This window comes from Pseudomonas sp. OG7 (assembly GCF_014192825.1).
Taxonomy (GTDB): Bacteria; Pseudomonadota; Gammaproteobacteria; order Pseudomonadales; family Pseudomonadaceae; genus Aquipseudomonas; species Aquipseudomonas monteilii.
This window is the reverse complement of the sequence record NZ_JACHYK010000004.1, coordinates 1-55,499: the sequence shown is the minus strand read 5'-3', so window position 1 is coordinate 55,499 and position 55,499 is coordinate 1. Positions and strand designations below refer to the sequence as shown.

Annotated in this window: 57 protein-coding genes (1 of these 57 running past the window's edge); 15 read left to right on the top strand and 42 right to left on the bottom strand. The window is 62.5% G+C overall.

The genetic code is table 11. From position 1 onward, the window contains the following. The 6 genes from mazG to FHW75_RS11010 all read right to left on the bottom strand — a co-directional run. Nucleotides 1–388 carry the beginning of a nucleoside triphosphate pyrophosphohydrolase gene (gene mazG, locus FHW75_RS11035; RefSeq protein WP_025754884.1) on the bottom strand. Its footprint begins 446 nt before the window's first position, so the window shows 388 of its 834 coding nt (coding positions 1–388); the start codon lies at nt 386–388; its stop codon lies off the left edge, out of view. Nucleotides 389–480: 92 nt separating this feature from the next. Continuing rightward, nucleotides 481–2,721, bottom strand: a complete 2,241-nt coding sequence (gene relA, locus FHW75_RS11030; protein ID WP_019099300.1) for a GTP diphosphokinase — start codon at nt 2,719–2,721, stop codon at nt 481–483. Nucleotides 2,722–2,817: 96 nt separating this feature from the next. Continuing rightward, nucleotides 2,818–4,176: a 23S rRNA (uracil(1939)-C(5))-methyltransferase RlmD gene (gene rlmD / locus FHW75_RS11025; protein ID WP_019099301.1), complete on the bottom strand. Its 1,359-nt coding sequence runs from the start codon at nt 4,174–4,176 to the stop codon at nt 2,818–2,820. Continuing rightward, on the bottom strand, nt 4,177–5,076 hold the full coding sequence (cysM, locus tag FHW75_RS11020; protein WP_025754883.1) for a cysteine synthase CysM: 900 nt from the start codon (nt 5,074–5,076) through the stop codon (nt 4,177–4,179). A 94-nt stretch (nt 5,077–5,170) separates the two neighbouring features. Next, nucleotides 5,171–6,544, bottom strand: coding sequence for a cell wall metabolism sensor histidine kinase WalK (locus tag FHW75_RS11015; RefSeq protein WP_025754882.1), 1,374 nt, complete (start codon nt 6,542–6,544; stop codon nt 5,171–5,173). A 3-nt stretch (nt 6,545–6,547) separates the two neighbouring features. Further along, entirely contained in the window at nt 6,548–7,267 is a 720-nt protein-coding gene (locus FHW75_RS11010) for a response regulator transcription factor (protein ID WP_183673646.1), read from the bottom strand. Nucleotides 7,268–7,460: 193 nt separating this feature from the next. Between FHW75_RS11010 and FHW75_RS11005 the strand changes: the two genes are divergently transcribed. From FHW75_RS11005 to FHW75_RS10990, 4 genes are read left to right on the top strand one after another with little or no spacing between them, the layout of a single operon-like run. Next, nucleotides 7,461–10,214, top strand: a complete 2,754-nt coding sequence (locus FHW75_RS11005; RefSeq protein WP_183673644.1) for a response regulator — start codon at nt 7,461–7,463, stop codon at nt 10,212–10,214. Nucleotides 10,215–10,249: 35 nt separating this feature from the next. After that, nucleotides 10,250–11,239, top strand: coding sequence for a 2-hydroxyacid dehydrogenase (locus tag FHW75_RS11000; RefSeq protein ID WP_019099306.1), 990 nt, complete (start codon nt 10,250–10,252; stop codon nt 11,237–11,239). Between the two features lie 31 nt (nt 11,240–11,270). After that, a complete protein-coding gene (locus FHW75_RS10995) occupies nt 11,271–11,708 on the top strand; it encodes a hypothetical protein (protein ID WP_019099307.1) in 438 nt (145 codons plus the stop codon). Beyond that, a complete protein-coding gene (locus FHW75_RS10990; protein WP_019099308.1) occupies nt 11,705–12,109 on the top strand; it encodes an META domain-containing protein in 405 nt (134 codons plus the stop codon). The genes FHW75_RS10995 and FHW75_RS10990 overlap by 4 nt, the downstream gene beginning before the upstream one ends. Before the next feature lie 34 nt (nt 12,110–12,143). Here FHW75_RS10990 and FHW75_RS10985 read toward each other — a convergent pair whose 3' ends face one another. Continuing rightward, on the bottom strand, nt 12,144–12,608 hold the full coding sequence (locus tag FHW75_RS10985) for a TlpA disulfide reductase family protein (RefSeq protein ID WP_019099309.1): 465 nt from the start codon (nt 12,606–12,608) through the stop codon (nt 12,144–12,146). An 85-nt stretch (nt 12,609–12,693) separates the two neighbouring features. On the opposite strand from FHW75_RS10985, the gene arsC reads away from it, so the two are divergent. The 3 genes from arsC to FHW75_RS10970 are packed head-to-tail and all read left to right on the top strand — an operon-like array spanning nt 12,694 to nt 14,055. Next, nucleotides 12,694–13,047, top strand: a complete 354-nt coding sequence (gene arsC, locus FHW75_RS10980) for an arsenate reductase (glutaredoxin) (protein ID WP_016715448.1) — start codon at nt 12,694–12,696, stop codon at nt 13,045–13,047. Next, nucleotides 13,044–13,649 carry an NAD(P)H:quinone oxidoreductase gene (wrbA, locus tag FHW75_RS10975; RefSeq protein WP_183673642.1) on the top strand — a complete coding sequence of 202 codons (606 nt, stop codon included), beginning with the start codon at nt 13,044–13,046 and terminating at the stop codon, nt 13,647–13,649. Before arsC ends, wrbA begins: the two co-directional genes overlap by 4 nt. After that, the gene (locus FHW75_RS10970; protein ID WP_016715447.1) at nt 13,642–14,055 is read left to right on the top strand and encodes a DUF2069 domain-containing protein; all 414 of its coding nucleotides are present in this window, start codon (nt 13,642–13,644) and stop codon (nt 14,053–14,055) included. The genes wrbA and FHW75_RS10970 overlap by 8 nt, the downstream gene beginning before the upstream one ends. A 30-nt stretch (nt 14,056–14,085) precedes the next feature. On the opposite strand, the gene FHW75_RS10965 is transcribed toward FHW75_RS10970, so the two are convergent. Together FHW75_RS10965 and ttcA are read right to left on the bottom strand one after the other, a co-directional pair. After that, nucleotides 14,086–14,757 (bottom strand): DNA-3-methyladenine glycosylase I, encoded by a 672-nt coding sequence (locus tag FHW75_RS10965; RefSeq protein WP_019099310.1) that lies wholly within the window; start codon nt 14,755–14,757, stop codon nt 14,086–14,088. Between the two features lie 4 nt (nt 14,758–14,761). Then, entirely contained in the window at nt 14,762–15,586 is an 825-nt protein-coding gene (gene ttcA / locus FHW75_RS10960; RefSeq protein WP_016715445.1) for a tRNA 2-thiocytidine(32) synthetase TtcA, read from the bottom strand. Nucleotides 15,587–15,847: 261 nt separating this feature from the next. Between ttcA and FHW75_RS10955 the strand changes: the two genes are divergently transcribed. Beyond that, nucleotides 15,848–16,447 (top strand): Yip1 family protein, encoded by a 600-nt coding sequence (locus FHW75_RS10955; RefSeq protein ID WP_003252385.1) that lies wholly within the window; start codon nt 15,848–15,850, stop codon nt 16,445–16,447. Between the two features lie 131 nt (nt 16,448–16,578). Further along, nucleotides 16,579–17,073: a SprT family zinc-dependent metalloprotease gene (locus tag FHW75_RS10950; protein WP_016715444.1), complete on the top strand. Its 495-nt coding sequence runs from the start codon at nt 16,579–16,581 to the stop codon at nt 17,071–17,073. Between the two features lie 59 nt (nt 17,074–17,132). On the opposite strand, the gene fpr is transcribed toward FHW75_RS10950, so the two are convergent. Then, the gene (gene fpr / locus FHW75_RS10945) at nt 17,133–17,912 is read right to left on the bottom strand and encodes a ferredoxin-NADP reductase (RefSeq protein WP_004375483.1); all 780 of its coding nucleotides are present in this window, start codon (nt 17,910–17,912) and stop codon (nt 17,133–17,135) included. Nucleotides 17,913–18,030: 118 nt separating this feature from the next. Here fpr and finR point away from each other — a divergent pair, with 118 nt between their 5' ends. Then, entirely contained in the window at nt 18,031–18,957 is a 927-nt protein-coding gene (finR, locus tag FHW75_RS10940; protein WP_016715443.1) for a LysR family transcriptional regulator FinR, read from the top strand. Here the strand turns inward: finR and FHW75_RS10935 are convergent. The 3 genes from FHW75_RS10935 to FHW75_RS10925 form a co-directional block, all read right to left on the bottom strand. Next, a complete protein-coding gene (locus FHW75_RS10935) occupies nt 18,954–19,319 on the bottom strand; it encodes a diacylglycerol kinase (RefSeq protein ID WP_010952700.1) in 366 nt (121 codons plus the stop codon). The genes finR and FHW75_RS10935 overlap by 4 nt on opposite strands. A gap of 73 nt (nt 19,320–19,392) precedes the next feature. Then, entirely contained in the window at nt 19,393–20,043 is a 651-nt protein-coding gene (gene erdR / locus FHW75_RS10930; RefSeq protein ID WP_016715442.1) for a response regulator transcription factor ErdR, read from the bottom strand. Nucleotides 20,044–20,222: 179 nt separating this feature from the next. Further along, nucleotides 20,223–20,933: a tRNA-uridine aminocarboxypropyltransferase gene (locus FHW75_RS10925; RefSeq protein WP_016715441.1), complete on the bottom strand. Its 711-nt coding sequence runs from the start codon at nt 20,931–20,933 to the stop codon at nt 20,223–20,225. Nucleotides 20,934–21,150: 217 nt separating this feature from the next. Here FHW75_RS10925 and FHW75_RS10920 point away from each other — a divergent pair, with 217 nt between their 5' ends. Continuing rightward, the gene (locus FHW75_RS10920; protein ID WP_019099311.1) at nt 21,151–21,570 is read left to right on the top strand and encodes a quorum-sensing-regulated virulence factor family protein; all 420 of its coding nucleotides are present in this window, start codon (nt 21,151–21,153) and stop codon (nt 21,568–21,570) included. A 15-nt stretch (nt 21,571–21,585) separates the two neighbouring features. Here FHW75_RS10920 and FHW75_RS10915 read toward each other — a convergent pair whose 3' ends face one another. Further along, the gene (locus FHW75_RS10915) at nt 21,586–21,795 is read right to left on the bottom strand and encodes a hypothetical protein (protein ID WP_183673640.1); all 210 of its coding nucleotides are present in this window, start codon (nt 21,793–21,795) and stop codon (nt 21,586–21,588) included. A 160-nt stretch (nt 21,796–21,955) separates the two neighbouring features. Between FHW75_RS10915 and FHW75_RS10910 the strand changes: the two genes are divergently transcribed. Further along, complete coding sequence (locus FHW75_RS10910) at nt 21,956–23,077, top strand: LOG family protein (RefSeq protein ID WP_019099313.1); 1,122 nt, start codon at nt 21,956–21,958, stop codon at nt 23,075–23,077. Between the two features lie 49 nt (nt 23,078–23,126). Here FHW75_RS10910 and recX read toward each other — a convergent pair whose 3' ends face one another. The 5 genes from recX to FHW75_RS10885 form a co-directional block, all read right to left on the bottom strand. Then, nucleotides 23,127–23,597 (bottom strand): recombination regulator RecX, encoded by a 471-nt coding sequence (recX, locus tag FHW75_RS10905; protein ID WP_016715436.1) that lies wholly within the window; start codon nt 23,595–23,597, stop codon nt 23,127–23,129. A 21-nt stretch (nt 23,598–23,618) separates the two neighbouring features. Further along, nucleotides 23,619–24,686, bottom strand: coding sequence for a recombinase RecA (gene recA, locus FHW75_RS10900; RefSeq protein ID WP_016715435.1), 1,068 nt, complete (start codon nt 24,684–24,686; stop codon nt 23,619–23,621). Nucleotides 24,687–24,789: 103 nt separating this feature from the next. Then, nucleotides 24,790–25,272 (bottom strand): CinA family protein, encoded by a 483-nt coding sequence (locus FHW75_RS10895; RefSeq protein ID WP_084296920.1) that lies wholly within the window; start codon nt 25,270–25,272, stop codon nt 24,790–24,792. Between the two features lie 46 nt (nt 25,273–25,318). Further along, complete coding sequence (locus FHW75_RS10890; protein WP_155951169.1) at nt 25,319–25,468, bottom strand: hypothetical protein; 150 nt, start codon at nt 25,466–25,468, stop codon at nt 25,319–25,321. Nucleotide 25,469: 1 nt separating this feature from the next. Continuing rightward, entirely contained in the window at nt 25,470–26,123 is a 654-nt protein-coding gene (locus tag FHW75_RS10885) for a hypothetical protein (protein ID WP_183673638.1), read from the bottom strand. A 250-nt stretch (nt 26,124–26,373) separates the two neighbouring features. On the opposite strand from FHW75_RS10885, the gene mutS reads away from it, so the two are divergent. After that, nucleotides 26,374–28,959 (top strand): DNA mismatch repair protein MutS, encoded by a 2,586-nt coding sequence (gene mutS, locus FHW75_RS10880; RefSeq protein WP_183673636.1) that lies wholly within the window; start codon nt 26,374–26,376, stop codon nt 28,957–28,959. A 140-nt stretch (nt 28,960–29,099) separates the two neighbouring features. After that, nucleotides 29,100–29,423 (top strand): ferredoxin FdxA, encoded by a 324-nt coding sequence (fdxA, locus tag FHW75_RS10875; protein WP_012270863.1) that lies wholly within the window; start codon nt 29,100–29,102, stop codon nt 29,421–29,423. A 514-nt stretch (nt 29,424–29,937) separates the two neighbouring features. On the opposite strand, the gene rpoS is transcribed toward fdxA, so the two are convergent. The 8 genes from rpoS to FHW75_RS10835 form a co-directional block, all read right to left on the bottom strand. Next, nucleotides 29,938–30,945 (bottom strand): RNA polymerase sigma factor RpoS, encoded by a 1,008-nt coding sequence (rpoS, locus tag FHW75_RS10870; protein WP_003252351.1) that lies wholly within the window; start codon nt 30,943–30,945, stop codon nt 29,938–29,940. A gap of 108 nt (nt 30,946–31,053) precedes the next feature. Further along, nucleotides 31,054–31,914, bottom strand: a complete 861-nt coding sequence (locus FHW75_RS10865; protein WP_019099318.1) for a peptidoglycan DD-metalloendopeptidase family protein — start codon at nt 31,912–31,914, stop codon at nt 31,054–31,056. A gap of 215 nt (nt 31,915–32,129) precedes the next feature. Beyond that, nucleotides 32,130–32,768, bottom strand: coding sequence for a protein-L-isoaspartate(D-aspartate) O-methyltransferase (locus tag FHW75_RS10860; protein WP_161751472.1), 639 nt, complete (start codon nt 32,766–32,768; stop codon nt 32,130–32,132). 35 nt (nt 32,769–32,803) lie between these two features. Then, nucleotides 32,804–33,553 (bottom strand): 5'/3'-nucleotidase SurE, encoded by a 750-nt coding sequence (gene surE, locus FHW75_RS10855; RefSeq protein ID WP_016712911.1) that lies wholly within the window; start codon nt 33,551–33,553, stop codon nt 32,804–32,806. Continuing rightward, nucleotides 33,541–34,599, bottom strand: a complete 1,059-nt coding sequence (gene truD, locus FHW75_RS10850; RefSeq protein ID WP_027609873.1) for a tRNA pseudouridine(13) synthase TruD — start codon at nt 34,597–34,599, stop codon at nt 33,541–33,543. Before truD ends, surE begins: the two co-directional genes overlap by 13 nt. Beyond that, on the bottom strand, nt 34,596–35,069 hold the full coding sequence (ispF, locus tag FHW75_RS10845; RefSeq protein WP_161751465.1) for a 2-C-methyl-D-erythritol 2,4-cyclodiphosphate synthase: 474 nt from the start codon (nt 35,067–35,069) through the stop codon (nt 34,596–34,598). The genes truD and ispF overlap by 4 nt, the downstream gene beginning before the upstream one ends. Before the next feature lie 76 nt (nt 35,070–35,145). After that, complete coding sequence (gene fghA / locus FHW75_RS10840) at nt 35,146–36,000, bottom strand: S-formylglutathione hydrolase (RefSeq protein ID WP_027615813.1); 855 nt, start codon at nt 35,998–36,000, stop codon at nt 35,146–35,148. 8 nt (nt 36,001–36,008) lie between these two features. Continuing rightward, nucleotides 36,009–37,121 carry an S-(hydroxymethyl)glutathione dehydrogenase/class III alcohol dehydrogenase gene (locus FHW75_RS10835; protein ID WP_016712915.1) on the bottom strand — a complete coding sequence of 371 codons (1,113 nt, stop codon included), beginning with the start codon at nt 37,119–37,121 and terminating at the stop codon, nt 36,009–36,011. A gap of 106 nt (nt 37,122–37,227) precedes the next feature. Here FHW75_RS10835 and FHW75_RS10830 point away from each other — a divergent pair, with 106 nt between their 5' ends. Then, nucleotides 37,228–38,124 (top strand): LysR substrate-binding domain-containing protein, encoded by an 897-nt coding sequence (locus tag FHW75_RS10830; protein WP_019097125.1) that lies wholly within the window; start codon nt 37,228–37,230, stop codon nt 38,122–38,124. Between the two features lie 43 nt (nt 38,125–38,167). Here the strand turns inward: FHW75_RS10830 and ispD are convergent, their stop codons facing one another. From ispD to bamA, 15 genes are all read right to left on the bottom strand, one after another. After that, nucleotides 38,168–38,875, bottom strand: a complete 708-nt coding sequence (ispD, locus tag FHW75_RS10825; RefSeq protein WP_084296977.1) for a 2-C-methyl-D-erythritol 4-phosphate cytidylyltransferase — start codon at nt 38,873–38,875, stop codon at nt 38,168–38,170. Then, nucleotides 38,872–39,153: a cell division protein FtsB gene (ftsB, locus tag FHW75_RS10820; RefSeq protein ID WP_016712918.1), complete on the bottom strand. Its 282-nt coding sequence runs from the start codon at nt 39,151–39,153 to the stop codon at nt 38,872–38,874. Before ftsB ends, ispD begins: the two co-directional genes overlap by 4 nt. A 168-nt stretch (nt 39,154–39,321) precedes the next feature. Continuing rightward, nucleotides 39,322–40,611, bottom strand: coding sequence for a phosphopyruvate hydratase (eno, locus tag FHW75_RS10815; protein ID WP_016712919.1), 1,290 nt, complete (start codon nt 40,609–40,611; stop codon nt 39,322–39,324). Nucleotides 40,612–40,764: 153 nt separating this feature from the next. Beyond that, the gene (gene kdsA / locus FHW75_RS10810; RefSeq protein ID WP_183673634.1) at nt 40,765–41,610 is read right to left on the bottom strand and encodes a 3-deoxy-8-phosphooctulonate synthase; all 846 of its coding nucleotides are present in this window, start codon (nt 41,608–41,610) and stop codon (nt 40,765–40,767) included. A 3-nt stretch (nt 41,611–41,613) separates the two neighbouring features. Beyond that, a complete protein-coding gene (locus FHW75_RS10805; RefSeq protein WP_019097122.1) occupies nt 41,614–43,242 on the bottom strand; it encodes a CTP synthase in 1,629 nt (542 codons plus the stop codon). A gap of 269 nt (nt 43,243–43,511) precedes the next feature. Then, nucleotides 43,512–44,795 (bottom strand): tRNA lysidine(34) synthetase TilS, encoded by a 1,284-nt coding sequence (gene tilS, locus FHW75_RS10800; RefSeq protein ID WP_183673632.1) that lies wholly within the window; start codon nt 44,793–44,795, stop codon nt 43,512–43,514. 147 nt (nt 44,796–44,942) lie between these two features. Beyond that, nucleotides 44,943–45,890, bottom strand: coding sequence for an acetyl-CoA carboxylase carboxyltransferase subunit alpha (locus tag FHW75_RS10795; protein WP_025755052.1), 948 nt, complete (start codon nt 45,888–45,890; stop codon nt 44,943–44,945). 106 nt (nt 45,891–45,996) lie between these two features. Next, the gene (dnaE, locus tag FHW75_RS10790) at nt 45,997–49,521 is read right to left on the bottom strand and encodes a DNA polymerase III subunit alpha (RefSeq protein WP_025755051.1); all 3,525 of its coding nucleotides are present in this window, start codon (nt 49,519–49,521) and stop codon (nt 45,997–45,999) included. 217 nt (nt 49,522–49,738) lie between these two features. Beyond that, on the bottom strand, nt 49,739–50,362 hold the full coding sequence (gene rnhB / locus FHW75_RS10785; RefSeq protein ID WP_019097118.1) for a ribonuclease HII: 624 nt from the start codon (nt 50,360–50,362) through the stop codon (nt 49,739–49,741). A gap of 1 nt (nt 50,363) precedes the next feature. Further along, nucleotides 50,364–51,491, bottom strand: coding sequence for a lipid-A-disaccharide synthase (lpxB, locus tag FHW75_RS10780; RefSeq protein WP_159265989.1), 1,128 nt, complete (start codon nt 51,489–51,491; stop codon nt 50,364–50,366). Nucleotide 51,492: 1 nt separating this feature from the next. Then, nucleotides 51,493–52,269, bottom strand: coding sequence for an acyl-ACP--UDP-N-acetylglucosamine O-acyltransferase (gene lpxA, locus FHW75_RS10775; RefSeq protein WP_016712927.1), 777 nt, complete (start codon nt 52,267–52,269; stop codon nt 51,493–51,495). Continuing rightward, nucleotides 52,266–52,706, bottom strand: a complete 441-nt coding sequence (gene fabZ, locus FHW75_RS10770; RefSeq protein ID WP_003252314.1) for a 3-hydroxyacyl-ACP dehydratase FabZ — start codon at nt 52,704–52,706, stop codon at nt 52,266–52,268. Before fabZ ends, lpxA begins: the two co-directional genes overlap by 4 nt. A gap of 114 nt (nt 52,707–52,820) precedes the next feature. Continuing rightward, on the bottom strand, nt 52,821–53,876 hold the full coding sequence (gene lpxD, locus FHW75_RS10765) for a UDP-3-O-(3-hydroxymyristoyl)glucosamine N-acyltransferase (RefSeq protein WP_025755050.1): 1,056 nt from the start codon (nt 53,874–53,876) through the stop codon (nt 52,821–52,823). Between the two features lies 1 nt (nt 53,877). Then, entirely contained in the window at nt 53,878–54,381 is a 504-nt protein-coding gene (locus tag FHW75_RS10760; protein WP_003252311.1) for an OmpH family outer membrane protein, read from the bottom strand. A 44-nt stretch (nt 54,382–54,425) separates the two neighbouring features. Next, nucleotides 54,426–55,499 (bottom strand): outer membrane protein assembly factor BamA (bamA, locus tag FHW75_RS10755; RefSeq protein ID WP_025755049.1); only part of this gene is annotated, 1,074 nt, incomplete at its 5' end.

Below are 55,499 nucleotides of genomic sequence, written 5' to 3'. Positions count from 1 at the left end.
CGGCCTTGATCTCCTCCCAACGGGACTTGACCTGGGCCTCGCTCAGGCTGGGGGTATCCAGCGGCGCATAAAGCTCGCCGGTAGGGAATACATGTGGATGGCGACGAATCAGCTTGCGGGTGATGCTGTCGACCACGCCATCGAACTCGAAACGCCCCTCCTCCCGGGCCAGCTGGCTGTAGTAGACCACCTGGAACAGCAAGTCGCCCAGCTCACCTTGCAGGTGCTCGAAATCACCGCGCTCGATGGTGTCGGCGACCTCGTAGGCTTCTTCAATCGTGTGCGGGACGATACTCGCGTAGTTCTGCTTGAGGTCCCATGGGCAACCGTACTGCGGGTCGCGCAGGCGGGCCATGAGGTGCAGCAGGTCTTCGAGGGTGTAGGTCATGTAGGCAGGTCCTTCGGTGGCGCCCTCTTCGCGGGCAAGCCCACTCCTACAGGGGTAGGAGCGGGTTTACCCTCGAAGCAGGCGCCGCAGTCTCAAGGGGTACGATTACGCCGCGTCTCGATGATGTTCGGCAACTGCGAGATCCGCCCCAGCAGGCGCCCCAGCGCGTCCAGGCCTGGAATCTCGATGGTCAGCGACATCAGCGCGGTGTTGTCTTCCTTGTTCGAGCGGGTGTTCACCGCCAGCACGTTGATTTTCTCGTTCAGCAGCACCTGCGAAACGTCGCGCAGCAGGCCCGGGCGGTCGTAGGCACGAATAACGATGTCAACCGGGTAGGTCTGCACCGGGATCGGCCCCCAGCTCACCTGGATCATGCGCTCCGGCTCCTTGCCCGCCAGCTGCAGCACCGAGGCGCAGTCCTGGCGGTGGATGCTCACGCCACGGCCCTGGGTGATGTAGCCGACAATGGCATCGCCCGGCAGCGGCTGGCAGCAGCCGGCCATCTGCGTCAGCAGGTTGCCGACCCCCTGGATCTGGATATCACCACGCTTGCCAGTACGCGGGCCGGTAGGCTTGCGCGGCACCAGCTCGATCTGCTCGACACGCTCGGGTTCCAGCAACTGCTGGGCAGCATTGACCAGATGGGCCAGGCGCAGGTCGCCCGCCCCCAGCGAGGCGAACATGTCCTCGGCGGTCTTGACGTTGGTTTTCTCGGCCAGGCGCTCGAAGTCGACCTGCGGCAGGCCCAGGCGGCTGAGTTCACGTTCGAGCAAGGTCTTGCCAGCGGCGACGTTCTGGTCGCGCGCCTGCAGCTTGAACCAGTGCACGATCTTGGCCCGCGCCCGCGAGGTGGTGACATAGCCCAGGTTGGAGTTCAACCAGTCGCGGCTGGGGTTACCGTGCTTGCTGGTGATGATCTCGACCTGCTCGCCGGTCTGCAGGCTGTAGTTCAGCGGTACGATACGGCCGTTGATCTTGGCGCCACGGCAGTTATGGCCAATCTCGGTGTGCACGCGGTAGGCGAAGTCCAGCGGCGTGGCACCCTTGGGCAGGTCGATGGCATGGCCGTCCGGTGTGAATACATAAACCCGGTCCGGCTCGATGTCGACGCGCAACTGCTCGGCCAGGCCACCGATGTCGCCCAGCTCTTCGTGCCACTCCAGCACCTGGCGCAGCCAGGAGATCTTCTCTTCGTAGTGGTTGGAGCTCGGCTTGACGTCGGTGCCCTTGTAGCGCCAGTGGGCGCATACGCCGAGCTCGGCTTCTTCGTGCATGCCGTGGGTACGGATCTGCACTTCCAGCACCTTGCCCTCCGGGCCGATCACCGCCGTGTGCAGCGAGCGATAGCCGTTCTCCTTGGGGTTGGCGATGTAGTCGTCGAACTCTTTGGGGATGTGCCGCCACAGCGTGTGCACAATGCCCAGCGCGGTGTAGCAGTCGCGGATTTCCGGCACCAGCACGCGCACCGCACGCACGTCGTAGATCTGGCTGAATTCCAGGCCTTTGCGCTGCATCTTGCGCCAGATCGAATAGATGTGTTTCGCCCGACCGCTGATATCGGCCTTCACGCCCGTGGCCAGCAACTCGTTCTGCAACTGGTTCATCACGTCGCTGATGAAGCGCTCGCGGTCCAGCCGGCGCTCGTGCAGCAGTTTGGCGATCTGCTTGTACTGGTCGGGTTCGAGGTAGCGGAAAGACAGGTCTTCCAGCTCCCACTTGATGTGGCCGATACCCAGGCGGTGCGCCAGCGGCGCATAGATGTCGAACACCTCGCGCGCGACACGCAGGCGTTTCTCGTCGTCAGCAGCCTTGACCGCACGGATCGCGCAGGTGCGCTCGGCCAGCTTGATCAGCGCCACACGCACGTCGTCGACCATGGCCACGAGCATCTTGCGCAGGTTCTCGACCTGCGCCTGCGAGCCCAGCACCAGCGACTGCCGCGGGCTGAGGCTGGCACTGATGGCGGCCATGCGCAGCACGCCGTCGATCAGCTTCGACACCACCGGGCCAAAACGTTGGCTGACTTCAGCCAGGGTGACCTTGCCTTCGCGCACCGAGCGGTAGATGACCGCTGCCACCAGGGAGTCCTGGTCGAGCTTGAGGTCGGCGAGGATTTCGGCGATCTCCAGCCCCGCCTGGAAGCTGGACGTACCGTCCGCCCAGGAATGCTTGGCCGGGTTGCCCTTTTTCTCGACCTCGTGGGCAAACTCGCAGGCCTCTTTCAGCGCTGCGCGATCCAGTGCCGAATCGACGCTTACCACATGGTCCAACCATGCTTCGAGATTGATACTGCCGTCGGTGTTGACCGGCTGGTGCACTCTCACCTGTACCATCTTTGTTTTACCTTTCCATACAGCGCACCACGCGGATGCGCTGGCGATCACCGTGCGGCTGCCATTCCATGGAAGCCGCACCAAGGGGCCAGTCTGCTAGCCCGCTTCGAATAACGCCATGGCCTCGACATGCGCCGTTTGAGGAAACATGTCGAGAATCCCGGCCCTTTTTAACCGGTACCCCTGGCCGACCAGCACCTGGGCGTCTCGCGCCAGCGTGGCCGGGTTGCACGATACGTAGACCAGCCGTTTGGCCTGGAGGCGTGCGATGCCTTGCACCACCTCGAAAGCACCGTCGCGCGGTGGATCCAAGAGTACCGCAGAAAAGCCCTCGGCGGCCCATCCGGTGCCTGCCAAAGGCTGCGATAAATCGGCCTGAAAAAACCGTGCGTTATGCACATTGTTGTTTCGGGCATTGGCCGCGGCCCGATCGACCATGGCCTGTACACCTTCCACAGCCACCACTTCGCGCGCCTGGCGGGCCAGCGGCAGGGCGAAGTTGCCCAAGCCGCAGAACAGGTCCAGCACACGTTCGTCGGCCTGCGGTGCGAGCCAGGCCAGGGCCTGCTCGATCATCGCCGTGTTGACCTGGGCATTCACCTGGACGAAGTCGCCCGGGCGCCAGGCCAGTTCCAGCTGCCACGGTGCCAAGGCAAAGCCCAGTTGTGCGGTAGCGTCCACCGGCGCAGGTTCACCTTCACCCTGCAACCACAGCTGGGCATCGGCCTGCTCGCAAAACGCCTGCAGTTTCGCCAGGTCTTCTGCCGGCAGCGGCGCAACATGACGCACCAGCACCGCCTCGGCGGTACCACTGAACAGCTCCACGTGGCCCAGCGCCTGGGGTTTGCTCAACGAACGCAGCACCGTCGGCAAGTGGCGCAGAATCGACTGCAAAGGCTGTACCAGTACCGCGCAATCGTCGATGGCGATGATGGCCTGGCTGGCTTCGGCACGGAAGCCGACCTCCAGCTGACGCGCCTTGACGTCCCAGCGAACGGCCACGCGGGCACGGCGTCGGTAGCCAAATTCCGGCCCGCTCAGCGGTGCGGCCCATTCCTCGGGCTGCACGCCAGCCACTCGCTGCAGCTGTTCGGCCAGCGTGCGCTGTTTGAGCGCCAGTTGCGCTTCGTGCGGCAGGTGCTGCAGGTTGCAGCCTCCGCAGCGGTCGTAATAACGGCACGGCGCCTCGCGGCGCTCGGGGCTGGCCTGTAGCAGGCGCTCCAGGCGGGCCTCGACCACTTTGCCACGGGCATTGAGCACGCGCGCCTCCACGGCCTCACCGGCCAGGGCGCCACTGACAAACCAGGTGCGCCCGTCAAGGAAGGCAATGCCACGGCCGTCACCGGCCAGGCGCTCGATATCCAGGCGCTGCTTCTTGCCCACGGGGACCTGGGGGCTACGGTTGCCGCCGGCCGGCTGAAAGCGCAGGCCGCTGTTGCTTTTTTTCTTGGACATTTAGCTCGGGTCGAACAGGCCGGTGGACAGGTAACGGTCGCCGCGGTCGCAAATGATCGCGACCATCACGGCATTTTCCACCTCACGGGACAGGCGCAGCATGGCTGCGACCGCACCACCGGAAGACACGCCGCAGAAAATGCCCTCTTCACGGGCAAGGCGGCGGGTGGTGTCTTCGGCTTCCTGCTGCGACATGTCGACCACGCGGTCTACGCGGGTGGCGTCGAAAATTTTCGGCAGGTATTCCTCGGGCCAGCGGCGAATGCCTGGAATGGCCGAGCCTTCCATGGGCTGCAGGCCGATGATCTGCACCGCCGGATTCTGCTCCTTGAGGTACTGCGAGCAGCCCATGATGGTGCCGGTGGTGCCCATGGAACTGACGAAATGGGTAATGGTGCCTTGGGTCTGCTGCCAGATTTCCGGGCCAGTGCTGTTGTAGTGGGCGATCGGGTTGTCGCCGTTGGCGAACTGGTCAAGCACCAGGCCGCGGCCTTCGGCCTGCAGCTTCTCGGCCAGGTCGCGGGCACCTTCCATGCCCTCTTCCTTGGTCACCAGAATCAGCTCGGCGCCGTAGGCGGTCATCGCGGCCTTACGCTCGGCGGTGGAATTGTCGGGCATGATCAGGATCATCTTGTAACCCTTGATTGCCGCCGCCATCGCCAGGGCGATGCCGGTGTTGCCGGAGGTGGCTTCGATCAAGGTGTCGCCGGGCTTGATCTGGCCACGCAGCTCGGCGCGGGTGATCATCGACAGCGCGGGGCGGTCTTTCACCGAGCCGGCAGGATTGTTACCTTCGAGCTTGAGCAGGAGGGTGTTGCTGGTTTCGCCAGCAATGCGCTGCAGGCGAACCAGTGGCGTATTGCCGACGCAATCGGCGATGGTTGGGTACTGCAAGGTCATGGCGTATTTCACAATCCGGACGGCAGGGGCGCCTATCATACCGGCAAACCCTTCGCGGCCATATCACGCAATCTGTAGAACATATAGCTACAAGCTATAAGGCGTCCTGCGCCCGCGCCGAGACCACCGCATGTGACGGCAAGCGCATCCACAGTTGCAGCCCACGCTTGCCATTCTGCGCCCACAAAGTGCCGCCCTGGCGCTGGATGGCACTGCGGGCGATGCTCAGCCCCAAGCCAAAACCACCATCCCCCGGCCGCGAACCGTCCAGCCGCGAGAACGGCGCGAAGATCCGTTCCAGGTCCTCTTCTGCCACACCCCCGCCTTCATCTTCCAGCCACAACCACCAGTAACTGCCTTCGCGCTGCCCACCCAGGCGCACCACACCCTCGGCAGGCGAGTGACGAATGGCATTGCGCAACATGTTTTCCAGTGCCTGGGCCAAGTGGTTGAGGTTGCCCTGCACCCAGCAGTCGGCCGGCACTTCACAGCGCAAGCGCTCAAGCGACCAACCGCTCTCGTAGCTGGCATTCTCGGCCAGCAGCTCCCACAACGCGTGGACTTCGATCGGCTCCAGGTTCATCGGCGCACGTTCGGCGTCCTGCCAGGCCAACTGCAGGGTGTCTTCTACCAGTTGCTGCATACCATCCACTTCACGGGTCAGGCGCTCGCGCAGGCGTTGCAAGTCGGTTTCACCGTCACAGGCCACCCGCAGCCGGCTCAACGGCGTGCGCATTTCATGCGACAAGTCGCGCAACAACTGCTGCTGCATGGCCACCGTGCCCTGCAGCCGCTCGGCCATCTGGTCGAAGGCGCGGGCCAGCTCGCCCAGCTCGTCATGCCGGGCGATGGTGCGCGAGTCCAGGCGTGCCGACAGCTGGTCGGCACGCCAGGCATTGGCCTGTTCGCGCAGCTGGTTCAAGGGCACGATCAACATGCGGTACAGCCCCACGCACAGCAGCAAGGTGAACAGGCCGGGGATGATGCCGTTGGTGACGATGCGCCACAGCAAGCGGTACTGGTCCGGATTGAACCGTTGCGGCAGTTCGATCACCAGCATGCCCTGCTCCGGCGCCGACGGGAACGGTACACGCACCCAAGGCTGGTCGACGCTGCGACGGCTCATAGGCCAATCGACCCCGCGCAGGCGCGTCAGGCGCTGCATGATCTGCGGGTTGAGGGTGGCACTGTCGAGGGGCCGCAGGTTGATATCCAGCACACCCACCCAGCCCCGTTCGCGCTGGTGCATCGCCGCCACCCACTGGTCCACCCCCGCTCGCCCACCGCTACGCCAGGCTTGCTCGGCCTCGGCGGCATAGCCACGCAGCGTTTGCCGCGCCGGCTCAGAGAGGAAAGCGTTCTGGATTTCCATGTGCCGGCCCCAGGTATAACTGAGGCCAATCATCAGCAGGCAGAAGCCCACCAGCAAGATGGCCAGCTTCCAGAACAACGAATGGCGGTCGAGCATGGCTTACTCCGCCTCGGTGGCGCTGAGCACGTAGCCCTTGCCCCACACGGTGCGGATCTGCCGCCCGTCATAGCCGATGCCCTTGAGCTTGCGGCGGATCTGGCTGACATGCATGTCCAGGCTGCGGTCATGCCGCGAATAGCCGCGTTGCAACACCTGCTGGTAAAGGAATGGCTTGCTCAGAACGTCATCGAGGTTGCGGTTGAGGATGTCGAGCAGGCGGAATTCACTGGGTGTAAGGCCTGCCAGGCGGCCATCCAGCCGCACATCGCACAGCCCCTCGTCGAACTGCAGCTCACCGCCGCCGGCCTGCTCCTGCGGCGCCTGATGACGCCGCTCAAGGGCCACCCGACGCAGGATGGCCTCGATGCGCACCTGCAGCTCGGCCATGCTGAACGGTTTGGGCAGGTAGTCATCGGCCCCACGCTGGAAACCACTGATACGGTCGGCCTCGGCACCCAGCGCCGACATCAGGATCACTGGCGTGGCGCTGCGCTGGCGTAACTGTGCCAACGCGTCAAGGCCATTGAGCCCGGGCAACAGGATGTCCATCAGCACCACATCGAACACCTGACGCCCGGCCGTCTCCAGGCCCTCCAGGCCATTGCGGCACCAGGTCACCTGAAAGCCGCCGCGTTGCAGTTCTTCGTGCAGGTAGGCACCGAGCACCGGATCATCCTCGATGGCGAGGATAGTGGAGTTGTGAATAGCTACAGGATTCATTGGCAACTGCCATGCATTCTCAATTGCGCGATTATTGAGCATCCACCGCCTGCCAGGCAACCGCCCTGCGACCAATGCACCGGCAATGGCGCAAAACACATACTAAAGAGGTGCAATGGTGCCGCAGGCGGAGTAACTTCGCGGCTTGGCCGTCACCACTTGACGGCATCCAGGCACATCACAGGAGGCGAGTGTGCTCGATCGCTTGGGAATCCGTAGCCGGGTCCTGCTGCTGGCACTGCTGCCGGCCGGCCTGATGGCCCTGGTGCTGGGCAGTTACTTCACCTGGCTGCAACAGAACGACCTGCGCACACAGCTGTTGCAGCGTGGCAAGATGATTGCCGAACAACTGGCGCCACTGGCCGCCCCCGCCATGGCCCGGCTCGCGCCAGCGCAACTGGAGCGTATCGCCGCGCAGACCCTGGAGCAGTCCGATGTACGGGCCGTTGCCTTCCTGGCCCCGGACCGCACACGCCTGGCCCACGCTGGCCCGAGCATGCTCAACCAGCCCCCCAGCGGTGGTACGGGCACCCAGCTGTTGCAACGCAGCGGCAACGACGCCACCCGCTACCTGATGCCTGTCTTCGGCCACCACCGTGATCTGGCCACCGATGCCGTACCGTCCGAGGCCGAGCGCCTGCTGGGATGGGTCGAGATCGAGCTGTCGCACGACGGCACACTGCTGCGCGGTTATCGCAACCTGTTCACCAGCCTGTTGCTGATCCTCGCTTGCCTGGCCCTCAGCGGCCTGCTGGCGCTGCGCATGAGCCGCACCATCAACGGCCCCATCGAGCGCATCAAGCACGCGGTCAACCAGCTCAAGGACGGCCACCTGGAAGAACGCCTGCCAACCATGGGCAGCCATGAGCTGGACGAGCTGGCACACGGTATCAACCGCATGGCCGAAACCCTGCAAAATGCCCATGAAGAACTGCAGCACAGCATCGACCAGGCCACCGAAGACGTGCGCCAGAACCTCGAAACCATCGAGATTCAGAACATCGAGCTGGACATGGCACGCAAGGAGGCGCTTGAGGCCAGCCGCATCAAGTCGGAGTTCCTGGCCAACATGAGCCACGAGATCCGCACCCCGCTCAATGGCATTCTGGGGTTTACCCACCTACTGCAAAAAAGCGAGATGACGCCGCGCCAGCTGGACTACCTGAGCACCATCGAGAAATCCGCCGACAATTTGCTCGGGATCATCAACGAGATCCTCGATTTCTCCAAGATCGAGGCCGGCAAACTGGTGCTCGACAGCATCCCGTTCAACCTGCGTGACCTGGTTCAGGATACGCTGACCATCCTGGCACCGGCCGCCCACGCCAAGCAGCTGGAATTGCTCAGCCTGATCTATCGCGACACGCCCGCTTCGTTGATCGGCGACCCGCTGCGGCTCAAGCAGATCCTGACCAACCTGGTCAGCAACGCCATCAAGTTCACCCGCGAAGGCACCATCGTCGTACGTGCCATGCTCGAAGACGAGCACGAAGACAGCGCACAGCTGCGCATCAGTGTGCAGGACACCGGTATCGGCCTGTCGCCGCAGGATGTACGTACACTGTTCCAGGCCTTCAGCCAGGCCGACAACTCGCTGGCCCGCCAGCCCGGCGGCACCGGCCTGGGGCTGGTGATTTCCAAACGCCTGATCGAGCAGATGGGCGGCGAAATCGGCGTCGACAGCACCCCGGGCGAAGGGTCGCAGTTCTGGATCAGCCTCAACCTGCCCAAAGCCCACGACGATGTCGAGGCGTTTGCGCTACAGCCGCTGCTGGGCCGCCGCGCCGCCATCGTCGACGGCCACGAGCTGGCCCGTCAGGCGCTGGAACACCAACTGGAAGACTGCGGCCTCAGTGTCAGCCTGTTCACCTCCTACGACCAGCTGCTGCAAGCGGTGCAAGCTGCCAGCCAGGCCGGCCAGCCGTTCGAGTTCGCCGTGCTCGGGGCCAACCTGGGCACCCTGTCGCCCGAGCAACTGGGCCACTACCACCAGCAGCTTGAGCGCCACCACTGCCAATGCGTGGTGCTGTGCCCGACCACCGAGCAAGCCCTTTACCACCCGTTCCTGCCCAATGGTCATGGCCAGTTGCTGTCCAAGCCGACCTGCACCCGCAAACTGCGCCGCCTGCTGCTGGAGCTGGTGCAACCACGCCGCCCGCTGGGCGAAGCGAACAGCATCAACGGCCAGCGGCAGCCGAAAATCCTGTGCGTCGACGACAATGCCGCCAACTTGCTGTTGGTCCAGACCCTGCTAGAGGATCTTGGCGCCGAGGTGCTGGCCGTAGACAACGGTTATGCCGCGGTAAAGGCCGTACAGGACGAGCCCTTCGACCTGATACTGATGGACGTGCAGATGCCCGGCATGGATGGCCGCGCCTGCACAGAGCAGATTCGGCTTTGGGAAAATACCCAAAGTGGCAACCCGCTGCCGATCGTTGCCCTTACCGCCCACGCCATGGCCAATGAAAAACGCGCATTGCTGCACGGCGGCATGGACGACTACCTGACCAAGCCAATCAGCGAACGGCAACTGGCCCAGGTGGTGATGAAATGGACGGGGCTGAGCCTGGGCACACCGCGGCAGGCGCAAACCGATCTGTTGGCCAACAGCGATGAGCTCAAGGTACTCGACCCCGAAGAAGGCTTGCGCCTGGCGGCAGGCAAGGCGGACCTGGCAGCCGACATGCTGAGCATGCTGCTGGCCTCGCTGGAGGCAGACCGCGAAGCCATTCGTGCGGCCCGCGATGCAGACGACCGCAATGGCCTGATCGAGCAGGTACACCGCCTGAACGGCGCCTCGCGCTATTGCGGTGTGCCGCAGTTGCGCGCGGCCTGCCAGCGCAGCGAGACCTTGCTCAAGCAGGAAAGTCCGCAGGCACAGCAGGCGCTGGATGAGCTGGACGGTGCGATCAGCCGGCTGGCGGCGCAGGCCAGATTGAGCGCTTGAACAGAGCGGTCGAGTTTTGAATGAGGAGCCCCACCATGCGAGCCCTGTTGTTCAGCAGTCAGCACTACGATCAGGAAAGCTTCACCCGGGCCGCCAGTGGCAGCACCCTGGAACTGCACTTCCAGCCTGCCCGCCTGACGCTCGACACCGCCGCCCTGGCCAGCGGCTACGAAGTCGTTTGTGCCTTCATCAATGACGAACTCGACGCCCCGGTGCTGCAGCGCCTGGCCGCCGGTGGCACACGCCTGATCGCGCTGCGTTCGGCCGGCTACAACCACGTCGACCTGGCCGAAGCCCAGCGTCTGGGCCTTGAGGTGGTTCGCGTGCCAGCCTACTCGCCACACGCCGTGGCCGAGCACGCCGTGGCGTTGATCCTGGCCCTCAACCGGCGCCTGCACCGGGCCTACAACCGCACCCGCGAAGGTGATTTCACCCTGCACGGGCTCACCGGCTTCGACCTGCACGGCAAAACCGTCGGTGTGGTCGGCACCGGCCAGATCGGCGCGGCCTTTGCCCGCATCATGGCCGGTTTCGGCTGCCAACTGCTGGCCTACGACCCCTACCCCAACCCGGAACTGCTGGCCCTCGGTGCGCGTTACCTGACCATGCCCGAGTTGCTACGCGAAGCCCGCATCATCAGCCTGCACTGCCCGCTGACCGAGCACACCCGCCACTTGATCAACGCACAGAGCCTGGCCCAGCTGCAACCCGGTGCCATGCTCATAAACACGGGCCGTGGCGCGCTGGTCGACACCCCGGCACTGATCGATGCGCTGAAAAGCGGCCAACTCGGCTACCTGGGCCTGGATGTCTACGAAGAAGAAGCCCAGCTGTTCTTCGAAGACCGCTCCGACCTGCCCCTGCAAGACGATGTGCTGGCGCGCCTGCTGACCTTCCCCAACGTGATCATCACGGCTCACCAGGCCTTCCTCACCCGCGAGGCGCTGGATGCCATCGCCGCGACCACGCTGGACAACATCAACCGCTGGGCGGCGGGCAATCCACAGAATCTGGTGATGGGTTAATGCTAGGATACGCGGCATTTCTGGAGGACCCATGGTCGAGCACGATTTCCGTTACACCCTTTTCAACCCGCAACACACCCTGATCGAGTGCCGCGCACTGGTGCCAGGCCGCTACCAGGTCACTGGCAACGGCGGCTCGATGCACAAAGGCGACACTCTGCTGGTCACCCTCAAAGGCAGCAAGGACCTGTCCATGCGCCTGACCGTGGAAAGCGTGCGCCACCTGATCAACCCGCGCGGCCAGTGGGTTGCCGTGGCCAGCGGTCCGGTGTTCAACGAGCTGGAAATCCTCACCTGGCAGGTCGAGTGCGACAGCTGCGATGCCGTGCTGGACTTCGAATTTGCCGTGGACGCCAAGCTGGGCAAACAAGCCCGCCAACCCGCTGCCAGCGCGCGCATTGCCGAACTGGGCTGGGCCAGCCGTGGCGACAAACACCTGTGCCCGCGTTGCCAGGAGAGCGTCGAGTGAAAAATCTGCTGACCGGCGTGCTGATTGCCACCGGCCTGCTCGGCTGCGCCGCAGAACCTTCGAAGCTGCAGCAGGAACGCAGCTATGTGCTGGAGTGGATTGGCGAACGCCCGCTGATCGACTACAGCCACCTGACCCTGACCCTGGCCAGCGACGGCCGCGCCTATGGCAATGGCGGTTGCAACCACTGGTTTGCGCCGTACACGCTGGACGGTGAGCACCTGAGCTTCGGCAAGGTCGGCAAGACCCGCAAGCTGTGCGCGCCAGCGTTGATGGAGCAGGAAAAGCGCTTCTTGCAGGCACTGGAAACGGTACAGCGCTGGGATGTGTCGCCGGTGGAGCAGATGCGCTTCTGGCCGGCCGAAGGCAAGCCGCTGCGATTCTGGCCTGAAGAAGGCTGATATCATGGGGGGCTGCCCTGCAGCCCCACCTGGATCAAGCGCCTTTCAGGGCCTTGATCTTGGCCTGCAACCCTTCCAGGGTCTGCTCGCCCAACAGCTGCTCACGCACCTTGCCCTTGTCATCGATGATGTAGGTCACCGGCAGCGCCTCGCTGCGTGGCAGGTCGTAGCGCTCGGCCGGGTCCTGGGCCAGCACGGTAAAACCGATGCCCAGGGTGTCAGCGGCCTGTTTCAGGTCCTGCCCCTGCAAGCCATCAAAATTCACCCCCACCACCTTGATGCCATCGGCCGCCCACTGCTTGGCCGCCGCGTTCAGTTCCGGGATTTCGGTACGGCACGGCCCGCACCATTCAGCCCAGTAGTTGAGCACCAGCCAGTGCCCGTCGATCTGTTCGGCCTTAACCGTATTACCGTGTTGGTCCACGCCATAATCGGCACCGCAACCACCGAGCAACAGGCTCGCGGTGATGGCCAGTACTGCTGCCAGACGCCTTGCCATGGGTCAATCCTTCTCGAGTTTTAAAGCAAATTGGTCAGTCGCTGCGGTTAGAATAGCCGCCACACCCTGCTGGATGCGACCCGACATGACCGACCTCACGCTCTATCATAACCCGCGCTGCTCGAAATCCCGCGGCGCGCTGGAACTGCTCGAAGCCCGCGGCCTGGCGCCAACCATCGTGCGCTACCTGGAAACCCCACCCGACGCCGCCACCCTCAAGGCCCTGCTCGCCAAGCTGGGCGTCACACCACGTCAACTGCTGCGCACAGGTGAAGACGCGTACAAGGACCTGAACCTGGCTGACCCGGCATTGACCGATGCACAACTGATCGACGCCATGACCCAGCACCCCAAGCTGATCGAACGCCCGATCCTGGTCGCCGGTGACAAGGCCGTGGTCGGTCGCCCGCCGGAAAAAGTGCTGGAGATCCTGCCGTGAGCGCCCCGTACATCCTGGTGCTGTATTACAGCCGCCATGGTTCGACCAGCGAAATGGCCCGGCATATCGCTCGCGGCATCGAACTCGCCGGCATGGAGGCGCGCCTGCGCACGGTGCCTGCGATCTCCACCGAGTGCGAAGCCGTCGCGCCGGATATTCCGGCCAGTGGCGCGCTGTACGCCACCCTGGACGACCTGCGCCACTGCGCCGGGCTGGTGCTGGGCAGCCCGACCCGTTTCGGCAACATGGCAGCGCCGCTGAAGTACTTCCTGGACGGCACCAGCAGCCTGTGGCTGGGTGGCGAACTGGTGGGCAAGCCGGCTGGCGTGTTCACCTCCACCGCCAGCCTGCACGGCGGCCAGGAAACCACCCTGCTGTCGATGCTGCTGCCGTTGATGCACCACGGCATGCTGGTGATGGGCCTGCCCTACAGCGAATCGGCCTTGCTGGAAACCCGCGGGGGCGGCACCCCTTATGGTGCCAGCCACCATGCCGGTGCCGATGGCAAGCGCGAGCTCGACCAACACGAGATCGCCCTGTGCCGCGCCCTTGGCCAACGCCTGGCGACCACCGCCAAGGCCCTGGAGGCCGCGCGTGGCTAAAAAGCCCAAGGTGTTGCCGCCACTGGAATGGTTGGCACCGCGCCTGCGCCTGACGCGAGCGTTGAGCCTGGCGTTTTTCTTCGGCCTGATCGCTTTGCTGGTGGTCAACAACCTGTGGTTTGCCAACCTGCACGGGGCACGGGTCGAGGTGATCCTGGCGATCGAACTGGTGCCGCTGCTGTTGCTGTTGCCGGGCATGCTGACAGGCAGCGCACGGGCACATGCCTGGACCTGCTTCGTGGTGAACATCTATTTCATCAAGGGCGTGCTGGCGGCGTTCGACCCGGCGCGGGCGGTGTTCGGCTGGGTTGAAGTGCTGGTGAGCCTGGGGTTGTTCATTGCAGGGCTGCTGTATGTGCGCTGGAAGTTCCAGCATGAGCGGCGCCTAGCGGGCGAAGGTAATTAACATCTGGGGCCGCTCTGCGGCCCCAAAATCTCAATGGTTGACGGTATGCGCCAGCATCACCGACAACTGGCACAGCGGCCGCCCGCTCTCTTCGTGCCACTGGTTGAACGCCTGCTGTACCAACGCCAGGTCGCGTTGACTGGTCGGTTGCTTGTCGATCACCTTCTGTGCAATCAGCGCCGCCGCCATGTCATCGGTGGGAATGAACGTATCCTTGCCGACCATGCGCAAAAAGCGTGGCGCCGACAACCCACCCAGCTGGTTGCCGTGCTTGGCCAGGTACTTCCACAAGCCCACGATGTCGGTCACCGGCCAGTCGGCGATGAAGGCGCCGAAACTGCCCTTTTCCTTCGCCACGTCGAGCACCATCTGCGCATTGCGCGGCACGCTCTTGAGCTTGCCCATGTGACGGATGATGCGCTCATCCTGCATCAGCCGCTCCAGGTGCTCGGCGCCCATCAGCACCACCTTCTCCGGGTCGAAACCGAAGAACACCTGCTCGAACGCCGGCCATTTGGCATCCACCAGGCTGTGCTTGAGCCCGGCGCGGAACACACGCAAGGCCAGGGTCGACAGGTAGCGGTCATCACTGATGCCCCTCAACTGCGCCGGCGTGCGCGGCTGCGGCAGGAATGCCTCCAGCGCCTGGGCCGAGCCAAAGCGGTTCAGGCAGTACTCATGCAGCCACTGGTAATCGCGCATAGGCTCAGATATTCACCACGTCGAGGAAGCGCGGGGTAGCGTTTTCGTCGATCTTCAGGCTGGTGAAGTCGAACAGGTTGCGGTCGGCCAGTTGCGACGGTGCCACGTTCTGCAGGGCTCGGAAAATGCTCTCGGTACGGCCCGGGTGCTTGCGCTCCCACTCCACCAGCATGTCCTTGACCACCTGGCGCTGCAGGTTTTCCTGCGAGCCGCACAGGTTGCACGGGATGATCGGGAATTCCTTCATGTCCGAGTAGGCCTGGATGTCCTTCTCGCTGCAGTAGGCCAGCGGGCGGATCACCACATTGCGGCCATCATCGGCGCGCAGCTTCGGCGGCATGCCCTTGAGCGCACCGTTGAAGAACATGTTGAGGAAGAAGGTTTCGACGATATCGTCGCGGTGGTGCCCCAGGGCCATCTTGGTCGCGCCGATTTCATCGGCGAAGGTGTACAAGGTGCCACGGCGCAGGCGCGAGCACAGCGAGCAGGTGGTCTTGCCCTCGGGTACCAGTTCCTTGACCACCGAGTAGGTGTCCTTCTCGACGATGTGGTACTCGACGCCCAGCTCCTTGAGGTAGGCCGGCAGCACGTGCTCGGGGAAGCCCGGCTGCTTCTGGTCCATGTTCACCGCAACGATCTCGAACTTGATCGGTGCCACCTTCTGCAGGTGCAACAGAACGTCGAGCATGGTGTAGCTGTCCTTGCCGCCAGACAGGCAGACCATGACCTTGTCGCCATCCTCGATCATGTTGTAGTCGGTGATGGCTTCGCCGGCGAGACGACGCAGGCGTTTTTGCAGTTTGTTCTGGTTGACCGAGAGGGTGCCCATAGCGCTTGAATCCGCGAGGTGTGACAAAAGGCGGCTATTTTACGCACAAACGCGGCGCCGCTGTAGGCATTCCGATAAAGACTTCGTTGTAATCAACAGTACGCCTGACAGCGCAATTTGCTCTAAAAAGCACGGTTTATGCCGGCAACAGCTTCCTATACTGCGACATAAGGCCACATTACCGCTTGCTTCGGTGTTCGGGCCTCGGGCCGCTTGCGCTCCATCTGGGGGGCGTTTGGCAACATTGAGAGGAGTGACGGCATGATTCATCACGTTGTGGGGCTGTTTACCCATCCCGACCAGGAATGGCGGGAAATCCGTGGCGAAGAAGAAACCATCAGCCACATGTACCTGACGCATACCCTTATCCTGGCGGCGATTCCCGCCGTTTCGGCGTTCATCGGCACCACCCAGGTCGGCTGGGTGATCGGCGACCGCCCAGCAGTGATGCTGACCATGGAAAGCGCCATCTGGATGAGCATCATGTCGTACCTGGCAATGCTCGCCGGGGTGGCGGTAATGGGCGCATTCATCCACTGGATGGCGCGCACCTACGATGCCAACCCGTCCATGGCGCAGTGCATCGCCTTTGCCACCTACACCGCCACCCCTTTGTTCATCGGCGGCCTGGCAGCGCTTTACCCGCACTTGTGGCTGGGCATGCTGATCGGCACGGCCGCCATCTGCTACACGGTGTACCTGCTGTATGTCGGCTTACCGACGTTCATGAACATACCGTCCGACGAAGGCTTCCTGTTCTCGAGCTCCGTGCTGGCGGTGGGCCTTGTGGTGCTGGTGGCGATCATGGCCGCCACGGTGATTATCTGGGGACTGGGCGTGGGGCCCGTCTACACCAACTAGAACAGATTCAACCAACACTGGGGCATCAATCAGGGGCCGCCGCAAGGCGGCCTCTGGCTGTGCGCTGACCGGTGGCTCGGCACCCCCGCTGCAGTTGCGGCATAATGCCCGGTCAGGAGAACCACCCCGCCATGCCCGAGCTGCTCAGACAACGCGTCGAAACCTGTTACCAGCAAGCCGAAACCTTCTTCAAACGCCCCTTCCCGCGCCCGGAAGTCAGCTTCAAGCTGCGCGGGCAAAAAGCCGGGGTTGCCCACCTGCACGAGAACCTGCTGCGTTTCAACCTGCAGCTCTACCGCGAAAACCAGGAAGACTTCCTGCGCCAGACCGTGGCCCATGAAGTGGCACACCTGGTGGCCCACCAGCTGTTCGGCGACCGCATCCAGGCCCATGGCGAGGAGTGGCAGCTGATCATGCGCGGGGTGTACGAGCTGCCGCCCAACCGGTGCCACAACTACGCAGTGCAACGGCGCGCGGTCACCCGCTACATTTACCGCTGCCCATGCCCGCAGGGTGACTTCCCGTTTACGGCGCAGCGGCACAAGTTGGTGCGCCAGGGGCGGCGGTACCTGTGCAAGCGATGCAGGGAGATTCTGGTGTACAGCGGCGAGACCCGCGTCGAATAGATTGTGTTCAAGCATAAGAAAGGCGACCCGAGGGTCGCCTTCTTGTACCAGCCTGCGCCTTACTTCTCGACGAAGGCACGCTCGATCAGGTAGTCACCCGGCTCACGCATGCGCGGGGAGATCTTCAGGCCGAAGCTGTCCAGCACTTCGCTGGTCTCGTCGAGCATGCTCGGGCTGCCGCAGATCATCGCACGGTCGTCCTGCGGGTTGATCGGTGGCAGGCCGATGTCGCTGAACAGCTTGCCGCTGCGCATCAGGTCGGTCAGGCGGCCCTGGTTCTCGAACGGCTCGCGGGTCACGGTCGGGTAGTAGATCAGCTTGTCGCGAACCGACTCACCGAAGAACTCGTTCTGCGGCAGGTGCTCGGTGATGAACTCGCGGTAGGCCACTTCGTTCACGTAACGCACGCCATGCACCAGGATCACTTTTTCGAAACGCTCGTAGGTTTCCGGGTCCTGGATGACGCTCATGAACGGCGCCAGGCCAGTGCCGGTGCTCAGCAGGTACAGGTGCTTGCCAGGGTTCAGGTCATCGAGTACCAGGGTGCCGGTAGGCTTCTTGCTGATGATGATCTCATCGCCTTCCTTCAGGTGCTGCAGCTGCGAGGTCAGCGGGCCGTCCGGCACCTTGATGCTGAAGAACTCCAGGTGCTCTTCCCAGTTCGGCGAAGCGATGGAATAGGCACGCATGAGCGGACGGCCGCTTTCCTGCTGCAGGCCGATCATCACGAACTGACCGTTCTCGAAGCGCAGGCCCGGGTCGCGGGTGCACTTGAAGCTGAACAGGGTGTCGTTCCAGTGGTGCACACTGAGGACACGTTCGTGGTTCATGTTGCTCATCGATGGGGCTCCTGAAGAAAAACGCGGCGCGCAAAACGCGCAGTTGCGCGATAGTTTAGGGGCAGCGACAATATCTGTTAACTGGATTATCAAGATATGTGTTATCGGTTATATCGATATGCGATTCACACTTCGTCAACTACAGGTCTTCGTCGCCGTCGCCCAGCATCAAAGCGTCTCTCGGGCCGCTAGCCTGCTGGCATTGTCGCAGTCGGCCGCCAGCACTTCAATTACCGAACTGGAGCGGCAATCGAGCTGCCAGTTGTTCGACCGTGCCGGCAAGCGACTGGCCCTCAACGCCTTGGGCCATCAGCTACTACCGCAGGCGGTTGCCCTGCTCGACCAGGCCAAGGAAATCGAAGACCTGCTCAATGGCAAGTCCGGTTTCGGTTCGCTGGCGGTTGGCGCCACACTGACTATCGGCAACTACCTGGCCACCCTGCTGATCGGCAGCTTCATGCAAACCCACCCGGAAAGCCAAGTGAAGCTGCATGTACAGAACACAGCGCATATCGTGCAGCAGGTAGCGCACTACGAAATTGATCTGGGTCTAATCGAAGGTGACTGCAACCACCCGGACCTGGAAGTGCAGCCCTGGGTAGAGGACGAACTGGTGGTGTTCTGCGCGCCGCAGCATCCGCTGGCCACGCTGGGCCGTGCCGATATCGAAAGCTTGTCGCAAGAAGCGTGGATACTGCGCGAGCAAGGCTCAGGCACGCGCCTGACCTTCGACCAGGCCATGCGCCATCACCGCGCCAACCTCAATATCCGCCTGGAGCTGGAACACACCGAAGCCATCAAGCGCGCCGTCGAGTCGGGCCTGGGCATTGGCTGCATTTCACGCCTGGCGCTGCGGGATGCCTTCCGCCGAGGCAGCCTGGTAGCGGTAGAAACCCCCGAGCTGGACCTGATGCGCCAGTTCTACTTCATCTGGCACAAACAGAAGTACCAGACCTCGGCCATGCGTGAGTTTCTGGAACTTTGCCGCAGCTTCACCGCGGGCTTTACCCGCAGTGATGAGATCGTGCTGCCGCCAATCGCTTAAAGCAGGATCACGCCCCACACCAGCGCGACCATGGTCAGCGCCACCAGCTGTGCGGCGCTGCCCATGTCCTTGGCGTTTTTCGACAGGGGGTGACGCTCAAGCGAGATGCGGTCGATGGCCGCTTCCACGGCCGAGTTGAACAGCTCGACGATCAAGCCCAACAAGCACACCGCGATCATGATCGCCCGTTCCGCACGGCTGACCGGCAACCAGAAGGCGATCGGGATCAGCAGCACGTTGAGCAGTACCAGTTGGCGGAACGCGGCCTCCCCCTTGAAGGCGGCGCGCAGGCCGTCCAGTGAGTAGCCGGCGGCGTTGAAGATGCGTTTGAGGCCGGTCTGGCCCTTGAATGGCGATGTCATGTGAGTCACTTCACAACGGAAAGGCCAGCAGACTAGACCGGCACGGGTCAAAAAAGCGTGAAGCCACGCGCAGTCAGTTGCTGGCAACCGATTCAAGTTGTTGCAGCAGCAGTGCAGCCTGGGTGCGGGTGCGCACGCCCAGCTTGCGGAAGATCGCGGTCACGTGGGCCTTGATGGTAGCTTCCGACACGTTCAGCTCATAGGCGATCTGCTTGTTCAACAAGCCTTCGCAGACCATGGTCAGTACGCGGAATTGCTGCGGCGTAAGGCTGGCCAGGCCTTCGCTGGCGGCTTTGGCCTCAGCCGACACATCCACCTTTTCGAACGCCTGCGGCGGCCACCAGACCTCGCCATCGAGCACCTTGCGCACGGCATCCTGGATGACTTCCAGGGTGCTGGACTTGGGAATGAAGCCACTGGCGCCAAACTCGCGGGACTTGACCACCACGGCAGCCTCTTCCTGCGCCGATACCATCACCACGGGAATCTGCGGGTATTGCCCGCGCAACAGCACCAGCCCGGAAAAACCGTAAGCACCCGGCATGTTCAAGTCCAGCAGCACCAGGTCCCAGTCGGCTTTTTCGCTCAGACGGGTTTCCAGTTCGGCAATGCTCGCGACTTCGACCAAGCGTACATCCGGGCCCAGGCCGAGGGTAACGGCCTGGCGCAGGGCGCCACGGAACAGTGGGTGGTCATCGGCAATCAGGATTTCGTAAGTGGCCATCGATCTAAGGATCCTGTTCTGTGCCAGGCGCTCGAGGGTAAGGGAAGCGTCCGGCGGGGAATCGGCGCCAAGGATGCCGAGCACGGTCAAGGGTGGTCAAGCCGATCGCCCTGCCGTCTCGCCCACCCTGGCTGCCAGCTCCGTCATTATGAACCAAAGCAGGGGTTGTGCCCCTTGGACTATAGGAAGGTATGCAAACGCTGGTGGGTGTCGTCCTGCTCGTCCAGCGGCAGGCGCCGCTTGCCGCTCAGGTAATGCAGGCTGAACACATCCAGGTAGGCATCCAATGCCTGCGAGGCCTGGCTGTCGCCGGCCAGGTCCAGGCACATGGCGGCCACTTCTGCCGTGCAGAAGTGATCATCACGCTTGGAACGCCGCAGGCGGTAACGCGACATCTGCTCGGCCTGCAGGCTCAACACCGGGAAGCGGTCCAGGTACGGGCTTTTGCGGAACATCTTGCGCGCCTCGGTCCAGGTGGCATCCAGCAGGATGAACAACGGGCGCTTGCCCGGCTCGCGCACCACCTCGCTGACCACCCGCTGTTCAGCCACGAACTCGCCCGGAAAGACGATATAGGGCTGCCAGCGCGGGTCGTCGAGCAAGGCCAGCAAGCGCTCGTCGACCGAGGTGCGCAGCCAGCCAAAAGCGGAAGTGTCTTCGATCAGGTCGGCAATCAGCCAGCCGGTGTTGGTAGGCTTCAACGGCTCGGTGTCGTGCATCAGCAGGCACACGCCGGAGTCAGCCTGTACACGGGGTTTCCAGGCACACAGGCAATGGGTGGCAATCACCCGGCAATCCGGGCAACGCTCTGCACGCGAACCACGGGCGATGAATGGCTTGTTGCTGCGGGCCAGGCGTTCGGCGCGCAGGCGCGCTACCGCATGGCTCATGCCGGCAGGCCTCTGGTCGATTTGGAGATGGGCACAAGGATGACTCGGAGAACACAAGGGCGCCAGTCTACCAGAACAGGGGGCAATTGCTGTGCAGGCTGCAAGGCGGTCTTTATAATCGGGCCTTTACCGTGCCCGGATCTTGCCTTGCGCGATTTCACGGAACACCGTCGACCCGCGCATGTCAAAGCGCCAGTCATCGAACCAGGAGAGATTCATGCTGCGCCTTATCGCCCCCGCCCTGAGCCTGTTGCTCGCCCTGCCTTTGGCAGCACAGGCGGCATCCAAGCAGGACTACGACCTTAACAAGATGCTGCAGAAGGTTGCCACAGAAAGCAGCGTCGGCACCCCGCGCGCCATCAACGAGGACATCCTCGACCAGGGTTACACCGTAGAGGGCAAGGCGCTGGTCAACCACCTGAGCGTACGCCAGAGCCACGCCGAGCGCATGCAGGCCAACCCCGAGCAGGTACGCAGCCAGCTGGGCGACAGCGTTTGCCGCAACAGCGGGTTCCGTAACCTGATGTCCAAGGGTGCGGTCATGGTCTACCGTTTCACTGTCTACAAGACCAACCAGCCAATCATGGATCAGGCCTTCGACAGTGCCAGCTGCATGGCCGGCAACCAGAAGAAGTAACAGCCGCGTATCACGCTACATCTGCTCCTTCTCGCGGGCGCACCAGCGCCCTTCGGCGGCATCGGCACGTATTTCGGCCAACAACGCCTGCAGGTAGCGTGACTGGCACTCCAGCCCCTCCAACCTGCGGCAGCACTCGGCCTCAAGGCTCAGGTGATGCACCTGGGCCGCGCTCTCCAGCAGCCGGTAGAGCTGCCCGTCCACTTCGATGATCAAGCGATGCATACCGCCACCTCCTGCATCGACACGTTTCGCTTTACCAGTTAACCAAACCCGTGCCGCCATTGGGTGCATGCCGACAGGCGGCGCTGCCAAACAACCCGGCACGATCGGGCGCGACGGTCTAGATTGAGGTCATAGGCATTGGTGCAGAAGGAGACGTTGCATGCCTTACCAATCGAATGAACTGCTGTTCAGCCACTTTCGCGACAACAACATCGACCTGAGCAACATCGACGCACAACTGCAACTGGTAGCACCCGACAGCCCCAACTTGCCGCTGTACCGCGACATGATGTTGACCATCCTGCGCATGGCCCATGACGACAGCGACCGCTGGAGCGCCAAGATCACCTTGCAAGCCCTGCGCGAACTGGACCAGTCGTTCCGCACCCTGCAGCGCTACAAAGGTCGGCGCAAGGTGACCGTGTTCGGTTCGGCACGTACCCCGCTGGAACACCCGATGTATGCCTTGGCCCGCGAGCTGGGCGCCACCCTGGCACGCTCCGATCTGATGGTCATTACCGGAGCGGGTGGCGGCATCATGGCGGCAGCCCACGAAGGCGCTGGCAGCGAGCACAGCCTGGGTTTCAACATCACCCTGCCCTTCGAACAACATGCCAACCCCACGGTAGGCGGTACCGACAAGCTGCTACCGTTCCACTTTTTCTTCATCCGCAAGCTGTTTTTTGTCAAAGAGGCTGATGCCCTGGTGCTGTGCCCTGGCGGTTTCGGCACCCTGGATGAAGCGCTGGAGGTTCTGACCCTGATCCAGACCGGCAAAAGCCCATTGGTACCGGTGGTGCTGCTTGACTCGCCTGGCGGTAGCTTCTGGCGAGACTGCCTGGACTTCATCAGCCGCCAGCTGGAAGAAAACCGCTACATCCTGCCCAGCGATCTGAAGCTGGTACGCCTGGTGCACAGTGCCGACGAGGCGGTGGAGGAAATCAACCAGTTCTACAGCAACTACCACTCCAGCCGCTGGCTGAAGAGCCAGTTCGTAATCCGCATGCACCACCCGCTCAGCGAAGCAGCGCTGTATGACATCCAGGAGGGTTTTGCCGACTTGCGCCTGAGTGGCAAGTATCACCAGCAGCCAGACAGTGGCGCCGAGCATGAGGTGGGTAATTTCAGCCACCTGACCCGCTTGTCGTTCGCCTTCAATGGCCGGGATCAGGGCCGGCTGCGCGAGCTGGTGGATTTCATCAACCTGCCGGAAAACTGGGCCAAGCCGCAGCCGATGCATACCACGCAACGGGCCAGGGAGGCGTTGAAGGTCAGTTCATAAGCGTCGTCTGCTTTGGGGCCGCAGAGCGGCCCCGGCATTTCAGCAATGATCAGTAATCATCCAGATCCCGCCCACTGAGCAGGCGACCGATCAAATCCATGGGGAAGCCCCGGTAAGCGAGAAATCGGGTCTGCTGGGCACGGCTGCGCGGGTCTTGCGGGCGCTGCCCGGCGAACTTGCGCTGCCACACATCACGCATGCGCTCTGCCCAGTCCACCTCGCTCTCGCGTAGCGCCTGCTCGATATCCGCACGCGCCAAACCACGCTGGCCAAGCTCTTCGCGAATACGCGCAGGGCCATAGCCAGAACCGGAACGGTAGCGGATAAAGCTTTCAAGGTAGCGGGCTTCACTCAGCAGCCCTTCTTCGGCGAGCCGATCGAGCTCAGGCTCGATCAGCTCATCCGAAGCGCCGCGCTGACGCAGCTTGCGCGTCAGCTCAACGCGACCGTGCTCACGTCGCGCGAGCAGGTCCATGGCTGTCCGCCGAATGGCGACGGGGGTGTCGAGTACGGCGGACATGTTCAGCTATCTACCGCGCAATCAATAACCGGCGTCAGCGTCGGCCATGTCATCGGCATCTGCTTCGACAGCCGCAGCTTTGCCAGCCGCAGCGACAGCGCCAGAAGTCAGCAACTTGTCGCGAATCTGCTTCTCGATCTCGGCACCAATCGCCGGGTTCTCAGCCAGGTACTTGGCGGCGTTGGCTTTACCTTGACCAATCTTGTTGCCTTGATAGGCATACCAGGCACCGGACTTCTCGACCAGACCTTGGGAAACACCCAGGTCGATGATTTCGCCATTGCGGTAGATACCCTTGCCGTAGAGGATCTGGAACTCGGCCTGACGGAACGGTGGCGAAACCTTGTTCTTGACGATCTTGACGCGGGTTTCGCTGCCGACCACCTCGTCGCCTTCCTTGACCGCACCCGTACGACGGATGTCCAGGCGCACCGAGGCGTAGAATTTCAGGGCGTTACCACCGGTGGTGGTTTCCGGGCTGCCGAACATTACGCCGATCTTCATACGGATCTGGTTGATGAAGATGACCAGGCAGTTGGCGTTCTTGATGTTACCGGTGATTTTGCGCAGCGCCTGGGACATCAGGCGAGCCTGCAGGCCCACGTGCATGTCACCCATTTCGCCTTCGATCTCGGCCTTCGGCACCAGGGCGGCCACGGAGTCGACGATGATCACGTCAACCGCGTTGGAACGCACCAGCATGTCGGTGATTTCCAGGGCCTGTTCGCCGGTGTCCGGCTGCGAAACCAGCAGGTCGTCTACGTTGACGCCCAGCTTGCCCGCGTATTCAGGGTCGAGGGCGTGCTCGGCGTCGACGAAGGCGCAGGTGGCGCCGTTTTTCTGGGCTTCGGCGATGACCGACAGGGTCAGCGTGGTTTTACCCGACGATTCCGGGCCGTAGATCTCGACGATACGGCCTTTTGGCAGGCCGCCAATGCCCAGTGCGATGTCCAGGCCCAGCGAACCGGTGGAGATGGCCGGGATCGCCTGGCGCTCGTGGTCGCCCATGCGCATGACTGCGCCTTTACCGAATTGGCGTTCGATCTGACCCAGGGCCGCAGCCAAGGCGCGCTTCTTGTTGTCGTCCATTGAAATCCTCACGTGTTCGACGTGGCCCTGACGGCCGGAATACCTGTATAAGTAGCCAGTATTATTCCACAGGCCGGCGCTCACGCAAACCCCTGTCGTCGATTTACTCGGTACCAAGCTGTAACAAGCCGTCTAACGCGGCGATCACCGTCTGTCGGCGCACCGCCTCGCGGTCACCGTCGAACTGCCGGCGCTCGCTGAAGACACGGCTGCCATCGCCCCAGGCCAGCCACACGGTACCCACCGGCTTGGCGGGCGAGCCACCGTCCGGCCCGGCCACTCCGCTTACCGCCACGGCAAAGCGCGCGCCACTGGCGGCCTGGGCACCTCTGACCATGGCTTCGACCACTTCCTGGCTAACCGCGCCCACCTGGCCGAACAGCACCTCTGGCACCCCCAGCTGGCGAGTTTTCTGGGCATTGGAATAAGTGACATAACCGGCCTCGAACCAGGCCGAGCTACCGGGTACACGGGTGATGGCTTCGGCGATGCCGCCGCCGGTGCAGGATTCGGCGGTGGTCACCTGTGCATTGAAGCGGCGCAGGTGTTCACCCAGGCGGGTGGCAAGCGTGGTGATCGGGTCCATACAGGGCTCCTTGAAGGCTGCCCTCTACCCTATCAGTTAGTGGCTTTCACTGATATTCGGCCAGGTCGCGAAGCGGGCAGCCACAACGGCGACAGACCTGCCGCGAAATGACGAACTCGCCAATGAACAGGCGTTCGACCTCGACCGGTTTGTGCCTGTACAGCCCGCAAATCATGCGCCTCAGCCAATGGGACATGTCAGAAGTTCAGCCGCAGTACGGTACGCCAGAAGTTCTTGATCGGTGAACGCCGGTGCTTGGCCCAGTTGCGCTCCCACCACTCATCCTCATTGCGCACTACCTGCTCCAGATCGCTACCTGCCACAGCTGCCGCATGTTGGCGATACAACATCGGGAACACGCAGTGCTGACGAATCTTGTGCTTGACCACCACATCCACGGGCGTGCCATCGTAGGGCGTCTCTGCCAGGATCCGGCTGCCTTCGCGCGACAGTACATAAGCGTGCAGTGCAACCACCCGCCCCCTGGCAATGAACGGGAACCACGTCAGCCAGGTTCGCCCCATGGAATAGCCCAGATGCAGTGCCTGGAAAGAGCGTGACTGCATGAAGCGGTTCACCCAGCGCACCCGCGAAGCCTTGAAATCATAAGCCTTGGCATCGTCTTCGAAGATCAGGATTCGATCCAGCCCGTTGTCCAGTGCGTGGCGTGCCAACTGCTGGTGCGATTCGTAGCAACCCCGCTTGGGGTCACTGTTTTTCGCCACGACATGAAAGACCACTTCATTGTCCAACTGCCGCCCGATGGTTTCACTGAACAGCTTGCGCCGGTCATCCCGCGTGTCGAGGGAAATACAAAAAACCGCATCGACATCAAAACGAATTCCACTCACTGCACTAACCAACCTGATTGCAATAACGGTTAACTTGGCACGGCCAAAAGGGCGCAATCTTCCATGGGAGCCCCATGATGTCAACAAGCCATACCCCACGCCTGCGCTGCCCGGCGTTGAAGGTTCTGCCTGTGCGGCAGCCGTGGTAACCTATGCGGCTTGAAAATTCAGGTGGGTCTCGGCGCCGCGCATGCAACACGGAACGCCTCAATTTGCCCCACAATGTTGAGACCTACACTCTAAGTCTTTGATGAATAAAGCACTCTCCGATCTTTCCGCACGCACCCCGATGATGCAGCAGTACTGGAAGCTGAAAAACCAGCACCCGGACCAGCTGATGTTCTACCGCATGGGCGACTTCTACGAGATCTTCTACGAAGATGCCAAGAAGGCCGCAAAACTGCTGGACATCACCCTGACCGCGCGCGGTCAGTCGGCTGGCCAGTCCATCCCCATGTGCGGGATTCCGTTCCATTCGCTGGAAGGCTACCTGGCCAAGCTGGTCAAGCTGGGCGAATCGGTGGTGATCTGCGAACAGATCGGCGACCCGGCCACCAGCAAGGGCCCGGTCGAACGCCAGGTGGTGCGCATCATCACTCCCGGCACGGTCAGCGACGAAGCCCTGCTCGACGAACGCCGCGACAACCTGATTGCCGCGCTGCTCGGTGACGAACGCCTGTTCGGCCTGGCCGTACTGGACATCACCAGCGGCAACTTCAGCGTGCAGGAGATCAAGGGCTGGGAAAACCTGCTGGCCGAACTCGAGCGCCTGAACCCGGTCGAGCTATTGATCCCCGACGACTGGCCACGCGACCTGCCTGCCGAGAAGCGTCCGGGCGCCCGCCGCCGCGCCCCGTGGGACTTCGACCGCGATTCGGCGCGCAAGGCGCTGTGCCAGCAGTTCGCAACCAAGGACCTCAAAGGCTTTGGCTGCGACAAGCTGACCCTGGCCATTGGCGCCGCCGGTTGCCTGCTAACCTACGCCAAGGAAACCCAGCGCACTGCCCTGCCGCACCTGCGCAGCTTGCGCCACGAGCGCCTGGACGACACGGTCATCCTCGATGGCGCCAGCCGGCGCAACCTGGAGCTGGACGTCAACCTGGCGGGTGGGCGTGACAACACCCTGCAATCGGTGGTCGATCGTTGCCAGACCGCCATGGCCAGCCGCCTGCTGAGCCGTTGGCTGAACCGCCCGTTGCGCGACCTCAAAGTACTGCAAGCACGTCAGGACTCGATCCGTTGCCTGCTCGACAACTACCGCTTCGAGAAGCTGCAGCCACAACTGAAGGAAATTGGCGATATCGAGCGCATCCTCGCCCGTATCGGCCTGCGCAATGCCCGCCCTCGTGACCTGGCGCGCCTGCGCGATGCCTTGGGCGCGTTGCCCGAGCTGCAAAACGCCATGACCGAGCTTGAGGCGCCGCACCTGGCGCGCCTGGCAGCCATTACCGGCACCTACCCGGAGCTGGCCAGCCTGCTGGAGCGTGCAATCATCGACAACCCGCCGGCGGTAATCCGCGACGGCGGCGTGCTCAAGGCCGGCTATGACAGCGAGCTGGACGAGCTGCTGGCCATCAGCGAAAACGCAGGCCAGTTCCTGATCGACCTGGAAGCCCGGGAAAAGGCCCGCACCGGGCTGGCCAACCTCAAGGTCGGCTACAACCGCGTGCATGGCTACTTCATCGAGCTGCCGACCAAGCAGGCCGAACAGGCACCGGGCGACTACATCCGCCGCCAGACGCTCAAGGGTGCCGAGCGTTTCATCACCCCTGAGCTGAAAGCGTTCGAGGACAAGGCACTGTCGGCCAAAAGCCGCGCCCTTGCCCGCGAGAAGATGCTCTACGACGCCCTGCTGGAAACCCTGATCAGCCACCTGGCGCCGCTGCAGGACAGCGCTGCCGCCCTGGCCGAACTGGATGTACTCAGCAACCTGGCCGAACGTGCGCTGAACCTCGACCTTAACTGCCCGCGCTTCGTCGACGAGCCGTGCCTTCGCATCGAGCAGGGCCGCCACCCGGTGGTGGAACAGGTGCTGACCACGCCATTCGTGGCCAACGACCTGGGCCTGGACAACAGCACGCGCATGCTGATCATCACCGGCCCGAACATGGGCGGTAAGTCCACCTACATGCGCCAGACGGCCCTGATCGTGCTGCTGGCGCACATCGGCAGCTTCGTACCCGCAGCCAGCTGCGAGCTGTCACTGGTCGACCGCATCTTCACCCGCATCGGCTCCAGTGACGACCTGGCTGGCGGGCGCTCGACCTTCATGGTCGAGATGAGCGAAACCGCCAACATTCTGCACAACGCCACCGACCGCAGCCTGGTGCTGATGGATGAAGTCGGCCGTGGCACCAGCACCTTCGACGGCCTGTCGCTGGCCTGGGCCGCCGCCGAGCGCCTGGCGCAATTGCGTGCCTACACCTTGTTCGCCACCCACTACTTCGAGCTCACCGTGCTGCCGGAGAGCGAGCCGCTGGTGGCCAACGTGCACCTCAATGCCACCGAGCACAACGAACGTATCGTGTTCCTGCACCACGTTCTGCCGGGCCCTGCCAGCCAAAGCTACGGCCTGGCCGTGGCGCAACTGGCCGGCGTGCCGACGGCGGTCATCCAGCGCGCCCGCGAACACCTGGGGCGCCTGGAAACCACCAGCCTGCCGCATGAGCCGGCCCCGGCCCAAAAAGCCAAGGACACGCCCCAAGTGCCGCACCAGAGCGACCTGTTCGCCAGCCTGCCACACCCGGCCATCGAGAAGCTGGGCAAGCTGCAGCTGGACGACATGACCCCGCGTCAAGCTATCGAAATGCTATATCAACTAAAGAACCTGTTATAACGGCAGCCACTACAAGCTGGTAGAATCCGCCGCGGTTTGCTGGTGCTGCAGGTTATTAGCCTGGCCTGCAGCCACATACCTGTAAACCGCGCGGCCCTGAGAGGAAGGGCCGCCGCCGTCGCCTGAGGAGAGAACTAGAAATGACCTTCGTCGTCACCGACAACTGCATCAAATGCAAATACACCGACTGCGTGGAAGTCTGTCCGGTGGACTGCTTCTACGAAGGCCCGAACTTCCTGGTCATCCACCCGGACGAGTGCATCGACTGCGCCTTGTGCGAACCGGAGTGCCCAGCACAAGCCATCTTCTCGGAAGACGAAATCCCTGCCGGGATGGAGAACTTCATCGAGCTGAACGCCGAACTGGCGGAAGTCTGGCCGAACATCACCGAGCGTAAGGACGCCCTGCCGGACGCTGAAGAGTGGGACGGCAAGACCGGCAAGATTGCAGACCTGGAGCGCTGATAGCGCCCAGACACGAAAAAGGCCCCTCGGGGCCTTTTTTGTTTTCCTGCAGGCAAAAAAAAGGGGCGGTTTGACCCGCCCACATTTTTTCCGTAGTCCCTGCTTGTCCCAAACATCATCCTGATGAAATCGCGTCTTGCGATGTCCTTGGCCTCCTCCCTGGAAGCCTGTGCATGTCCGTGTGCACAGTTCGAATACTAGCGGCTTCAGCTGAGCGGGCAAGCGCGAAACCTCACAAGGTATTACATGGGACACATTTCCACACAGCCAAATAACGCATGATTTTCAATGAGTTGGAAAAATACCGGGGCTGAAAACGACAATGATTTACTGAGACTTGCATAGATAGCTTACAAAACAAGTAAGAAAAGGCTTACATGCAATGTTACCGAGGTAGCGCCATACATCACGGGACTGCTTTGTAGCCTCCCCGACAGACGCAAACGAAAGACTGTTTTCATCACACACAAAAACGCCCCGAGGTCATCGGGGCGCTTTGTGAAGCAGGCTGTCGCTACTGGAACAACGACTCGCTGGACAGGCCGTTCTTCTCCAGGATCTCACGCAGGCGCTTGAGCCCTTCTACCTGGATCTGCCGCACCCGTTCCCGGGTCAGGCCGATCTCCAGCCCAACATCCTCCAGGGTGCTGCTTTCATGCCCGCGCAGACCAAAGCGGCGTACCACCACTTCCCGCTGCTTGTCGGTCAACTCCCCCAGCCACTGGTCGATGCTCTGCGACAGGTCGTCATCCTGTAGCAGCTCGCACGGGTCCGTCGGGCGGTCGTCGGTCAGGGTGTCGAGCAGGGTCTTGTCCGAATCCGGGCCAAGCGACACATCCACCGAAGACACCCGCTCGTTCAGGCCGAGCATGCGCTTGACCTCGGCGACGGGCTTCTCCAGCAACGTAGCGATTTCTTCCGGGGAGGGTTCGTGGTCCAGCTTTTGGGTCAGCTCACGGGCCGCGCGGAGGTAGACGTTCAGCTCTTTGACCACGTGGATCGGCAAGCGAATGGTGCGGGTCTGGTTCATGATCGCCCGCTCGATGGTCTGGCGAATCCACCAGGTCGCATAGGTCGAGAAACGGAAACCACGCTCCGGGTCGAACTTCTCGACCGCACGGATCAGCCCAAGGTTGCCCTCCTCGATCAGGTCGAGCAGCGACAGGCCACGGTTCACGTAACGACGGGCAATTTTGACAACCAGGCGCAGGTTGCTTTCGATCATGCGCTTGCGGCCAGCAGGGTCACCCTTTTGCGACAAACGCGCAAAATGCACTTCCTCTTCCGGCGAAAGCAGCGGCGAGAAGCCGATTTCGTTGAGATACAGCTGGGTGGCATCGAGCGCCCGGCTGTAATCGATGTACTTGTGTTGCTTGAGCGAAGAGCCCGACTTGGCCCTCGTCCGAACCGAAGATACAGCAGGTTCGTCTGACACCACATCCGTTTCCAAAACGATACCCGTCTCCATCAGGAGGACGTCATCGTCGATGTCAAACTCCGGCACTTCTTTACTGAGAGCCATTGTTATAGTCCTTTGCTGAGTTCGAACTCAGACTCGAGCGGCACCTTTATCCCTGGCAGCGCTTGAGCCTGTCCCCTCTACATCACAGGAACAGGCCGGGTACAACGATCAACGGCGTGGCAGGAACTGGAGTGGATCGACGGGTTTGCCCTGGCGGCGAATCTCGAAATGCAGCTTCACCCGATCTGTGCCCGTAGACCCCATTTCAGCAATCGACTGCCCTGCCTTGACCTGCTGCCCCTCCCGAACCAACAGCCTGCGGTTGTGGCCGTAGGCACTGACGTAGGTATCACTGTGCTTGATGATGATCAGCTCGCCGTAGCCCCTTAAACCACTCCCGGCGTAAACCACCGCACCATCAGACGCAGCAAAAACAGGCTGTCCCAAATCACCGGCGATATCAATGCCTTTATTCAAACTACCGTTTGAAGCGAATTTTCCAATCAGCACGCCGTTGGCAGGCCAGGTCCAGCCGCCTACCGCGCGCTCTGCCGCAGGCACGGTGGTGGCAACCGGCGTACTGGCGGAGGTTGCCGGCGTTGCCGGTTTGCTGGTGTTGGCAGGTGTCACGGCAGTAGTGCCCACGGGCCTGCGGGTGACCGTGGTGCGGCTCGATGAAGAGGGGCTGGACACCACCGTGGTACTGCTGCTGGAACCGCTGCTGAAACGAATCGCTTGCCCCGGGCGAATGGTATAAGGCGCCGCGATGCCGTTGCGTGCGGCCAGCTCCTTGTAGTCCCAGCCATAGCGGAAGGCAATGGAGAACAGCGTGTCACCCGGCTTGACGACGTACTGCCCGGACGTCACCGCCGGGCGCTTGGGCACGGTGTTATTGCGGTCGACCACCCGCGCGCTGCTGTTGCTGCTGGTGCTCGAGCAACCCACCAGTAGCGTGCCCATGGCCAGTGCAATCACCAGAAGCTTGAAACCCGACCCGTCCTTGCGCTGCCGAATGACTGTGTGACCCACCCGCGCTCCCCTCATGGTGCCGAAAAACGATATGAAGACAAGAAATGCAATATTGTTGCAATTATAACCAAGCCGGCCATTATTGGCAGGCGGGTGCAAAAGGCTGTTGCAATACCCCGGTGCGAGCTAGCGCTTCGTACCGCCAGATAGACAGAGCGAAGCGGCAAGAATTCGCCGCTGGGGCAAAAATACCGCGCGAGTCATACCCGCCAGCCTCAGGCCAGCGGACCATTGAGCAGCGGGACGAAGCGTACGGCCCCCAGCACGCGCCGGGAGAATCCATGCTCCTCGCGCACGATCAGCATCAGTTGCTGCGCTTCGCCGGCCGCCCCTACCGGAATCACCATGCGCCCCCCGGGGGCAAGCTGATCAAGCAATGCCTGCGGCACTTCTGGCGCCACCGCCGTGACGATGATGCCGTTGTACGGTGCCAGCGCCGGCCAGCCTTCGCAGCCATCGCCCCAGCGGAATACCACGTTGCGCAGGTTCAGCTCCACCAGGCGCTCTTTGGCCCGGTCCTGCAGCACCTTGATACGCTCCACCGAAAACACCCGTTCCACCAGCTGGGCCAGGATCGCCGTTTGGTAGCCTGAGCCGGTACCAATCTCCAGCACCTTGTCCAACGGCCCGGCCTCGAGCAGCAGCTCACTCATGTGGGCAACCATGAACGGTTGCGAGATGGTCTGGTTGTGACCGATGGGCAATGCGGTGTCTTCGTAGGCACGATGCGCCAGTGCCTCGTCGACGAACAGGTGGCGCGGGGTGCGACGAATCACGTCGAGCACCTTGGTGTTCGAAACGCCCTCTTCGCACAGACGCTGGATCAGCCGCTCCCGGGTACGCTGGGAGGTCATGCCGATGCCGCGGCGCAGCATATCGTCCTCGCGCATCAGAGCAGGCCCTCCAGCCAACCGTCGAGCTGCTCGAAGGCATCATTGAAGGTGCGGTCGAGTTGCAACGGGGTGATCGATACATAGCCCTGCATCACCGCGTGGAAGTCGGTACCCGGGCCACCGTCCTCGGCATCGCCGGCCACGGCGATCCAGTAACCTTCCTTGCCGCGCGGGTTGACCACCTTGGTCGGTGCCGCCGCCCGCGCCCGGTGACCGAGGCGGGTGAGCCGGATGCCACGAATGTGCTCCAGCGGCAGGTTGGGAATGTTTACGTTGAGCACAGTGCGTGGTGGCAGCGCCAGGCGCGACTGGGCCTCGACCAGGCGGCGGGCGATATGGGCCGCGGTCGGCAGATTGTCCGGCTGGCGCGACAACAGCGAAAACGCCAGCGACGTGCCACCCAGGAAGCGGCCTTCCAACGCTGCGGCGACCGTGCCCGAATACAGCACGTCATCGCCCAGGTTGGCACCGAGGTTGATCCCCGACACGACCATGTCCGGCGTGTGCGGCAACAGCCCATTGAGCCCCAGGTGCACACAGTCGGTCGGCGTGCCGTTCAGGCTGATGAAACCGTTGGCCAGGGTTTGCGGGTGCAGTGGCCGGTCCAGCGTCAGCGAACTGCTGGCGCCGCTCTTGTCTTGCTCCGGGGCGATCACCGAGCACTCGGCGTAATCCGCCAGCGCAGCGTGCAGCGCGGCGATGCCGGGCGCGGTAACACCGTCGTCGTTCGAAATCAGAATACGCATGGGCTGTCCGTCTGCCCTGCCGACACCAGATCCACGACTTCACGCACCACCACGGTGGCGAAGCATCCGGCCGGCAGGACGAATTCCAGTTGCAGGATATCAGGCTCGGGATAATGCCATGTCAGGCCGCCAATAGGGAGCCGCAAAATGCGCCGTTCGTGATCCATGCCCGCCTGGGCCAACCACTGGCAAAGTGCCGGTTGCTCTGCACCGACGGCGTTTTCCAAGCGGGCAGTGGCCCCGTCAGCAGGCGAAGCGCCCTCACCCCACATCGGGCCGGTCGGATGCAGATCGAGAATCGCCAGGCGCGGGTCGGCACATTCCGCCTCTCCCGCCGGGAAAAAGCTACGGCTGTCAGTGAATGCCAGCAGGTCGCCGACCTGCGCCCGCGCCCAGCTACCTTCAGCGACACGCGCAGCCAGCACCTGATTGAACAGGTAGCTGCGCCCGGCCGAAAGCAACCGCGAACGCACATTGCGCTGCTCGGGCAAGGCTTTGCGCGCCGCCCAGTCGAGGGCGTCATGGACGTTGCCGCCGCCGTGACCGAAGCGCTGGGTGCCGAAATAGTTGGGTACACCGTGCTGCTTCAGCTGTTCCAGGCGCGCATCCAGCGCCTGGTGATCTGCAGCCAGGGCCGTCAGGCGCAGGGTGAAGCCGTTGGCCGAATGCGCGCCACGCTGCAGCTTGCGCTGGTGACGCACCTGCTTGAGCACGCGCAGGTTGGCATCCTCGGCACGTGACAGGTCAGGGTCGGCCTTGCCTGGCAGGTGCAGGCTGAACCACTGACGGGTCAGGGCCTGACGGTCCTTGAGCCCGGCATAGCTGATGGTGCGCACCGGCACACCGGCGGCGCGCGCCAGGCGGCGAGCGGCCTCTTCGGTGTTCAGGTCACGCTTCTCGACCCACAGCCACAAGTGCTCGCCCTGGCCCGAGAGCGGGATATCGAGCACTTCGTCGACCTGGAAGTCTTCGGCAACCGCCTTGAGGATGGCGGTGCCCAGGGGTTCGCCCGATGCGCGCGGGCCCAGCAGTTCCAGTTCGGTCATGCTGGCAGCAGCAGGGCGACCGAATGCACGGCAATACCCTCCTCGCGGCCGGTGAAGCCCAGCTTTTCGGTGGTGGTGGCCTTGACGTTGACTTGGTCGAGGTCGACCTGCAGGTCCTCGGCGATCAGCTGGCGCATGGTCTCGATGTGCGGGGCCATCTTCGGCGCCTGAGCGACAATGGTGGCGTCGACGTTGCCGACCTTCCAGCCCTTGGCCTGGACGATGCCGACCACATGGCGCAGCAGCACGCGGCTGTCGGCCCCCTTGAACTGTGGGTCGGTGTCGGGGAAGTGCTTGCCGATATCGCCCAGCGCCGCAGCACCCAGCAAGGCATCGCTCAGGGCGTGCAGCAGCACGTCGCCGTCGGAGTGGGCCAGCAGGCCGTATTTGTGGGGGATACGCACCCCGCCCAGGGTAATGAAATCACCGTCGCAGAAACGGTGCACATCGTAGCCGTGGCCAATACGCATAAGAAAACGCCCTGAATGAGTCAGGGCGTGATTCTACCTGCTTTGCAGCGGGTTTGGCGGCTTTTGGACCGGGCTGTTACACCCGCCCCAGTGCCACCGCATGATGGCGCAGGTGTTCCTCGATGAAGCTGGCAATGAAGTAGTAGCTGTGGTCATAACCCGGCTGCAGGCGCAGGGTCAGTTCATGCCCCCCTTTGCGTGCCGCCTGCTCCAGCGCTTCAGGCCTGAGCTGCTTTTCGAGAAAATCGTCACGATCGCCCTGGTCCACCAGCAACGGCGGGCACTCGCCAGCCGGCGTTTCGGCCAACAGCACACTGGCATCCCACTCACGCCAGCGCGCACGGTCGTCACCCAGGTAACGGCTGAAGGCCTTCTCGCCCCATGGGCAGTCCATCGGGTTGCTGATCGGCGAGAATGCCGACACCGAACGGTAACGCCCCCGGTTGCGCAAGGCGCACACCAACGCGCCATGCCCGCCCATGGAGTGACCACTGATACTGCGCTCGCCCGATGCCGGGAAGTGCGCTTCGATCAGCGCGGGCAACTCCTCCACCACATAGTCGTGCATGTGGTAGTGCTTGGCCCAAGGCTGCTGGGTGGCATTGAGGTAGAAGCCCGCCCCCAGGCCGAAGTCCCAGGCGCCGTCCGGGTCGCCCGGCACCTGCTCGCCGCGCGGGCTGGTGTCGGGGGCGACGATGATCAGCCCAAGCTCGGCGGCCAGGCGCTGGGCGCCGGCCTTCTGCATGAAGTTTTCGTCGGTGCAGGTGAGGCCGCTGAGCCAGTACAGCACCGGCAGCTTCTCACCCTGTTCGGCCTGCGGCGGCAAGTACACGGCAAATACCATGTCGCAGCCCAGCACCTTGGAGTGATGCCGGTAACGCTTGTGCCAACCGCCGAAGCTTTTCTGGCAGGAGATGTTATCCAGGCTCATGGCGTACCTCAGAAGTGGATCACGCTGCGGATGCTCTTGCCTTCATGCATCAGGTCGAAGGCTTTGTTGATATCCTCCAGGCCCATGGTGTGGGTGATGAAGGTATCCAGCGGGATCTCCCCCTTCTCGGACATTTCCACGTAGCTTGGCAGCTCGCTGCGGCCACGCACGCCACCGAACGCCGAACCGCGCCATACACGGCCAGTCACCAGCTGGAACGGACGGGTGGCGATTTCCTGGCCGGCACCGGCCACACCGATGATCACCGACTCGCCCCAGCCCTTGTGGCAGCACTCAAGCGCCGCACGCATCAGTTGCACGTTGCCGATGCACTCGAAGGAGAAGTCCACGCCCCCGTCGGTAAGGTCGACGATCACTTCCTGGATCGGGCGGTCGTAGTCTTTCGGGTTGATGCAGTCGGTAGCGCCCAGCTGGCGGGCGATCTCGAACTTGGCCGGGTTGATGTCGATGGCGATGATGCGCGAGGCCTTGGCCTTGACCGCACCGATCACCGCCGACAGGCCGATGCCGCCCAGGCCGAAGATGGCCACGGTATCACCCGGCTTGACCTTGGCGGTGTTGAGCACCGCGCCGATACCGGTGGTGACGCCGCAGCCCAGCAGGCACACCTTTTCCAGTGGTGCTTCTTTCTGGATCTTGGCCACGGAAATTTCCGGCAGCACGGTGTACTCGGAGAAGGTCGAGGTCCCCATGTAGTGGAACAGCTGCTGGCCTTTGTAGGAGAAGCGCGTGGTGCCGTCGGGCATCAGGCCCTTGCCTTGGGTAGCACGGATGGCCTGGCACAGGTTGGTCTTGCCCGAGAGGCAGAATTTGCACTTGCCGCATTCCGGGGTGTAGAGCGGAATCACATGATCGCCAACGGCTACCGAGGTCACGCCCTCGCCTACCGCTTCAACGATCGCGCCACCTTCGTGGCCGAGGATCGACGGGAAGATGCCTTCCGGGTCGGCACCGGACAGGGTGTAGGCGTCGGTGTGGCAAACACCGCTGGCGACCACGCGCAGCAGCACTTCACCGGCCTTGGGCATGGCCACGTCGACTTCGACGATTTCCAGGGGTTTCTTGGCTTCGAAGGCTACGGCGGCACGGGACTTGATCATCAAAGGTCTCCAGACAGAGTGTCGATTCAGGCTGCAGTGTAATTCACAGCCTTTTGATGAATAATCCAGGCAAAGACAAAACATTATTGCCATACAGGGATAATCAATGAGCAGCCGCTGGGAAGGTATCGACGAATTCGTCGCCGTGGCCGAATCTGGCCAGTTCACGGCAGCGGCCGAACGCCTGGGGGTTTCCTCGTCGCACATCAGTCGCCAGATCGCCCGGCTGGAGGAGCGCCTGCAAACGCGCCTGCTCTACCGCAGTACCCGTCGGGTGACCCTGAGCGAGGCCGGGCAAACTTTTCTGCAGCATTGCCAACGCCTTCAGGATGGCCGCGAGGAAGCCCTGCGCGCCATGGGCGACTTGGCCAGCGAGCCAAAGGGGTTACTGCGCATGACGTGCGCGGTAGCGTACGGCGAGCGCTTCATCGTGCCGCTCGTGACACGGTTCATGGCGCTGTACCCGCAGTTGCGCGTGGAGGTGGAGTTGAGCAACCACACCCTCGACTTGCTGCACGAAGGCATGGACCTCGCCATCCGGTTGGGGCGTCTGGCCGATTCTCGGTTGGTGGCCGCCCGCCTCGCACCCCGGCGCATGTACCTGTGTGCCTCGCCGGCTTATCTGGAACGTTATGGTCGACCACACAGCCTGTCAGAGTTGGCGCGGCACAATTGCCTGGTGGGCAGTTCGGACTTGTGGGCATTGCAGCAGGATGGGCGCGAGATTAGCCAGCGGGTGCAAGGGAACTGGCGCTGCAACAGTGGGCAGGCGGTGCTGGATGCGGCGTTGCAGGGGATGGGGTTGTGCCAGTTGCCGGATTATTACGTCCTGGAGCACTTGAATACGGGGGCTCTGGTGTCGTTGCTGGAAGCGCACCAGCCGCCGAATACGGCAGTGTGGGCGTTGTATCCGCAACAGCGGCACCTGTCGCCGAAGGTGCGACGGTTGGTGGATTACCTGAAGGAGGGGTTGGCGGGGTTGCCGGAATATCGGCTGGCTTGAAGGAATCCATTGCCTGTACCGGCCTATTCTCGGGCTTGAGACTTCAGCGGCGCCCAGCCCAGCGCTGACGCAACCACTCCAGGTCTTCGGGGCGCGTGACCTTGATGTTGTCACTGCGCCCTTCCACCAGCCGCGGCGCCTGGCCGGACCACTCGATGGCCGAGGCTTCATCCGTCACGACCACATCCGACACCAGGCACTCGGCCAACGCCCGGTGCAGTGCCCCAAGGCGGAACATCTGCGGTGTGTAGGCCTGCCAGATGGTGCTGCGGTCCACGGTAGCACTTACCCGGCCGCTGCCATCGGCACGCTTGAGGGTATCGCGCGCCGGTACCGCCAGCAAGCCACCCACCGGGTCGTCCGCCAGCTCCGACAGCAGCTTGTCCAGGTCGCTGCGCGCCAAATTCGGCCGCGCAGCATCATGCACCAGCACCCAGTCGCTGTCAGAGGCGCCTTGCGCATGCAGCCACAGCAAGGCATTGAGCACCGAATCGGCACGCTCGCGCCCACCCGCGGCGCGCTGGATGCGCGGGTCGCTGGCGCAACGCAGGGCCGGCCAGTACGGGTCATCGTCAGCAATGCTGACCACCACGCCTTTGAGGGCCGGGTGGCCAAGAAAACAGTCGAGGCTGTGCTCGAGAATGGTCTGCCCCGCCAGCTCCAGGTATTGCTTGGGGCGGTCGGCAGCCATGCGGGCACCTACGCCCGCAGCAGGAATCACGGCCCAGAAGGCCGGTAAGGTATCGATCATTTCTGTGGCAACTGGAAGAGGGTTTCGCCCTCTTTGACCATTCCCAATTCGTGGCGAGCCCGTTCTTCAACGGTCTCCATGCCTTTTTTCAGCTCCAGCACTTCGGCATCGAGCACGCGGTTGCGCTCAAGCAAGCGCTCGTTCTCGGCATGCTGCTCGTCAATCTGCTGCTTCAGTTCGGTCACTTGCGCCAGGCTGCCATTACCCACCCACAGGCGGTACTGCAGGCCACCCAGCAGCAGGAGCAGAACGAGGAACACCCAATAGGGACTGCGCATCACGTTATCCAGGTTAAAAAGGCTGCCGCGTACTTGTTACTTCGGGGCCTCGAATAGCACGAAGCCTGGCCGAGGCCAGGCTTCGTTGACAGAAACCCGTTGGGATGAAGGAAAGATCAGTACGAACGTTCCTACAACTCCGGCTGCTGTCTTTTTACCATCTCTTGCTTAGCCGCGAAACTCGGCACGACCACGGTAAACCGCTTTGGCACCCAGTTGCTCTTCGATGCGCAGCAGCTGGTTGTACTTGGAAACGCGGTCGGAACGGCACAGCGAGCCGGTCTTGATCTGGCCAGCAGCGGTACCGACGGCCAGGTCGGCAATGGTCGAGTCTTCGGTTTCACCGGAGCGGTGCGAGATCACTGCGGTGTAGCCGGCAGCCTTGGCCATCTGGATGGCTTCCAGGGTTTCGGTCAGCGAGCCGATCTGGTTGAACTTGATCAGGATCGAGTTACCGATACCCTTCTCGATGCCTTCCTTCAGGATCTTGGTGTTGGTCACGAACAGGTCGTCGCCAACCAGCTGTACCTTTTCACCAATCTTGTCGGTGAGGATCTTCCAGCCAGCCCAGTCGGACTCGTCCAGGCCGTCTTCGATCGAGATGATCGGGAAGCGCTCGGTCAGGCCTTTCAGGTATTCGGCGAAACCTTCCGCGTCGAACGACTTGCCTTCGCCGGACAGGTTGTATTTGCCGTCTTCATAGAATTCGGAAGCCGCGCAGTCCAGGGCCAGGGTCACATCGGTACCCAGCTTGTAACCGGCTTTTTCAACCGCTTCGGCGATGGCGCCCAGGGCGTCTTCGTTGGAAGCCAGGTTAGGAGCGAAGCCACCTTCGTCACCCACGGCGGTGTTCAGGCCACGGGCCTTCAGCACGGCTTTGAGGTGGTGGAAGATTTCGGTGCCCATGCGCAGGCCGTCGGAGAAGGTCTTGGCGCCTACCGGCTGAACCATGAACTCCTGGATGTCGACGTTGTTGTCGGCGTGCTCGCCACCGTTGATGATGTTCATCATCGGAACCGGCATCGAGTACTGGCCCGGGGTGCCGTTCAGGTTGGCGATGTGCGCGTACAGCGGCAGGTCCTGGTCCTGGGCAGCGGCCTTGGCGGCAGCCAGGGAAACAGCCAGGATGGCGTTGGCGCCCAGCTTGGCCTTGTTCTCGGTACCGTCCAGTTCGATCATGGCGCGGTCCAGGGCTTTCTGGTCTGCCGGGTCCTTGCCCAGCAGCAGGTCACGGATCGGGCCGTTGATGTTGGCGACAGCCTTCAGCACGCCCTTGCCCAGGTAACGGCTCTTGTCGCCATCACGCAGCTCCAGCGCTTCGCGCGAGCCGGTGGAAGCACCGGACGGCGCGCAAGCGCTGCCGATGATGCCGTTGTCGAGCAGTACATCGGCTTCCACGGTGGGGTTGCCACGCGAATCGAGAACTTCACGACCTTTGATGTCGACGATTTTTGCCATTGTTGTAAGCACTCCAGAATTGACGAAAACAACTTAGCTTAAGAAATTCTTGCCGTTCACCAGGCGGATTTGCAGTGGGCAGGCCGGGTGAAGGGAGCCCCTGACCGATTGGTCAGGGGTGGATCGGGCGGTACTTTACCCGAGAAATGAGCTTTACGCGGTTTCTACCGTCGGAAAACTTTTCACCAGGTCGTCCAGTTGCTTGAGCTGGGCCAGGAATGGCTCCAGCTTGTCCAGGCGCAGGGCGCATGGGCCATCGCATTTGGCGTTGTCCGGGTCCGGGTGGGCTTCGAGGAACAGGCCTGCCAGGCCCTGGCTCATGCCCGCCCTGGCCAGGTCGGTAACCTGGGCGCGGCGGCCACCCGCGGAGTCGGCGCGGCCACCCGGCATCTGCAGGGCGTGGGTCACGTCGAAGAACACCGGGTACTCGAACTGCTTCATGATGCCGAAGCCGAGCATGTCCACCACCAGGTTGTTGTAGCCGAAGCTCGAACCACGCTCGCAGAGGATCAACTGGTCGTTACCGGCCTCTTCGCACTTGGCCAGGATGTGTTTCATTTCCTGGGGTGCGAGGAACTGGGCCTTCTTGATGTTGATCACCGCGCCAGTCTTGGCCATGGCCACCACCAGGTCGGTCTGCCGCGACAGGAAGGCCGGCAGCTGGATGATGTCGCATACCTTGGCAACCGGCTCGGCCTGGTAAGGCTCGTGCACGTCGGTGATCACCGGCACATTGAAGGTGCGCTTGATCTCTTCGAAGATCTTCAGCCCTTCTTCCATGCCCGGGCCACGGTAAGACGTCACCGACGAACGGTTGGCCTTGTCGAAGCTGGCCTTGAACACATAGGGGATACCGAGCTTCTCGGTAACCCGCACGTACTCCTCGCAGACCTTCATTGCCAGGTCACGGGACTCCAGGACGTTCATGCCGCCGAACAGGACGAACGGCTTGTCGTTGGCGATCTCGATGTTACCGACGCGGATGATCTTCTGGGTCATTGATCAGGCCTTGTTCTTCTGAGCCAGGGCTGCCTTGACGAAACCACTGAACAGCGGGTGGCCGTCACGCGGGGTGGAGGTGAACTCCGGGTGGAACTGGCAGGCGACGAACCATGGGTGGTCCTTGGACTCGACCACTTCCACCAGCGCGCCATCTTCGGAACGGCCAGAAACCACCAGGCCAGCGTCGACCAGTTGCGGCAGCAGGTTGTTGTTCACTTCATAGCGGTGGCGGTGACGCTCGGTGATCACGTCCTTGCCGTAGCAGTCGTGGACCTTGGAACCGGCAGCCAGCTGGCAGTCCTGTGCGCCCAGGCGCATGGTGCCGCCCAGGTCGGAAGCCTCGTTGCGGGTTTCGACGGCACCGGTGGCATCGGCCCACTCGGTGATCAGGCCGACCACAGGGTGGCCGCTGTTGCGGTCGAACTCGGTGGAGTTGGCGTCTTTCCAGCCCATGACGTTACGGGCGAATTCGATCACGGCCACCTGCATCCCCAGGCAGATACCCAGGTACGGCACCTTGTTTTCACGGGCGTATTGCACCGCAGTGATCTTGCCTTCCACGCCGCGCAGGCCGAAACCGCCCGGCACCAGAATGGCATCGGCGCCTTCGAGCAGGCTGGTGCCCTGGTTCTCGATGTCTTCCGAATCGATGTAGCGCAGGTTGACCTTGGTACGGTTGGTGATGCCGGCGTGGCTCATCGCTTCGATCAGCGACTTGTACGCGTCCAGCAGCTCCATGTACTTGCCGACCATGGCGATGGTCACTTCATGCTCAGGGTTGAGCTTGGCATCGACCACCTTGTCCCATTCGGACAGGTCGGCGCCGCTGCACTGCAGGCCGAAACGCTCGACGACGAAATCGTCCAGGCCCTGTGCGTGCAGTACGCCCGGGATCTTGTAGATGGTGTCGACGTCTTCCAGCGAAATCACCGCACGCTCTTCAACGTTGGTGAACAGCGCGATCTTGCGACGCGACGAGGCATCGACCGGGTGGTCGGAGCGACAGATCAGCACGTCAGGCTGCAGGCCGATGGAGCGCAGCTCCTTGACCGAGTGCTGGGTCGGCTTGGTCTTGGTTTCGCCCGCGGTGGCGATGTACGGGACCAGGGTCAGGTGCATCAGCATGGCGCGCTTGGAGCCCACTTCGACGCGCAGCTGGCGGATGGCCTCGAGGAACGGCTGCGACTCGATGTCACCCACGGTACCACCGATTTCCACCAGGGCCACGTCGGCATCGCCGGCACCCTTGATGATGCGACGCTTGATCTCGTCGGTGATGTGCGGGATGACCTGGATGGTCGCGCCCAGGTAATCACCACGACGCTCTTTACGCAGCACGTGCTCGTAGATGCGGCCGGTGGTGAAGTTGTTGTTCTGGGTCATGGTGGTGCGGATGAACCGCTCGTAGTGGCCCAGGTCGAGGTCGGTCTCGGCGCCATCGTGGGTGACGAACACTTCACCGTGCTGGAACGGGCTCATGGTGCCCGGATCGACGTTGATGTACGGATCCAGCTTGAGCATGGTGACCTTCAGGCCCCGCGCTTCCAGGATGGCCGCCAGGGAAGCCGAGGCAATGCCTTTCCCCAATGAAGAAACAACACCGCCCGTGACGAATATGTAGCGCGTCATGAAAAACCCTAGAAGTCTGCGTTAAGGCGGCCAGCGCCGCCGGAGAAAGCGAAGGAAGGCCGAAGCCCCCGATCACCTGCGTCAATCACAGTGCATCTCGAAAAACTGCCGCGTCTGTACAGACCAGGGGTATCCCCGGCATGGAGCTCGCTCGTCATTTCCAGAATCAGCCCAGCAAAAAACTGCTTGGTAATCGGCAACTCCTGTGTTTTCGCGGAACCCACAGAAGCTGTATCAAGAAGGGAGGGTAGTCTACCCGAATGTACCCTTCAGCTCAAACCTTGCGCGTTCGTCGGTAACTGCCAGTGCAGCTGGCAATCCGCCTGCACCAACCCCGGCAGGTTGGCCACCGCCAGCAAACACTCGCCCTGATACAGCAGCGGCAGGCGTGGGCGCAGGAAATGCGGCACCTGCAACTCGTTGAGCAGGCGCTTGAGGTCGCGCCGCCCACGGCCGGGGACGTCCAGCATTTCGCCGCCCTTGCGATAGGCGATGCGCAGGTCTGCGAACGGCTGTGCGACCGCAAGACGCACGCTGCCGTTACCTGGCAGCACCAGCGGCCCGGTGGGGTTCACCCAGGCCAGCTCGCCGACGGGCAGCTGTAGCCAGTCACCACTCAGCCACCAGATGCGCCCATGGCTGCGCAGCAGTTGCCCGTCGGCGAGCCGCCAGACGGGCTGGGCATCCCCGGCAGCATCACGCAGGTCCGCCCAACCAGCCCAGTGCCGGGTGTCTGGCAAACGGGTGCGAAGGCTCAGCCAATACTGCAGGGCATTGCGCTGACGGGCGGGCGACAACGCGACCAGGGATGCCAGGTCGAGCGAGTCCAACCCGGCCCAGGCCTTCGGCGCCCCCCTTTCTGCGCACGCAAGGTCACCTTGGGCGAGCTCGTCCAGCAGCCCCAGGGCTTCGCCCAGGTGCTCTGCGGCGCGGGCGAGGTTCTGGGTGGTTTGCGGCCAACGTTGCTGCAAATGCGGGAGCACCTCACCACGCAGGAAGTTGCGGGCGAAATGTATGTCGGCGTTTGACGGGTCTTCGATCCAGGCCAGCCCTTTCATTCGGGCATAGGCCTGCAGTTGCTGCCGAGAACAAGCCAGCAAAGGCCTGACCAGACTGCCCTGCCCTAGCGCCCGCTGCACCGGCATTGCAGCCAGGCCACGCAGGCCGGCGCCGCGCAACAGACGAAACAGCAGGGTTTCGGCCTGGTCGTCACGGTGCTGGCCGGTGAACAGGATGTCGCCGGGGCTCAGGGCTTGCTCGAACGCGGCATAGCGGGCGTCGCGGGCGGCCTGTTCGAGGCTGGCACCGGGGGCGATCTGGACGTGGATGACCCGGAGTTCAATGCCGAGATTGTCGCAGATGGCTTGGCAGTGAGCCGGCCAGGCGTCGGCGGCGGACTGCAGACCGTGATGGACATGAATCGCCCGCAGCGGGGGGGATGCGTGGTGGCGGACGTAGTCGCCCAGCAGGTGCAGGAGGACAGTGGAATCGAGGCCGCCGGAGAAGGCGATGTACCAGGCTGGGGCATTGAGCCAGGGGGTGAGGTTGATCATCTGTTCCTCACTTGGCTTGAGATTGCCGGGGGGCTTTGCACCCCTTTCGCGACACAAGGCCGCTCCTACAGGAAAACGCGGTCGCCTGCAGGAGCGGCCTTGTGTCGCGAAAGGGCCGCAAAGCGGCCCCTGGGCTAAATCAGTGAATCAGAGGCCGTAGCTCATCAGGCGCTCGTAACGGCGGGCCAGCAGCGCGTCGTTGTCGAACTTGCTGAGCATGTCCAGCTGCTGCACCAGGTCGGCGCGAATGCTTTCCGACATCTTGACAGGGTCGCGGTGGGCGCCGCCCAACGGTTCCTGGATCACCTTGTCGACGATGTTCAGGCTCTTCAGGCGCTCGGCAGTGATGCCCATGGCCTCTGCTGCATCGGCCGCCTTGTCGGCAGTCTTCCACAGGATCGAAGCGCAACCTTCCGGCGAGATCACCGAGTAGGTGGAATATTGCAGCATGTTCAGCTGGTCACACACACCGATGGCCAGTGCACCGCCAGAACCACCCTCGCCAATCACGGTCGCGATGATCGGGGTTTTCAGGCGAGCCATCACACGCAGGTTCCAGGCAATTGCCTCGCTCTGGTTGCGCTCTTCGGCGTCGATGCCCGGGTAGGCACCCGGGGTGTCGATAAAGGTCAGGATCGGCATCTTGAAGCGCTCGGCCATTTCCATCAGGCGGCAAGCCTTGCGGTAGCCTTCCGGGCGCGGCATGCCGAAGTTGCGGCGCACCTTCTCGCGTACTTCACGGCCCTTCTGGTGGCCGATGACCATGACCGGCTTGCCGTCCAGGCGTGCGGTACCACCCACAATGGCGGCGTCGTCGGAGAAGTGGCGGTCACCGTGCAGCTCTTCGAACTCGGTGAAGATGTGTTCCAGGTAGTCCAGGGTGTAAGGACGACGTGGATGACGGGCCAGACGGGCGATCTGCCAGCTGGTCAGGTTGCCGAAGATGCTTTCGGTCAGGGTGCTGCTCTTGTCTTGCAGACGGGCAATTTCATCGCTGATGTTCAGCGAATTGTCGTTGCCTACCAGGCGCAGGCCTTCGATCTTGGCTTGCAGGTCGGCAATCGGCTGTTCGAAATCGAGAAAATTCGGGTTCATAGTCATCCGTCTTGGGTCTACGGCCAGGCGGCCGGCCGGTTGATCCGTTTGGCGCCCTACCTTAAGGGATCAGGCGCATTCAGGTCGAGATTAAATTTTTTTCGGTTCAACGATATTGCAGGAAGACGTTCTCACGCCCGAACTGGTCACGCAGCGCCTGAATCAGCCCGTCGGCCGGGTCGATTGCCCACTGGTCGCCGAACTGCAGCATGGCCTTGGCATCGCTGCCGGTGTATTCCAGGGTAATCGGGCAGGCACCGCGATGGCGGGTAATCAGCTCGCCCAGCCACTTCAGGCGGTCGCCCTTCAATGCGTCGTGCGCCACCTTAAGCCGAAGGCTTTCGGCCAGCTTGGTGCGCGCATCTTCCATGGTCATCACCTGCTTGACCCGCAGGCGCAGGCCACCGGAGAAGTCGTCGTTGCTGACCTCGCCCTCCACCACCACCATGGCATCGTTCTGCAGCAAGGACTGTGCCGCCATGAACGCATCGGCGAACAACGATGCCTCGATGCGCCCAGAGCGGTCATCCAGGGTCACAAAGCCCATCTTGTCGCCCTTCTTGTTCTTCATCACCCGCAGGGCAATGATCATGCCGGCGATAGTCTGGGTTTCACGCGACGGCTTCAGGTCGACGATGCGCTGGCGGGCAAAGCGGCGGATTTCGGCCTCGTATTCGTCGATCGGGTGGCCGGTGAGGTACAGGCCAAGGGTGTCCTTCTCACCCTTCAGGCGCTCCTTGAGGGTGAGTTCACGCACCTTGCGGTGGTTGGCATAAACATCGACATCCGCCTCGCCGAACATGCTGCCGAACAGGTCGACATGGCCGCTGTCAGCGGTATGGGCTGCCTGCTCGGCAGCCTTGATGGCTTCACCCAACGCGGAGATCAAGGTTGCACGGTTGATGTCGATGTTGGCGTGATAGGCCTTGATCTCGTCATGGAAATGCGGCCCCAGGCGGTCCAGCGCGCCACTTCGGATCAACGCATCCAGGGTACGCTTGTTGACCCGCTTGAGGTCGATCCGTTCACAGAAGTCGAACAGGTCCTTGAACGGGCCGCCCTGGGCACGGGCCTCTACAATTGCCTCTACCGGGCCTTCACCCACGCCCTTGATGGCACCCAGGCCATAGACGATGCGCCCGTCGTTGTTGACGGTGAACTTGAAGTCGGAGAAGTTCACATCCGGCGCGTCGAGGCGCAGCTTCATGCTGCGCACCTCCTCGACCAGCACCACCACCTTGTCGGTGTTGTGCATGTCTGCCGACAGCACCGCGGCCATGAACGGCGCCGGGTAGTGGGTTTTCAGCCAGGCGGTCTGGTACGACACCAGGCCATAAGCCGCGGAGTGGGATTTGTTGAACCCGTAACCTGCGAACTTCTCTACCAGGTCGAAGATGTTACCGGCAAGGTCCGCGTCGATATTGTTGGCCACGCAGCCTTCGATGAAACCACCGCGCTGCTTGGCCATTTCCTCGGGCTTTTTCTTACCCATCGCCCGGCGCAGCATGTCGGCGCCGCCCAGGGTATAGCCTGCCATCACCTGAGCAATCTGCATCACCTGTTCCTGATACAGGATGATGCCGTAGGTCGGTGCCAGTACCGGCTTGAGGCCTTCATACTGGTAGTCGGAGTGCGGGTAAGCCAGCTCGGCGCGGCCGTGCTTGCGGTTGATGAAGTCGTCCACCATGCCCGATTGCAGCGGGCCTGGACGGAACAGTGCCACCAGTGCGATCAGGTCTTCCAGGCAGTCGGGCTTGAGCTTCTTGATCAGCTCCTTCATGCCGCGCGATTCGAGCTGGAACACCGCCGTGGTCTCGGCCTTTTGCAACAGCTCGTACGTCTTGCGGTCGTCCAGCGGGATGAAGTCAATGTTGACGTCGGGCAGGTTGTTCTTCGCCTGCTCGCGGTTGATGATCTCCATCGCCCACTTGATGATGGTGAGCGTACGCAGGCCAAGGAAGTCGAACTTCACCAGGCCGGCAGCCTCGACGTCATCCTTGTCGAACTGGGTTACCAGGCCACCGCCTTCTTCATCACAGGCAATCGGCGAAAAATCGGTAAGCTTGGTCGGCGCGATAACCACACCACCGGCGTGCTTGCCGGTGCCCCGGGTCACACCTTCCAGCTTCAGGGCCATGTCCCAGATTTCGCGGGCGTCTTCATCGCCTTTGAGGAAGTCGCGCAGGATCTCTTCCTGCTCGTAGGCCTTCTCCAGGGTCATGCCCACTTCGAACGGGATCATCTTCGACAGGCGGTCGGCCAGGCCGTAGGACTTGCCCTGCACCCGCGCCACGTCTCGCACCACCGCCTTGGCGGCCATGGTGCCGAAGGTGATGATCTGGCTCACTGCGTTGCGGCCGTAGGCCTCGGCCACGTAGTCGATCACCCGGTCACGGCCGTCCATGCAGAAGTCGACGTCGAAGTCGGGCATGGAAATACGTTCAGGGTTGAGGAAGCGCTCGAACAGCAGGTCGTAGGCCAGCGGGTCGAGGTCAGTGATCTTGAGTACGTACGCCACCAGCGAGCCAGCACCCGAACCACGGCCCGGGCCCACCGGCACGTCGTTGTTCTTGGCCCACTTGATGAAGTCCATAACGATCAGGAAGTAACCGGGGAAGCCCATCTGGATGATGATGTCCAGCTCGAACTTCAGGCGGTCCAGGTACACCTGGCGCTTTGCTTCGTAATTGGGCGTGGTCTCTTTCGGCCACAGCACCGCCAGGCGCTCTTCCAGGCCTTCGTGGGCCACATGCCGCAAGTAATCGTCGATACCCATGCCATTGGGCGTGGGGAAGTCGGGCAGGAAGTACTTGCCCAGCTGAACCTGGATATTGCACCGCTTGGCGATTTCGACCGTGTTGGCGATGGCATCAGGCAGGTCGCTGAACAGCTCGGCCATTTCCTCGGCCGACTTCAGGTATTGCTGATCGCTGTAGCCACGCGGGCGGCGCGGGTCGTCGAGGGTCCAGCCTTCGCCAATGCACACGCGGGTTTCATGGGCGTCGAAATCGGACTGCTTGAGGAAGCGCACGTCGTTGGTAGCCACCAGCGGGGCGCCGAGCTTGTCTGCCAGCGCTACGGCAGCGTGCACGTACTCTTCGTCACGGGCGCGGTTGGTGCGCTGCACTTCAACGTAGAAGCGATCGGGGAACATGCCCATCCAGTCTTGCAGCAGGGCCTGGGCTTCATCGTCCCGGCCGGCCAGCAAGGCCATGCCGATGTCGCCTTCCTTGCCCGCAGACAGGGCAATCAGGCCTTCACTGGCAGGGGCGATCCATTCGCGCTGCAGGATGACCAGGCCATTGCGCTGGCCGTCGGTCCAGCCACGCGAGATCAACTCGGTGAGGTTGCGGTAGCCCTTGGGGTCCATGGCCAGAAAGCAGATGCGCGACGGCGGCGCTTCCGGGTCGGCACCGGCCAGCCACAGGTCGGCGCCGCAGATCGGCTTGATGCCGGCGCCCATGGCGGTCTTGTAGAACTTCACCAGCGAGCACATGTTGCTCTGGTCGGTGATCGCCACCGCCGGCATGTTCATCCCCGCCAGCGCCTTGGCCAGCGGTTTGACCCGCACCAGGCCGTCGACCAGCGAGAATTCGGAGTGGACGCGCAGGTGAACGAAGGGAACCGACATGGAAGATCCTGTAGCAGTGCTGAACGACAAGGGCGGGATTGTAGCTTAAATGGGGATGGGATTTGGGGCTGCTTCGCAGCCCTTCGCGGCGGTTCGGCGCACCGACTTGCCCGCCCCCACAGGGATATCACTGCTCTCGGGAACGACGCCGCACCTGTGGAGCGGGCAAGTTGGTGCGCCGAACCGCCGCGAAGGGCCGCAAAGCGGCCCCACCAGGTCAGATCAGGGAATCGGTAACGCCTTCGCGTGCTTCCCAGGCCGCCCGCACCGGGGCAAAGGAACGCCGATGAATGGGCGTAGGCCCCAACCGTGCCAGGGCCTCGAGGTGCACCGGCGTGGGGTAACCCTTGTGCCCACCCATGCCATACCCTGGGTAAATCAGCTCGAAGGCACTCATCTCCCGGTCTCGGGTCACCTTGGCCAGGATCGAAGCCGCCGCGATAGCTGGCACCTGGCTATCGCCCTTGACCACTGGCGAAGCCGGTACGGCCAGCTTCGGGCAGCGGTTGCCATCGATCAGGGCCAGCTTCGGTGTAATGTGCAGGCCTTCCACGGCGCGCTGCATGGCCAGCATGGTCGCATGCAGGATGTTGAGGCGGTCGATTTCCTCGACTTCGGCACGGGCGATACAGAAGCTCAGCGCCTTTTCCCGGATTTCGTCGAACAACGCCTCGCGCTTGGCTTCGGTGAGCTTCTTCGAATCGTTCAGGCCAAGGATCGGGCGCGCAGGGTCGAGGATCACCGCCGCCGTTACCACCGCGCCACACAGTGGGCCACGGCCCACTTCGTCGACGCCGGCGACCAGGTCCTCGACCAGGTTGAAGTCCAGTCCAATTTGCATGTCAGCGGTCCTTGAGCAGGGCCAGTACCGCCTCGGCCGCCTGATTGGAGGCGTCTAGGCGCAGGGTGCGGTGAATTTCGTCGAAACGTTCGGTCTGCCGGCTGCCATCACGCACCAGCGGCGCAAGGGTTTTGGCCAGGGCTTCGCTGGTCGCAGCGTCTTGCAGCAGCTCGGGCACCAGTTCGCGCTGGGCAAGCAGGTTAGGCAATGACACGTAGGGGCTTTTCACCAGGCGCTTGAGAATCCAGTAGGTCAAGGGCGCAAGGCGATAGGCCACCACCATAGGCCGCTTGTACAGCAACGCTTCCAGGGTGGCGGTACCGGAGGCGATCAGCACCGCGTCACAGGCCGCCAGTGCCTGATGCGACTGGCCATCAAGCAGCGTCAGCGGCAGTTGCCGCCCTTCGAGCATCTGTTCAACCTGGGCACGCCGCGCGGCATTTGCGCAGGGCAGCACGAAGCGCACGCCCGGCACCTGTTGGCACAAGCGCTCTGCGGCATCAAGGAACAATGCCCCCAGTCGCCCGACTTCCCCACCCCGGCTGCCCGGCATCAGGGCCACTACCGGCCCCTCGCCCAAGCCCAGCGCAGCGCGCGCGGCCGGGCGGTCGGCTTCAAGCGGTATGGTGTCGGCCAACGGGTGGCCGACAAAACGCACCGGCACGCCCTGCTCTTCATAGAACCGCGCCTCGAACGGCAACAGCGTCAGCATCAGGTCGCAGCCTTCGCGAATCTTCAGCACGCGCTTCTGCCGCCACGCCCAGACCGACGGGCTGACGTAATGCACGGTCTTGATCCCGGCCTGACGCAGTTTCAGCTCGATATTGAGGGTGAAGTCAGGGGCGTCGATGCCGATGAATACATCCGGCTTTTCGTCGATCAGCGTCTGGATCAGCAACTTGCGGCGCTTGAGCAACTCGCGCAGGCGCCCCAGTACCTCGACCAGGCCCATGACAGCCAGGCGCTCCATGGGGAAGTACGATTGCAGGCCTTCGGCTTCCATCAACGGGCCGCCAACGCCAATGAAACGCACATCCGGGTGGCGCGCCTTCAGGGCACGCATCAGGCCGGAACCCAGAATGTCGCCGCTGGCCTCACCTGCGACCAAGGCTACGCAAAGCGGGGCCATGTCAGCGGGTGATGCCGCGGGCGGAGTTCACGATCGACTGGCGGAACAGTTCGACCTCAGGGTGTTGCGCGGCCATTTCCGCCAACTCCTTGAGCGCGTCTTCGACGGTCAGGCCCTGGCGGTAGACAATCTTGTAGCAGCGGCGCAGCACATGGATCACCTCGTCACTGAAACCGCGACGGCGCATGCCCTCGAAGTTCATGCTGCGGGCTTCGGCCGGGCTGCCAAACACGGTAACAAAGGCCGGAACGTCCTTGCCAATCGCCGTCCCCATGCCGGAAAACGCGTGGGCACCGATATGGCAGTACTGGTGCACCAGGGTGTAGCCGGACAGGATCGCCCAGTCACCCACATGCACATGGCCGGCCAAGGCCGTGTTGTTGACCAGGATGCAGTGATTGCCAATGACGCTGTCGTGGCCGATGTGTGCATAGGCCATGATCAGGTTGTGGTCACCCACGGTGGTTTCAGCACGGTCCTGAACGGTACCACGGTGAATGGTCACCCCTTCACGGATCACATTGTGGTCACCGATCACCAGGCGCGTCGGTTCACCCTTGTACTTGAGGTCCGGGGTGTCTTCACCGATCGAGGAAAACTGAAAGATACGGTTATGCTTGCCGATGCGGGTCGGGCCTTTGAGCACAACATGCGGGCCGATAACGGTGCCCTCCCCGATTTCCACATCGGGGCCAACGATCGACCAAGGGCCGACCTCGACGCCATCGGCCAGTTTGGCCGACGGGTCGATAATGGCCCGAGGATCAATCGAATTCATAGGGAGCGTTCCGCGCAGGTGATCTCTGCCGAGCAAACCGGCTTGCCGTCGACCAGGGCACGGCACTCGAATTTCCAGATCATGCTCTTGCGGCTGAGGAACTTGGCTTCCAGCACCAACTGGTCACCCGGCAGTACCGGCTGACGGAAACGCAGCTTGTCGGAGCCGACGAAGTAGTACAGGGTGCCGTCGGCCGGCTTGGCATCGAGCATCTTGAAGCCAAGGATGCCGGCCGCCTGGGCCATGGCTTCGATGATCAGGACACCCGGCATGATCGGGTGCGCCGGGAAGTGGCCATTGAAAAACGGCTCGTTGATGCTGACATTCTTGTAGGCACGAATGCTCTGGGCCTCGAAGTCCAGATCCGTCACTCGGTCCACCAAGAGGAACGGGTAACGGTGAGGCAGGTATTCGCGAATCTCGTTGATGTCCATCATTTCGGGGGGGAAGCCTGTAATAAGAATAGGGAGCGCAGGTGCTGACCACACGCTCCTTTTGCAATCCAAAGAGGAGCCAGCTAGCGACTGTTCACTCTTGCTCAGGGAATGGTATCAGCCTTCTGATGTCGGCTGGCCACCTGAGGTCACGGTATCGACGCGTTTTTCCAGCTGCTGAAGACGCTTGGCCATGTCATCGAGCTGACGGATACGCGCAGCGCTCTTGCGCCAGTCAGCCAAAGGCTGCATGGCTGTGCCGGATGAATAGGAACCGGGTTCAGTGATCGAACGGGTCACCATCGTCATCCCGGAAACAAATACGTTATCGCAAATATCAATGTGCCCTACCAGGCCTACGCCGCCGGCCAGCATGCAATGCTTGCCGATGCGCGTACTGCCGGAAATGCCCACGCAAGCCGCCATGGCCGTGTGGTCACCGATCTGCACGTTGTGGGCGATCTGGATCTGGTTGTCGAGCTTTACCCCGTCACCGATCCGCGTGTCGGACAGCGCACCACGGTCGACGGCGGTATTGACGCCGATTTCCACGTCATCACCAATGGTGACGCCGCCGATCTGGGCAATCTTGCGCCAGATGCCTTTCTCATTGGCAAAGCCGAAGCCTTCGCCGCCGATCACGGCACCCGACTGGATGACCACTCGCTTGCCGATGGTGACGTCGTGATACAACGTCACCCGCGGCGCCAGCCAGCCACCTTCACCTACAACGCAACGCGCACCGATGAAGCAATGTGCGCCGATGCTGACATCAGCCTCGATACGCGCACCGCTTTCGATAACCGCGAACGCCCCGATGCTGGCGCTGGCGTCCACCTGTGCGTCCTCAGCCACCACGGCGCTGGGATGGATTCCCGCCACAGCCTTGGGTTTGGGGTCGAACAAGTGGGAAATACGCGCATACGCCTGGTACGGGTCGGCCACGATCAGGGCATTGCCAGCGAAACTTTCGGCATCCGCAGCCTTGAGCAATACCGCACCCGCCTGGCAGTTATCCAGGTACTTGCGGTACTGCGGGTTGGCGAGGAAGCTCAATTGACCGGGGCCAGCCTCCTGCAGGGTGGCCAGACCGGTAATCTGCAGCGCCTCGGGGCCTTTGAGGGTGGCACCGAGGGCCTCGGCCAGCTGGCCTAGCGTCATGGTCACACTCATATCAACGGGCTTGGTTCATGCGCTCGATGACTTGGCGGGTGATGTCGTACTGAGGCTTGACATCGATGACCGCACCACGCTCGAGGACCAGGTCGTAGCCGCCCTTCTTGATCACTTCCTCGACAGCACCATCCAGCTTCGGTTTCAGTTGCTTGAGCATGTCGCGGTCAGCAACGGCTTTGGCTTCGTTCAGCTCCTTGGACTGGAACTGGAAGTCACGGGCCTTTTGCTTGAACTCGAGTTCCAGGCGCTCACGCTCCTGCTGCTGCATCTTGTCGCCGCCCTTGATCAAGCGGTCCTGGATGCCCTTGGCGCTGCTTTCCAGGCTTTTCAGCTTGGTCAGTTGCGGACCGAACTTCTTCTCGGCATCAACTGCGTACTTCTTGGCAGCATCCGATTCCAGCAGGGCCATCTGATAGTTCAGCACAGCAACCTTCATTTCGGCGAATGCCGGGGTGGCGACCAGCGCCGCGGCCACTACGGCCAGTTGAGCCAATTTACGCACGATGCACTCCTGGATAAACCGTTGTCATTAAGCAAGGGCCGACCTTAGAAGGTCTGGCCCAGAGAGAATTGGAACACCTGGGTATCGGCATCGTCCGGCTTCTTCACCGGCATTGCCAAGCTGAAGCTCAGCGGGCCCAGTGCGGTAATCCAGGTCACACCAAGACCAACCGAGCTGGCCATGCCCGAGAAACCGACTTTCTCGCAATCAGGCTTGTTGCCGCAATTGGTGTCGAACACGTTACCGACGTCCCAGAACACGGAGGTGCGCAGCGAACGCTGGTCCTTGACGAACGGCAGCGGGAACAGCAACTCGACACCACCTTGCACCAGCACGTTACCACCGAACGGCAACGGGTCCTGATCCGGGTCGCGGATGGTACCTGGCTTGCCACCTTCGGCCTCGCCGCGGCTCGGCGTACTGCGTGGGCCCAGGCTGCTGTCCTTGAAGCCACGGACGGAGTTGAAGCCACCCGCGAAGTAGTTCTCATAGAACGGCAGGCCAGAGGTGCTGCCGTAACCGTCACCATAGCCCAGCTCGGTGTGCAGGCGCAGGGTGTAGTCATTGGTGATCGGCTTGAACAGCTGACCACGGTAGTCGAGCTTGAAGAACGACAGGTCGCTACCCGGAATGGTGGATTCCAGAGTCAGGCTTTGCGAGTGACCACGAGTAGCCAGCACACCTTTGTTCAGGGTCGACTCGGACCAGCCGATCGAAGCCTTGAAGTTCAGGAAGTTGTCGCCTTCCTGCTCAAGGAAATCGAAGATCTCGTCAACGGTGTACTTACCGGTCTTGATCTTGTCCTGCTGCACGCTCAGGCCATAGGTCAGGCGCGAGGTTTCGCTGATCGGATAGCCCAGGCTCACGCCGGCACCGTAGCTGTCAACCGCATAGCTGGCCACGTCGACGTCGAGGTCGTCGTAGTCGGTGCTGCGGTAGAAGGCGTTGTAGCCCAGGCTGACGCCGTCGGCCGTGAAGTAGGGGTCCACGAAGCCGAAGTTGTAGCGGGTCTGGTATTCCGAACGGGTCAGGCCGATCGACACCTTGTTACCGGTACCGAGGAAGTTGCTCTGGCTGATCGAACCACCGAGGATCAGGCCGGCGCTCTGGGCGAAACC

Bases quoted from the DNA above. Each gene is read 5' to 3' on its own strand.
- rlmD (WP_019099301.1), bottom strand. From the start codon at position 4,176: ATGTCCAAGAAAAAAAGCAACAGCGGCCTGCGCTTTCAGCCGGCCGGC.
- arsC (WP_016715448.1), top strand. From the start codon at position 12,694: ATGACCGACCTCACGCTCTATCATAACCCGCGCTGCTCGAAATCCCGC.
- FHW75_RS11000 (WP_019099306.1), top strand. From the start codon at position 10,250: ATGCGAGCCCTGTTGTTCAGCAGTCAGCACTACGATCAGGAAAGCTTC.
- rpoS (WP_003252351.1), bottom strand. From the start codon at position 30,945: ATGGCTCTCAGTAAAGAAGTGCCGGAGTTTGACATCGACGATGACGTC.
- lpxD (WP_025755050.1), bottom strand. From the start codon at position 53,876: ATGAGTGTGACCATGACGCTAGGCCAGCTGGCCGAGGCCCTCGGTGCC.
- lpxA (WP_016712927.1), bottom strand. From the start codon at position 52,269: ATGAATTCGATTGATCCTCGGGCCATTATCGACCCGTCGGCCAAACTG.
- FHW75_RS10950 (WP_016715444.1), top strand. From the start codon at position 16,579: ATGCCCGAGCTGCTCAGACAACGCGTCGAAACCTGTTACCAGCAAGCC.
- kdsA (WP_183673634.1), bottom strand. From the start codon at position 41,610: ATGACCCAGAAGATCATCCGCGTCGGTAACATCGAGATCGCCAACGAC.
- lpxB (WP_159265989.1), bottom strand. From the start codon at position 51,491: ATGGCCCCGCTTTGCGTAGCCTTGGTCGCAGGTGAGGCCAGCGGCGAC.
- finR (WP_016715443.1), top strand. From the start codon at position 18,031: ATGCGATTCACACTTCGTCAACTACAGGTCTTCGTCGCCGTCGCCCAG.
- FHW75_RS10795 (WP_025755052.1), bottom strand. From the start codon at position 45,890: ATGAACCCGAATTTTCTCGATTTCGAACAGCCGATTGCCGACCTGCAA.
- erdR (WP_016715442.1), bottom strand. From the start codon at position 20,043: ATGGCCACTTACGAAATCCTGATTGCCGATGACCACCCACTGTTCCGT.
- truD (WP_027609873.1), bottom strand. From the start codon at position 34,599: ATGACCGAACTGGAACTGCTGGGCCCGCGCGCATCGGGCGAACCCCTG.
- FHW75_RS10995 (WP_019099307.1), top strand. From the start codon at position 11,271: ATGGTCGAGCACGATTTCCGTTACACCCTTTTCAACCCGCAACACACC.
- FHW75_RS10935 (WP_010952700.1), bottom strand. From the start codon at position 19,319: ATGACATCGCCATTCAAGGGCCAGACCGGCCTCAAACGCATCTTCAAC.
- FHW75_RS11010 (WP_183673646.1), bottom strand. From the start codon at position 7,267: ATGAATCCTGTAGCTATTCACAACTCCACTATCCTCGCCATCGAGGAT.
- rnhB (WP_019097118.1), bottom strand. From the start codon at position 50,362: ATGCAAATTGGACTGGACTTCAACCTGGTCGAGGACCTGGTCGCCGGC.
- fdxA (WP_012270863.1), top strand. From the start codon at position 29,100: ATGACCTTCGTCGTCACCGACAACTGCATCAAATGCAAATACACCGAC.
- fpr (WP_004375483.1), bottom strand. From the start codon at position 17,912: ATGAGCAACATGAACCACGAACGTGTCCTCAGTGTGCACCACTGGAAC.
- FHW75_RS10955 (WP_003252385.1), top strand. From the start codon at position 15,848: ATGATTCATCACGTTGTGGGGCTGTTTACCCATCCCGACCAGGAATGG.
- FHW75_RS10985 (WP_019099309.1), bottom strand. From the start codon at position 12,608: ATGGCAAGGCGTCTGGCAGCAGTACTGGCCATCACCGCGAGCCTGTTG.
- FHW75_RS10830 (WP_019097125.1), top strand. From the start codon at position 37,228: ATGAGCAGCCGCTGGGAAGGTATCGACGAATTCGTCGCCGTGGCCGAA.
- FHW75_RS10895 (WP_084296920.1), bottom strand. From the start codon at position 25,272: ATGGACCCGATCACCACGCTTGCCACCCGCCTGGGTGAACACCTGCGC.
- FHW75_RS10925 (WP_016715441.1), bottom strand. From the start codon at position 20,933: ATGAGCCATGCGGTAGCGCGCCTGCGCGCCGAACGCCTGGCCCGCAGC.
- ispD (WP_084296977.1), bottom strand. From the start codon at position 38,875: ATGATCGATACCTTACCGGCCTTCTGGGCCGTGATTCCTGCTGCGGGC.
- FHW75_RS11015 (WP_025754882.1), bottom strand. From the start codon at position 6,544: ATGCTCGACCGCCATTCGTTGTTCTGGAAGCTGGCCATCTTGCTGGTG.
- tilS (WP_183673632.1), bottom strand. From the start codon at position 44,795: ATGATCAACCTCACCCCCTGGCTCAATGCCCCAGCCTGGTACATCGCC.
- cysM (WP_025754883.1), bottom strand. From the start codon at position 5,076: ATGACCTTGCAGTACCCAACCATCGCCGATTGCGTCGGCAATACGCCA.
- FHW75_RS10910 (WP_019099313.1), top strand. From the start codon at position 21,956: ATGCCTTACCAATCGAATGAACTGCTGTTCAGCCACTTTCGCGACAAC.
- recX (WP_016715436.1), bottom strand. From the start codon at position 23,597: ATGTCCGCCGTACTCGACACCCCCGTCGCCATTCGGCGGACAGCCATG.
- eno (WP_016712919.1), bottom strand. From the start codon at position 40,611: ATGGCAAAAATCGTCGACATCAAAGGTCGTGAAGTTCTCGATTCGCGT.
- surE (WP_016712911.1), bottom strand. From the start codon at position 33,553: ATGCGTATTCTGATTTCGAACGACGACGGTGTTACCGCGCCCGGCATC.
- FHW75_RS10805 (WP_019097122.1), bottom strand. From the start codon at position 43,242: ATGACGCGCTACATATTCGTCACGGGCGGTGTTGTTTCTTCATTGGGG.
- FHW75_RS10915 (WP_183673640.1), bottom strand. From the start codon at position 21,795: ATGCATCGCTTGATCATCGAAGTGGACGGGCAGCTCTACCGGCTGCTG.
- FHW75_RS10835 (WP_016712915.1), bottom strand. From the start codon at position 37,121: ATGATCAAGTCCCGTGCCGCCGTAGCCTTCGAAGCCAAGAAACCCCTG.
- relA (WP_019099300.1), bottom strand. From the start codon at position 2,721: ATGGTACAGGTGAGAGTGCACCAGCCGGTCAACACCGACGGCAGTATC.
- FHW75_RS10920 (WP_019099311.1), top strand. From the start codon at position 21,151: ATGCTGCGCCTTATCGCCCCCGCCCTGAGCCTGTTGCTCGCCCTGCCT.
- ispF (WP_161751465.1), bottom strand. From the start codon at position 35,069: ATGCGTATTGGCCACGGCTACGATGTGCACCGTTTCTGCGACGGTGAT.
- recA (WP_016715435.1), bottom strand. From the start codon at position 24,686: ATGGACGACAACAAGAAGCGCGCCTTGGCTGCGGCCCTGGGTCAGATC.
- FHW75_RS10890 (WP_155951169.1), bottom strand. From the start codon at position 25,468: ATGTCCCATTGGCTGAGGCGCATGATTTGCGGGCTGTACAGGCACAAA.
- fghA (WP_027615813.1), bottom strand. From the start codon at position 36,000: ATGAGCCTGGATAACATCTCCTGCCAGAAAAGCTTCGGCGGTTGGCAC.
- ftsB (WP_016712918.1), bottom strand. From the start codon at position 39,153: ATGCGCAGTCCCTATTGGGTGTTCCTCGTTCTGCTCCTGCTGCTGGGT.
- ttcA (WP_016715445.1), bottom strand. From the start codon at position 15,586: ATGGGCACCCTCTCGGTCAACCAGAACAAACTGCAAAAACGCCTGCGT.
- FHW75_RS10965 (WP_019099310.1), bottom strand. From the start codon at position 14,757: ATGCGCGATTACCAGTGGCTGCATGAGTACTGCCTGAACCGCTTTGGC.
- FHW75_RS10860 (WP_161751472.1), bottom strand. From the start codon at position 32,768: ATGACCTCCCAGCGTACCCGGGAGCGGCTGATCCAGCGTCTGTGCGAA.
- dnaE (WP_025755051.1), bottom strand. From the start codon at position 49,521: ATGTCGGTTCCCTTCGTTCACCTGCGCGTCCACTCCGAATTCTCGCTG.
- fabZ (WP_003252314.1), bottom strand. From the start codon at position 52,706: ATGATGGACATCAACGAGATTCGCGAATACCTGCCTCACCGTTACCCG.
- mutS (WP_183673636.1), top strand. From the start codon at position 26,374: ATGAATAAAGCACTCTCCGATCTTTCCGCACGCACCCCGATGATGCAG.